This window comes from Burkholderia anthinoferrum (genome assembly GCF_002925705.1).
In the GTDB taxonomy this organism is placed as follows: domain Bacteria; phylum Pseudomonadota; class Gammaproteobacteria; order Burkholderiales; family Burkholderiaceae; genus Burkholderia; species Burkholderia semiarida.
This window is the reverse complement of sequence record NZ_LFZP01000061.1, coordinates 1-57,671: the sequence shown is the minus strand read 5'-3', so window position 1 is coordinate 57,671 and position 57,671 is coordinate 1. Positions and strand designations below refer to the sequence as shown.

General features: G+C 63.0%; 46 protein-coding genes and 2 pseudogenes. 17 read left to right on the top strand and 31 right to left on the bottom strand.

Translation table 11 applies throughout. The features are described 5' to 3' along the window. Window positions 1-5 precede the first annotated feature (5 nt). From C5F75_RS29610 to C5F75_RS29575, 8 genes and pseudogenes are all read right to left on the bottom strand, one after another. Window positions 6-356, bottom strand: a complete 351-nt coding sequence (locus C5F75_RS29610; RefSeq protein WP_059579063.1) for a type II toxin-antitoxin system ChpB family toxin — start codon at window positions 354-356, stop codon at window positions 6-8. Beyond that, the gene (locus C5F75_RS29605) at window positions 350-601 is read right to left on the bottom strand and encodes an AbrB/MazE/SpoVT family DNA-binding domain-containing protein (RefSeq protein WP_081066622.1); all 252 of its coding nucleotides are present in this window, start codon (window positions 599-601) and stop codon (window positions 350-352) included. Before C5F75_RS29605 ends, C5F75_RS29610 begins: the two co-directional genes overlap by 7 nt. A 169-nt stretch (window positions 602-770) precedes the next feature. Continuing rightward, entirely contained in the window at window positions 771-2,231 is a 1,461-nt protein-coding gene (locus C5F75_RS29600; RefSeq protein ID WP_059579061.1) for a heavy metal sensor histidine kinase, read from the bottom strand. Further along, a complete protein-coding gene (locus C5F75_RS29595; RefSeq protein WP_059579057.1) occupies window positions 2,228-2,905 on the bottom strand; it encodes a heavy metal response regulator transcription factor in 678 nt (225 codons plus the stop codon). Before C5F75_RS29595 ends, C5F75_RS29600 begins: the two co-directional genes overlap by 4 nt. Window positions 2,906-3,109: 204 nt before the next feature. Beyond that, window positions 3,110-3,643, bottom strand: a pseudogene (locus tag C5F75_RS29590) (methyl-accepting chemotaxis protein); the annotation flags it as partial. Between the two features lie 83 nt (window positions 3,644-3,726). Continuing rightward, window positions 3,727-4,200: a hypothetical protein gene (locus C5F75_RS29585; RefSeq protein WP_144029783.1), complete on the bottom strand. Its 474-nt coding sequence runs from the start codon at window positions 4,198-4,200 to the stop codon at window positions 3,727-3,729. Between the two features lie 91 nt (window positions 4,201-4,291). Next, window positions 4,292-5,578, bottom strand: a complete 1,287-nt coding sequence (locus C5F75_RS29580) for an MFS transporter (RefSeq protein ID WP_059579051.1) — start codon at window positions 5,576-5,578, stop codon at window positions 4,292-4,294. A gap of 49 nt (window positions 5,579-5,627) precedes the next feature. Further along, window positions 5,628-7,052 (bottom strand): M20 family metallopeptidase, encoded by a 1,425-nt coding sequence (locus tag C5F75_RS29575; protein ID WP_059579048.1) that lies wholly within the window; start codon window positions 7,050-7,052, stop codon window positions 5,628-5,630. Between the two features lie 134 nt (window positions 7,053-7,186). On the opposite strand from C5F75_RS29575, the gene C5F75_RS29570 reads away from it, so the two are divergent. After that, complete coding sequence (locus C5F75_RS29570) at window positions 7,187-8,083, top strand: LysR family transcriptional regulator (RefSeq protein WP_059579045.1); 897 nt, start codon at window positions 7,187-7,189, stop codon at window positions 8,081-8,083. Between the two features lie 274 nt (window positions 8,084-8,357). On the opposite strand, the gene mdeB is transcribed toward C5F75_RS29570, so the two are convergent. Next, window positions 8,358-11,045, bottom strand: coding sequence for an alpha-ketoglutarate dehydrogenase (gene mdeB, locus C5F75_RS29560; protein ID WP_059579043.1), 2,688 nt, complete (start codon window positions 11,043-11,045; stop codon window positions 8,358-8,360). A gap of 71 nt (window positions 11,046-11,116) precedes the next feature. Continuing rightward, window positions 11,117-12,133, bottom strand: coding sequence for a 1-aminocyclopropane-1-carboxylate deaminase (locus C5F75_RS29555; RefSeq protein ID WP_059579040.1), 1,017 nt, complete (start codon window positions 12,131-12,133; stop codon window positions 11,117-11,119). 173 nt (window positions 12,134-12,306) lie between these two features. On the opposite strand from C5F75_RS29555, the gene C5F75_RS29550 reads away from it, so the two are divergent. Further along, window positions 12,307-12,819 carry an Lrp/AsnC family transcriptional regulator gene (locus tag C5F75_RS29550; RefSeq protein WP_059579037.1) on the top strand — a complete coding sequence of 171 codons (513 nt, stop codon included), beginning with the start codon at window positions 12,307-12,309 and terminating at the stop codon, window positions 12,817-12,819. Between the two features lie 359 nt (window positions 12,820-13,178). On the opposite strand, the gene C5F75_RS29545 is transcribed toward C5F75_RS29550, so the two are convergent. From C5F75_RS29545 to C5F75_RS29530, 4 genes are read right to left on the bottom strand one after another with little or no spacing between them, the layout of a single operon-like run. Beyond that, window positions 13,179-14,273 carry a Rieske 2Fe-2S domain-containing protein gene (locus C5F75_RS29545; RefSeq protein ID WP_104013166.1) on the bottom strand — a complete coding sequence of 365 codons (1,095 nt, stop codon included), beginning with the start codon at window positions 14,271-14,273 and terminating at the stop codon, window positions 13,179-13,181. 25 nt (window positions 14,274-14,298) lie between these two features. Beyond that, on the bottom strand, window positions 14,299-15,999 hold the full coding sequence (locus C5F75_RS29540; protein WP_059579034.1) for an NAD(P)/FAD-dependent oxidoreductase: 1,701 nt from the start codon (window positions 15,997-15,999) through the stop codon (window positions 14,299-14,301). Between the two features lie 51 nt (window positions 16,000-16,050). Then, entirely contained in the window at window positions 16,051-17,085 is a 1,035-nt protein-coding gene (locus tag C5F75_RS29535) for a monodechloroaminopyrrolnitrin synthase PrnB family protein (protein ID WP_181035493.1), read from the bottom strand. Between the two features lie 50 nt (window positions 17,086-17,135). Beyond that, window positions 17,136-18,752: a tryptophan halogenase family protein gene (locus C5F75_RS29530; RefSeq protein WP_059579028.1), complete on the bottom strand. Its 1,617-nt coding sequence runs from the start codon at window positions 18,750-18,752 to the stop codon at window positions 17,136-17,138. A gap of 800 nt (window positions 18,753-19,552) precedes the next feature. Here C5F75_RS29530 and C5F75_RS29520 point away from each other — a divergent pair. Beyond that, window positions 19,553-20,155: a LysE family translocator gene (locus tag C5F75_RS29520; RefSeq protein WP_059579025.1), complete on the top strand. Its 603-nt coding sequence runs from the start codon at window positions 19,553-19,555 to the stop codon at window positions 20,153-20,155. A 273-nt stretch (window positions 20,156-20,428) separates the two neighbouring features. On the opposite strand, the gene C5F75_RS29515 is transcribed toward C5F75_RS29520, so the two are convergent. After that, the gene (locus C5F75_RS29515) at window positions 20,429-20,614 is read right to left on the bottom strand and encodes a hypothetical protein (RefSeq protein WP_226093956.1); all 186 of its coding nucleotides are present in this window, start codon (window positions 20,612-20,614) and stop codon (window positions 20,429-20,431) included. 283 nt (window positions 20,615-20,897) lie between these two features. Then, window positions 20,898-22,319 (bottom strand): aldehyde dehydrogenase family protein, encoded by a 1,422-nt coding sequence (locus tag C5F75_RS29510; protein ID WP_059579018.1) that lies wholly within the window; start codon window positions 22,317-22,319, stop codon window positions 20,898-20,900. A 189-nt stretch (window positions 22,320-22,508) separates the two neighbouring features. Between C5F75_RS29510 and C5F75_RS29505 the strand changes: the two genes are divergently transcribed. Further along, window positions 22,509-23,204 carry an SDR family NAD(P)-dependent oxidoreductase gene (locus C5F75_RS29505; RefSeq protein WP_059579015.1) on the top strand — a complete coding sequence of 232 codons (696 nt, stop codon included), beginning with the start codon at window positions 22,509-22,511 and terminating at the stop codon, window positions 23,202-23,204. An 88-nt stretch (window positions 23,205-23,292) separates the two neighbouring features. Here the strand turns inward: C5F75_RS29505 and C5F75_RS29500 are convergent, their stop codons facing one another. The 3 genes from C5F75_RS29500 to C5F75_RS29490 form a co-directional block, all read right to left on the bottom strand. Next, window positions 23,293-24,018: a GntR family transcriptional regulator gene (locus C5F75_RS29500; RefSeq protein ID WP_081066620.1), complete on the bottom strand. Its 726-nt coding sequence runs from the start codon at window positions 24,016-24,018 to the stop codon at window positions 23,293-23,295. A gap of 67 nt (window positions 24,019-24,085) precedes the next feature. Further along, on the bottom strand, window positions 24,086-25,096 hold the full coding sequence (locus tag C5F75_RS29495; protein WP_104013159.1) for a zinc-binding dehydrogenase: 1,011 nt from the start codon (window positions 25,094-25,096) through the stop codon (window positions 24,086-24,088). A gap of 2 nt (window positions 25,097-25,098) precedes the next feature. Then, a complete protein-coding gene (locus tag C5F75_RS29490; protein ID WP_059579010.1) occupies window positions 25,099-26,712 on the bottom strand; it encodes a GMC family oxidoreductase in 1,614 nt (537 codons plus the stop codon). A 278-nt stretch (window positions 26,713-26,990) separates the two neighbouring features. Between C5F75_RS29490 and C5F75_RS29485 the strand changes: the two genes are divergently transcribed. The 4 genes from C5F75_RS29485 to C5F75_RS29470 all read left to right on the top strand — a co-directional run bounded on the left by C5F75_RS29485 (window position 26,991) and on the right by C5F75_RS29470 (window position 31,655). Then, window positions 26,991-28,484: a sugar ABC transporter ATP-binding protein gene (locus C5F75_RS29485; RefSeq protein ID WP_059579116.1), complete on the top strand. Its 1,494-nt coding sequence runs from the start codon at window positions 26,991-26,993 to the stop codon at window positions 28,482-28,484. Continuing rightward, window positions 28,484-29,479 carry an ABC transporter permease gene (locus C5F75_RS29480; RefSeq protein ID WP_081066621.1) on the top strand — a complete coding sequence of 332 codons (996 nt, stop codon included), beginning with the start codon at window positions 28,484-28,486 and terminating at the stop codon, window positions 29,477-29,479. The genes C5F75_RS29485 and C5F75_RS29480 overlap by 1 nt, the downstream gene beginning before the upstream one ends. 83 nt (window positions 29,480-29,562) lie before the next feature. After that, window positions 29,563-30,816, top strand: a complete 1,254-nt coding sequence (locus C5F75_RS29475; protein WP_059579007.1) for a sugar ABC transporter substrate-binding protein — start codon at window positions 29,563-29,565, stop codon at window positions 30,814-30,816. Between the two features lie 83 nt (window positions 30,817-30,899). After that, on the top strand, window positions 30,900-31,655 hold the full coding sequence (locus tag C5F75_RS29470) for an SDR family NAD(P)-dependent oxidoreductase (protein ID WP_059579005.1): 756 nt from the start codon (window positions 30,900-30,902) through the stop codon (window positions 31,653-31,655). A gap of 92 nt (window positions 31,656-31,747) precedes the next feature. Here C5F75_RS29470 and gabD read toward each other — a convergent pair whose 3' ends face one another. The 3 genes from gabD to C5F75_RS29455 form a co-directional block, all read right to left on the bottom strand. After that, window positions 31,748-33,229, bottom strand: a complete 1,482-nt coding sequence (gene gabD, locus C5F75_RS29465) for an NADP-dependent succinate-semialdehyde dehydrogenase (protein ID WP_060010772.1) — start codon at window positions 33,227-33,229, stop codon at window positions 31,748-31,750. A gap of 165 nt (window positions 33,230-33,394) precedes the next feature. After that, a complete protein-coding gene (locus C5F75_RS29460; RefSeq protein WP_059578999.1) occupies window positions 33,395-34,381 on the bottom strand; it encodes a transketolase family protein in 987 nt (328 codons plus the stop codon). 2 nt (window positions 34,382-34,383) lie between these two features. Continuing rightward, entirely contained in the window at window positions 34,384-35,253 is an 870-nt protein-coding gene (locus C5F75_RS29455; protein WP_060010775.1) for a transketolase, read from the bottom strand. A gap of 180 nt (window positions 35,254-35,433) precedes the next feature. Here C5F75_RS29455 and C5F75_RS29450 point away from each other — a divergent pair, with 180 nt between their 5' ends. The 3 genes from C5F75_RS29450 (at window position 35,434) to C5F75_RS29440 (ending at window position 38,880) form a co-directional block, all read left to right on the top strand. Next, window positions 35,434-36,264, top strand: a complete 831-nt coding sequence (locus C5F75_RS29450) for a shikimate dehydrogenase family protein (protein WP_059579109.1) — start codon at window positions 35,434-35,436, stop codon at window positions 36,262-36,264. 172 nt (window positions 36,265-36,436) lie between these two features. Then, window positions 36,437-37,519: a glycerol dehydrogenase gene (locus tag C5F75_RS29445; RefSeq protein WP_059578994.1), complete on the top strand. Its 1,083-nt coding sequence runs from the start codon at window positions 36,437-36,439 to the stop codon at window positions 37,517-37,519. Window positions 37,520-37,581: 62 nt separating this feature from the next. Next, window positions 37,582-38,880 (top strand): MFS transporter, encoded by a 1,299-nt coding sequence (locus tag C5F75_RS29440; RefSeq protein ID WP_059578991.1) that lies wholly within the window; start codon window positions 37,582-37,584, stop codon window positions 38,878-38,880. Here C5F75_RS29440 and C5F75_RS29435 read toward each other — a convergent pair. The 4 genes from C5F75_RS29435 to xopAD form a co-directional block, all read right to left on the bottom strand. After that, a complete protein-coding gene (locus C5F75_RS29435; protein ID WP_226093955.1) occupies window positions 38,782-39,987 on the bottom strand; it encodes a phenylacetate--CoA ligase family protein in 1,206 nt (401 codons plus the stop codon). The genes C5F75_RS29440 and C5F75_RS29435 overlap by 99 nt on opposite strands. Before the next feature lie 190 nt (window positions 39,988-40,177). Beyond that, window positions 40,178-40,408 (bottom strand): thioesterase, FlK family, encoded by a 231-nt coding sequence (locus C5F75_RS36955; protein ID WP_089466058.1) that lies wholly within the window; start codon window positions 40,406-40,408, stop codon window positions 40,178-40,180. A gap of 12 nt (window positions 40,409-40,420) precedes the next feature. Further along, window positions 40,421-40,597, bottom strand: coding sequence for a hypothetical protein (locus tag C5F75_RS36950; protein ID WP_155634578.1), 177 nt, complete (start codon window positions 40,595-40,597; stop codon window positions 40,421-40,423). A gap of 548 nt (window positions 40,598-41,145) precedes the next feature. Next, window positions 41,146-48,027: a XopAD/skwp family type III secretion system effector gene (gene xopAD, locus C5F75_RS29420; RefSeq protein WP_104013158.1), complete on the bottom strand. Its 6,882-nt coding sequence runs from the start codon at window positions 48,025-48,027 to the stop codon at window positions 41,146-41,148. A gap of 280 nt (window positions 48,028-48,307) precedes the next feature. On the opposite strand from xopAD, the gene C5F75_RS29415 reads away from it, so the two are divergent. After that, window positions 48,308-48,550, top strand: a complete 243-nt coding sequence (locus C5F75_RS29415) for a hypothetical protein (protein ID WP_124659082.1) — start codon at window positions 48,308-48,310, stop codon at window positions 48,548-48,550. Between the two features lie 262 nt (window positions 48,551-48,812). Here C5F75_RS29415 and C5F75_RS29410 read toward each other — a convergent pair. Continuing rightward, window positions 48,813-49,031: pseudogene (locus tag C5F75_RS29410) on the bottom strand (transposase); the annotation flags it as partial. Between the two features lie 238 nt (window positions 49,032-49,269). Here C5F75_RS29410 and rbsK point away from each other — a divergent pair. From rbsK to C5F75_RS29395, 3 genes are read left to right on the top strand one after another with little or no spacing between them, the layout of a single operon-like run. Continuing rightward, window positions 49,270-50,196, top strand: a complete 927-nt coding sequence (gene rbsK / locus C5F75_RS29405; protein ID WP_059578976.1) for a ribokinase — start codon at window positions 49,270-49,272, stop codon at window positions 50,194-50,196. 40 nt (window positions 50,197-50,236) lie between these two features. Continuing rightward, window positions 50,237-51,610: an L-fucose:H+ symporter permease gene (gene fucP, locus C5F75_RS29400; protein WP_104013157.1), complete on the top strand. Its 1,374-nt coding sequence runs from the start codon at window positions 50,237-50,239 to the stop codon at window positions 51,608-51,610. A 2-nt stretch (window positions 51,611-51,612) separates the two neighbouring features. Beyond that, a complete protein-coding gene (locus C5F75_RS29395) occupies window positions 51,613-52,665 on the top strand; it encodes an aldose 1-epimerase family protein (RefSeq protein ID WP_089466055.1) in 1,053 nt (350 codons plus the stop codon). Window positions 52,666-52,735: 70 nt separating this feature from the next. Here C5F75_RS29395 and deoR read toward each other — a convergent pair whose 3' ends face one another. Continuing rightward, window positions 52,736-53,506, bottom strand: a complete 771-nt coding sequence (deoR, locus tag C5F75_RS29390; protein ID WP_012337409.1) for a DNA-binding transcriptional repressor DeoR — start codon at window positions 53,504-53,506, stop codon at window positions 52,736-52,738. Window positions 53,507-53,652: 146 nt separating this feature from the next. On the opposite strand from deoR, the gene deoC reads away from it, so the two are divergent. Together deoC and C5F75_RS29380 are read left to right on the top strand one after the other, a co-directional pair. Then, window positions 53,653-54,333, top strand: coding sequence for a deoxyribose-phosphate aldolase (deoC, locus tag C5F75_RS29385; protein ID WP_059578964.1), 681 nt, complete (start codon window positions 53,653-53,655; stop codon window positions 54,331-54,333). A gap of 160 nt (window positions 54,334-54,493) precedes the next feature. Further along, window positions 54,494-55,360: a DUF2071 domain-containing protein gene (locus C5F75_RS29380; protein ID WP_104013156.1), complete on the top strand. Its 867-nt coding sequence runs from the start codon at window positions 54,494-54,496 to the stop codon at window positions 55,358-55,360. A gap of 100 nt (window positions 55,361-55,460) precedes the next feature. On the opposite strand, the gene C5F75_RS29375 is transcribed toward C5F75_RS29380, so the two are convergent. From C5F75_RS29375 to C5F75_RS37710, 3 genes are all read right to left on the bottom strand, one after another. Then, window positions 55,461-56,315 (bottom strand): 3-hydroxybutyryl-CoA dehydrogenase, encoded by an 855-nt coding sequence (locus C5F75_RS29375; RefSeq protein ID WP_059641216.1) that lies wholly within the window; start codon window positions 56,313-56,315, stop codon window positions 55,461-55,463. Window positions 56,316-56,353: 38 nt separating this feature from the next. Then, window positions 56,354-57,547: a beta-ketothiolase BktB gene (gene bktB / locus C5F75_RS29370; RefSeq protein ID WP_104013155.1), complete on the bottom strand. Its 1,194-nt coding sequence runs from the start codon at window positions 57,545-57,547 to the stop codon at window positions 56,354-56,356. 49 nt (window positions 57,548-57,596) lie between these two features. After that, window positions 57,597-57,671, bottom strand: a 75-nt coding sequence (locus tag C5F75_RS37710; RefSeq protein ID WP_133168007.1) for a 4Fe-4S dicluster domain-containing protein, incomplete at its 5' end; no start/stop codon positions are given.

The window sequence follows — 57,671 nt, the reverse complement described above, 5'->3', positions numbered from 1 at the left end:
TCCCGTCATTCCAAAATGGTTTGCAGGCGAGCGAGCGCATCTTCGACAACTTCAATGGGGGCACGCTCGACCTTGCGTGCGCCGCGCGCCTCGAGGTCGAGCGTGCGGACCATGTTCACCAGCGCCACGCCCTGCGTCTCCGTCCCCGAACCCGAGAGCGGCACAGCGAATCCCGCGTATCGCGCGAATTCGCCGCCCTGCGTAATTGGCGCGACGAGCGCCACGCCAAGCGTGTTGAACGCGGCGGGTGACAGAACCAGCGCGGGACGGAAATCCCCTTGCTGTTCTTTGCCCACTGTCGGATTCAGGCTAACCCGCACGATATCGCCACGGTCGAACTTGACGCGCCTCACCATGCCTCACGTCCCACGGGCTTGACTTCACCCCACGCAACGAGGTCTGCCGGTTGCGGAGCCTTCGGATCGCATTGCGCAACGAGTTCATCCAGCGAATATTTGCGCCGCGCGGGTGAAAGCAACACGCCATCCGGCCGTACATCGGCGCGCAGAGAACTGCCAGCCGACGCGCCGATCTGCTCCAACAACACAGCAGGAAGCCGTACGGCCGCACTGTTGCCCCACTTCTGAATTTTGAGTTCCATATCATGCTCCGAATGTTTATCCATTGTAGACACGCGCCGCAGAAATGGCAAGCCGTTTGTATCTACATTGATTCTACATTCGGTTCGTTTGAAGACCCCGCAAACGGCTGCCCTGTTTCGAACGCCGGCACGAAGGACCACGCGGCGGCCGCGCAGCCCGAACCCGCCGTCACACAGCCGGCGGCCGGTTGAACGTGAGCACGAAGCGCGTGCCGCGCGCGTCGCTTTCGACCTGCGCGGTGCCGCCGTGCAGTTCCATCACCGAGCGCACGATCGCGAGGCCGAGCCCTGCCGTGCCGCCCGGCGCGCCGCCGCTGCGCGCGGGGTCGCCGCGCACGAAGCGGTCGAAGATCCGCGGCAACAGCGCGGGATCGATCGGCTCGCCCGGATTCGCGACGACGACGCGCACCGCGTCGGCGGTTTCATCGACACTCAGCGTGATGACGCCGCCGGCGGGCGTGTAACGCAGCGCGTTCGCGAGCAGGTTGCCGACCGCGCGGCGGAACAGCTCGACGTCGGCGGTCAACTGCCCGTGCCCGTCGACGCGCAGCGCCGAGCCCGCCTCGTCGGCGAGCCCCTCGAAATACTCGGCGATGCGCTCGAGTTCGTCGCGCACGTCGAATGCGCGCTGCCGCGTGACGAAGCTCGGATGCTCGGCGCGCGCGAGAAACAGCACGTTCTCGATCATCCGTGCGAGGCGATCGTATTCCTCGAGATTCGATTCGAGCAGCGTCTGGTACTCGTCGGCCGAACGCGGCCGCGCGAGCGCGACTTCGGTGGCGCCGCGCATGTTGTTCAGCGGCGTGCGCAAGTCGTGCGCGAGATCGGCGCTGAATTGCGACAGATGCGCGAACGCCTGCTGCAGGCGGCCGAGCATCGCATTCTGCGCATCGACGAGCGCGCGCAGCTCCGGCGGCGCGCGCGACGCGTCGAGCCGCGTGTCGAGCTTGTCGACCGTGATCCGGCCGGTGTCGTCGACGATCTCGCGCAGCGGCGCGAGCGCCTTGCGGATCAGCCAGTAGCCGAGCAGCAGCGCGAACAGCGCGCCGACGCCGCCGGCAAGCATGAGCCGGTTGCGGTAGCCGTCGAGCAGTTCGGCCCGGTCGCGCATGTTGCGCGCGATCGCGATGCGGATCGGCGTGCGGTCGCCGAGCGCGGCCTCGATCGCGACGCCGCGCATCGGCGTGCCGCCGGCGGCGGTCCATGTGACGAGCCGGTCGGCCGTGATCCGGTCGTTCGCGGGAACCGGCGCCGCGTGCGGCGCGAACAGTTGCGCGTCGGCCAGCGGAACCGATGCGGCCGCGGGTGCATCGTCGAGCGCGACGAGCCGGACGTTGTGGCGCGCGAGCACGTCGCCCTGCGCATCGACGACGACCATCGACAGCGCCTCGTTGCCCAGCACCTGGCTCGTCAGCCGCTCCGCGTGCGCGCGAACCGCATCGAGCGACTCGAGCTCGCCCGCGAGCCGGCGCGTGTGGCGCGCGGCCAGCACGATGTCGAGATCGTCCTGCGTGTTCACCTGCCGCTCGAGGCCCGCATACACATACGCGCCGACGAGCGCGAACGCGGCCAGCGTGGTCGCGGCGAAAGCGAGCGCGAGTGTCGCCGCGAGCGAGCGCGCGCGCGTCATGCGCCGTCCTTCGGCTCGAGCACGTAGCCGACGCCGCGCACGGTATGGATCAGCTTGACCGGAAACGCGTCGTCGATCTTCGCGCGCAGGCGCCGGATCGCGACCTCGACGACATTGGTGTCGCTGTCGAAATTCATGTCCCACACGTACGATGCGATCTGCGTGCGGCTCAGCACCTCGCCCTGCCGGCGCGCGAGCAGTTGCAGCAGCGAGAATTCGCGCGGCGTCAGGTCGATTCGCGTGGCGCCGCGCTTCACGCGGCGGCGCACCACGTCGATTTCCAGATCGCCGACCGCCAGGTGCTCGGTCTCGCGCGGCGGCCCGCGACGCGCGAGCGTGCGGATGCGGGCCAGCAGCTCGACGAACGCGAACGGCTTCACGAGGTAATCGTCGGCGCCGAGTTCGAGGCCGTGCACGCGGTCCTGCACGTCGTCGCGCGCGGTCAGGAACAGCACGGGCGTCGTATGCGTCTCGCGCAGCCGCTTGAGCACGCCCCAGCCGTCGAGCACGGGCAGCATCACGTCGAGCACGATCACGTCGTAACGCTCTTCCTGCGCGAGCATCAGCCCTTCGGCGCCGTCCTTCGCGAGATCGACGCTGAAGCCCGATTCCTCGAGCCCTTTCTTCAGGTACGCGCCCGTTTTCGGTTCGTCTTCGACTATCAGGATGCGCATGGCCGGCTCCGTCGCATTCGTGGTGACATACGGCGATGTTACCCGGAAACGGCGACACGGCCGCGCTCCGTGCAGGCCCGAGCGGCGTAGATGACAAAACGGTAATCGGCCCGTCAGCCTGGCGTGCGGTCGCGGCGCCAGGCGGCGGATTCCCGTCCCGTCGGTCCAGCGCGATCGCGGCGCGTATGCCTAAACACGCCGGCTCTACGGCGCTTCACCGCGTCCAAGGCGAAAAACCGAGATGACCTCCACCCGTTCCCGTGACTGCTGGCGCAGACTGACCGCCGCCGCCGCCGTTTGCTCGACCAACGCAGCGTTTTGCTGCGTGGCGCGCTCCATCTGGCCGACGGCTTCGCCGATCTGGGCCACGCCGAGCGATTGTTCGGCGCTCGCGGCACTGATTTCACGCATCGTCTCGGTGACGCGACGAATGGAGTTCACGACTTCGGTCATCGCCACCCATGCGCGCTCGACTTCGGTCGAACCTTGAGCAACGCGCCCCACGCTCGAGCCGATGAGCTTCTTGATCTCCCTGGCCGCATCGGCGGAACGTCCGGCCAGGCTGCGCACTTCGCTGGCGACCACCGCGAAGCCCCTGCCCTGCTCGCCGGCGCGCGCGGCCTCGACCGCCGCATTCAAGGCCAGAATGTTCGTCTGAAAGGCAATGCTGTCGATGACACCCGTGATGTCCGAGATTTGGCGGGAGCTGTCGTTGATGCCCTTCATGGTTTCCACGACGTGACCGCGACACCGATTTGCCGGGACTAGTCATTGACCAGCCGCTCGGTCTGCAACGGCCGGGCAAAGCGATTTTCATCGCCTCAATGGATCAACATGTTCTCGGCGATCGCGTGCTTCAACTCCTTCAGCACAAGCGCGAGCAGACGAGATACCTGCATTTCGACCTCGTCGCCGTCGAAAGTAACGAGGGCACGCACCCTGTTGCCTTCGATGCCGCCGAGCCAGTCGAGGTGTTGCGGGCGTGTCGACCACATCAGCAACGGCACGCCTCGCGGCAATCGACTCAATCGGCAATCCGCGCTCGTCTTCGCCGCATCCGGGACGTTACCCGGCATGAGCGACTCGCTCCATGCACGATGCGCATCGACGGGATCGTCAATCTGGAGAAGCGCGACTTCCGGCATCGCCGCGAAGCGGGCTACGGCCGCTGAAACCGCGGCCGAGCCCGGGCTCGGATCCATGACGACACACACGCGAGCCCGCTCCGAAGGCGGTAACAGCCAGTTCCACGTCGAAGCCCCCGACGATACCGCGCCCAGTTTCCTTGCACTCATGCCGATCACCTCGCATGTCGTCGAAACAAGTCTCGCGCCGCACCCGGCGAAGCCATCGCCCGGCCGTGCGGCGTTCTCTCGATGCGCTGCCTTATCGGAGATTCAACATCGATCGACAGCCGCGCAATGCAAACAGACTCAGCACGCCGAGCAGCATCAGATAAAACGCCGGCGATGCCAGATTGCCCGTCTGATGGATCAGCGACGCGACGATCAGCGGCGCGAAACCGCCAAACAGCGTGACGCCGATGTTGTAGCTGATCGCCATGCCAGTCGCTCGCGTTTCGGTCGGAAATACTTCCGCCATCAGCGCTGGCAGCGCGCCAAAATAGACCGCCTTCAGCGTCCCCATCCAGGCCATCATCGCAATGAGTCTTCCCAGATCGGGATGCGCGCCAAGCAATTTGAAAACCGGATAAATGGTCAGAATGAAGGCTATCCCGGCCCAGATCATCAGCCTGATGCGGCCGATCCTGTCCGAGAGATGACCGACGAACGGCGTAACGAACGTCAGGATGGCGCCGGTCAACGTCGTTGCAATGAAACCGAAACTGGCAGGCAGATGAAGTTCACGTACCGCGTAGGTCGGAATATAAAGAATGACGTAACTGGCGCCGGTGGAAAGAACGAGCGTACCGATCGCCAGCAACATTCTGGCTTTCTGATTGACGAACACTTCCCTCACCGGGAACGATGCGGGCCTTTCACGCCTCGCGCCGTCGGCCTCATGCACGTGCTTTCGCAAGTACAGGCCGACCGGGCCGATCAGCACACCAAAGAGAAACGGTATGCGCCAACCCCATGCGTCGATGGCGTCTCCATCGAGGATCAACGTGAGGAGAACGCCGAAACCGGCCGCGAGCATATAGCTCAATCCTTGACTCGCGAACTGGAAGCTGGCGAACAATCCCTTGCGCTCGGGACACTGTTCCACCAGAAACGCGGTTGTGCTGCCGAACTCGCCGCCCGCGGAAAATCCCTGAAGCAGCCGAGCGCAGATGACCAGAATCGGTGCGATCACGCCGATCGACGCGTAACTCGGCATCAGTGCGATCGTCGTCGTGCCGATCATCATCGTCACGATCGACACCATCATCGACGCCTTGCGGCCGCGACGATCCGCATACGAACCCAGCACCAGCGCTCCGATCGGCCTGGCCAAATACGAGATCGCGAACGTCCCGAACGTCAGAAGAAGGGATACCCCGCTGCTCGACGCTGGAAAGAAAGCCTTTGAAATCGAGATTGCGAAGAATCCGTAAATCAGTATGTCGAACCATTCCAAGGCATTGCCGACGGTTGCGGCGGACACCAGCCGCAACACGTTTGGAGCTTGTTCTCTCGTCGGCGCGGCATCCACCATTTCCATAGTACGCATCTCATTCTCCGTTCACTTACGATGACAAGTGCATTAAAAAATTGGCGTCTTATGCGTGGACGACAAGCGCTCCTTCCTTGCGCCGATCCCGGACGGCGGATGCCGACTCCCCGAGATCCCAAAATATGCCGGCCATGATCTGCAGCGCCTCACGCGCGACACTTCCAAGGAGGTGTTCGTTCGGTGCGTGCTGGGAGCAGGCTCCGTATGAGTGCGGAATCCAGATCGTCGGAAGGCCCAGAACCTCGGAAAAGACGTCGTTGGGCAGCGACCCGCCAAGATTGGGAAGCAAATCCGGCTGCTTTCCGGTCGTCCGCTCGATCGAATCGAGCGCCCATGCGACCCACGGATCTTCCGGCGGCAGACGCGTGGCGCCCATTCGCTCGCCGATTGCAACCTCGACCCTGTCGAACCCGCATTCGTCGAGGCGATGCCGTAGAACTTCTTCGATACGCTCGCAATCCGTACCGACGACGTACCTGAGTTGGCAATGCGCGTGCGCGACGGGCGGAATCGCGCCGATCGGGCTGGTCGGGTTACCGGTGGTAAAGGCCAGTACTTCGAGCGCGTTCCATGCATAGACGCGCTCCTGGGCCGTCAAATCGGGCTCGCCCCAATTGCCATCGACGTGAGGATCGTCGGGCCCGCCACCGACGGCAATATGCTTCAGCGCCGTGCGTACCGAAGCCGGAATATGCGTCGGCAACAGCGCGTCGACGAGGATCCGCCCGCGCCCGTCGACGAGCGACGAAATCGCGTTCGCGAGCACGGTTCCGGCATTGCCGAGCGCTCCTCCCCAATTTCCGGAATGATGGGCGCCCGACCGGAGCCGGACGGAAAGCGTGAAGTTCACGAATCCACGCGACCCGAGAAAAACGCAGGGGACGTTCGACCTGGCCCGAGGGCCATCCGAAGCGATCAGAACGTCGGCGGCGAGAAGGTCCTTGTTCTGCTCGCAGACCGCGCGCAGCCCGGGCGATCCGGTTTCTTCCCCCATCTCGAGCAGCAGCGTCGCATTGAAGCCCAGGCGTCGATTCCTGGCCTCGATGACTTGCTCCAGCGCGGCCAGGTTGATCGTGTGTTGCCCTTTGTTGTCCGCGGTGCCCCGCCCGAACCATTGGTCTCCTTCAACCGTAACGTTCCATGGCGACATCTGGTCCTTCCACTGTCCGTCATGGCCACGGACGACATCACCGTGCCCGTACATCAGGATCGTCGGAAGCGAGGGGTCCTCGATACGCGTCGCGATCAAAAACGGCGCGCTCCCCGCAACCGGGTTCTCGACGATACGAGACTCAAAGCCGATACGGTCGATCGATGGGACGATCTCGTCGACGAGGTATGCTCGAAGCTCGCCTTCCCGTCCGGAATCCTGACTTTCCGTCGTCATGGAGACGCGTCGCGCGAGATCTTTCAGAAAGCCCCCCGAATCGAAATATGTTGTGGCAGAGTCGATTGCTTGATGGCGCGTCATGGTGATCCTCGCGTGTATCGTGGAAGAGCGGCTTGTTCGACCTTGATGGATCAAGCGTACGGAGCCAAAACGCGCACTACAATTGACTTTTTTGCGTGCCCTGCTTTCGAATAACGCAAACTTGGCGGCCCGTCATGCACAACGCTGCACTCCGATACTTCCTTGCCGTTGCCAATACAGGTTCGCTGAGCGAGGCGTCCGAGAAGCTGCACGTTTCGATCTCGGCGATCAGCCGTCAGATCACGAAGCTGGAGGAGGAGGTTGGCTGCCCGTTGTTCGAGCGTCAGGCGCGCGGCATGGTCCCCAACAAGGCCGGGGAGCTGCTGGCTGCCCATGTTCGTAGAACCCTGCTCGAAGGTCAGCAGGTGATCGAGGAGATCAAGGCGCTGAACTCGTTCGATCGGAGCACGATCCGCGTCTCGACGTCGGAAGCGTTTGCCCGGGATGTCCTCCCTCGCGCCATCACGCAATTTCTGGAGAAGTCGCCCGGTACCCGTTTCGAGGTAGCGGTGACGGCGCCGAAGGAGGTGACGGCACACGTACGGAGCGGCGAAGCGGATATCGGCCTGACTTTCGGTGTTGTACGAGAGCCGGAGATCAACGTCGAGTACACGCAGAGCGCGCCCATTTGCGCCGTCATGCCGCGTTCTCACGTGCTGGCTGGTCGCGCGACGGTATCGATGGCCGAGTTGCGGAATTTCCCGATTGCGTTGCTTGACCGTGGCACGACGATCCGTCAGCTTTTCGATACGACGGCGAGCCTCGAGAATCTTCTTTTCGAGCCTGTCCTGACCTGCAACAACTCCGGCACGCTGTATGCATTCACTCAAATGTCGGGGGTCGTGTCGCTGACCAGCCGCCTGACGGTACGGGCGCGTCTGGCGACGGACGGCCTGGTGGCGATACCGATCGACCATCCGGGCATGTCGTTGCGTGCGATCCAGATCCAGACCTTGTCGGGCCGCGAGTTATCGACTGTACTGATCGACTTCATTGGCGAACTGGTGAAGCAACTGCATACGGCCGACTAGACACGTGGCGACCCGTACCCGTGTCCCCACCGAGCCCCGACATCCCGCGACTACGGTGGGCAAAGAAACCACGAACCTGAGCAGAACCTCCTTTGCCGTCCGCCCAAGGACGCGCCTTTCTTTTGGTTACTTTTCTTTGGAAGACAAAGAAAAGTGACCGCCGCCCCGCGCAGGGGCGACGCTGATAGACCGATAGCAAGACAGGTTCAACGACAAGGGCGTGGAGAACCACTTAAAACAACGACCCACGCACATATTCGACAGAAAGCACACGTTAGTACGCCACCACCCCGACGACACCAGACGCCCCCGACCGTTGGCGGGCCTCATTCCCCACCACCGGCCCCTCGAGGGCCTTCAACCCGGCCTGCACGATGGCCTGAGCATCCACCTCAAAATACCGCCGCAACTGCGCGCGCGAATCGCTTCGACCGAACCCGTCGGTCCCAAGCGTGACATATCGCCGTCCTTCTGGAATATATGCACGAACCATTTCCGGAAGCGCTTTCACATAGTCCGACGCGGCGACGATCGGCCCAACGGTCGCGCGCAGCTGGGTGGAAATCCACGATTCCCCGATGTCTCCGGAACCGAGCCGCCATTCCCGCTCGCATCGCGCGCCATCCCGCCCCAGCTCGACATAGCTGGTAATACTCCACACGTCCGCGGACACCTCATGCAACCGCTCGAATTCGTCCGCCGCCTTGAGAACCTCCCCCATGATCGCGCCGCTGCCGAACAACTGAACCCGCCTCTGAAAGCGGCCGCCCCGTCGAAACAGATACATGCCTTTCACGATACCTTCATGCGACGCATCGGCAATACTTGGTTGCGCGACGTTTTCATTGGTCACGGTGACGTAAAAGAACTCGTCGTGCGCGTCACTCAGCATGCGCCGCAACCCGTAGTCGACCAGGACCGCCAGTTCACCGGCAAAGGACGGATCGTACGCCCGACACGTCAGTATCGTCGACGCGAGAAGATGGCTCGAGCCATCCTGATGCTGCAATCCTTCTCCTCCCAGCGTCGTGCGGCCTGACGTGGCGCCGACGAGAAAGCCTCGGGCTCGCTGGTCGGCAGCCGCCCAGATCAAGTCGCCGATACGCTGAAAACCGAACATGCTGTAGTAGATATAGAACGGCATCATCGGAATACCGTGCACGGCGTAACTCGTCGCGGCGGCCGTCCACGACGAGATGGCTCCCGCCTCCGTGATGCCTTCCTCGAGAATTTGACCATCGGACGCTTCACGATACGAGAGCATCGATGAATTGTCTTCCGGATCGTACAACTGGCCGAACGGCGCGTAGATTCCGACCTGACGGAAAAGATTCGCCATGCCGAACGTTCTGGCCTCGTCCGCCACGATCGGAACCAATCGCGGGCCGAGGCTGGCGTCCTTGAGCAGCGCACCAAGTTGCCTGACGAAGGCGGTCGTCGAACTCATGACCTTGCCGTCCGCATTCAGCGAGAAGCCCGCGACGCTCGCCAGTTCGGGCACCGCCAGTCGCTCGGATGCCGCACGTCGCTGAGGGAGATAGCCGCCAAGCGTCTCGCGACGCTTGCGCAAGTACCGCAGTTCATCGCTATCGTGCGCCGGCCGATAGAACCGCGCTTCCGATGCCTCTTCGTCGGAAAGCGGGAGCGCGAATCGATCCCGAAAGGCAAGCAGGTCGTCCCGCTCCAGCTTTTTCTGCTGATGCGTCGTCATACGCCCTTGCGCGATCGTGCCCATGCCATAGCCCTTCATGGTCTTGGCCAGCACAACCGACGGCCGACCATTCCTGACCGTCGCCGCGGCAAAGGCGGCATGGATTTTCACGGGATCGTGTCCGCCGCGCCGAAGCATCGCGATGTCGTCGTCGGACAACGAATCCACCAGCGCTCGCAGTTCCGGCGTCCGGCTGAAGAACGTCTCGCGATTGAATGCGCCGTCATTGGCCGACAACGTCTGGAAATCACCATCGACGGTGTTCGCGAAAGCGCGTTCGAGCACACCGCCATGATCGCGGCCGAGCAACGCATCCCACTCGGAGCCCCAGATGCATTTGACGATGTTCCATCCGGCGCCGGCGAACAATGCCTCGAGTTCGTCGATGACCCGGCCGTTGCCGCGAACGGGGCCATCCAGTCGCTGGAGATTGCAGTTGATGACGAATATGCAGTTGTCGAGCCGCTCGCGAGCCGCGAGTGTCAACGCGGCGATCGACTCGGGCTCGTCCATTTCTCCATCGCCGAAAAAACCCCACACGCGACGATCGCCGTGCGCCTTCAAGCCACGATTTTCCATGTACCGCATGAACCGCGCCTGATAAATGGCGTTGAGCGGCCCCAGCCCCATCGATCCGGTTGGAAACTGCCAGAAGTCCGGCATCAAAAAGGGATGAGGATATGAGCTCAATCCCCGGATGCCGCCGGCCTCCGCCACGATCTCCTGGCGATAATGGGACAGCGATTCTTCCGACAGTCGCCCCTCGAGAAATGCCCGCGCGTAGACACCCGGCGCCGAGTGCGCCTGGAAAAACACCAGATCGCCGCCGTGCACCGCATCCGGGCCGCGGAAAAAATGCTGGAAACCGACCTCGAACAGGTCCGCGGCCGAAGCATAGCTCGCGATGTGTCCGCCCAGTTCGCCCTGCGCCCGGTTGGCGCGGACCACCATCGCGAGCGCGTTCCACCGTATCAACGCCGCGATCCGCCGCTCGATTTGCAGATCGCCCGGATAGGCAGGCTGCTCGTCGGGCGCCACGGTATTGACGTACGGCGTGATCAGAGGCGGCCTCCACGCGACGCGACGGGCGTGTGCATGCGCCAACAACGAGTCGAGAAGATGGCGTGCACGTTCCTTGCCTTGATCGCCGCCCCACGCATGCAACACGCCATCGAGCGCGTCGCACCATTCCCGGAGCTCTTCCGGGTCGGGATCGGTCGTCGTGGTCGGAAGTCGATTCTGCATGTCCATACTTTGCACCCCGAATTGACGATATACACGCCGCGTTCCGACTCCACTTGCAGTCGGAACGCGGCCAAGCCTCAACCGTTCTTGAACAGGAAGCTGTATGCGTTCAATGCGGGGACGCCGCCGAGGTGTGCATACAAGACACGGGACCCTTCCGGAAACTCGCCCCGGCGCACCCTGTCGATCATGCCATGCATCGACTTGCCTTCATAAACCGGGTCGGTCAACATCCCCTCGGTCTTCGCGCACAGTCGAATCGCTTCGAGCGTACCTTCCGACGGAAGGCCGTATTCAGGGCCCCCGTAGCGCGTATCCAGCACCACGTCCGCGTCCCCGATCGGCCGATCGAGTTCCACGAGATCGGCGGTGTGGCGTGCGATGCGAAGAATCTGCTCGCGCGTCTGCGCGGGTTTGGCCGACGCATCGATACCGATCACGCGATCCGCGCGCCCGTCTGCCGCGAAGCCGACGACCATGCCGGCCTGCGTGCTTCCCGTCACCGAACACACGACGATGTAGTCGAACTTGAATCCGAGTTCAGCTTCCTGGGCGCGCACTTCCTCCGCGAAACCGACGAACCCCAGGCCGCCAAGCCGATGCTCTGAACAACCGGCTGGGATCGGATACGGATTCCCTCCCGCGTCGCGAACGCTCTCCATCGCCTGCTCCCAGCTCGGGCGAATGCCGATGTCGAAGCCGTCGCTGACCAGCCGAACGTCGGCGCCCATCATGCGGGACATCTGAATGTTCCCGACGCGGTCATACACGGCGTCCGAGTAGTTGACCCAGTTTTCTTGAACCAGCACGCATTTCAGGCCAAGATGAGCCGCGACCGCCGCGACCTGACGCGTCTGGTTCGACTGGATGCCGCCGATCGATACCAGCGTGTCCGCGCCGCTCGCCAGAACGTCCGGCACGATGTACTCGAGCTTCCGGGTCTTGTTGCCGCCGAACGCCAGGCCGCTGTTGCAGTCTTCGCGTTTTGCATAGAGATGAACTTTTCCACCCAGCGCCTTGCCGAGGCGGGGCAACTCGTGGATGGGGGTGGGTCCGAAGGTCAGCTTGTGGCGAGGAAAGCGATCGAGGTTCACGGAGGTTCTCCGAAAGGTGGGCGGTGGATTCCGACGCCCGATGTCGTCAGAGCGACCGGGCACGAAGAAATTCTAGTGAAATACCCACGAAACGTGGTTGCAAACATCCACCGATCACCACGCTTTGAAATACAATTTTCCCCATCCTCACGAATGTATATTTTTTAGAATCAATGAAATCGACAACAAAATTTCCTGGAAAATCGCGCCCCGACGACGCGAGCCACGTCGAACTTGACCGTACGGACAAAGCGATCCTGCGAGCCCTTCAAAAAGACGCATCGATCTCGAACGTCGCTCTGGCGGCGAAGGTGAATTTGAGCGCGCCGGCGTGTTTGCGCCGCGTCGAACGGCTCAAGAGCCTGGGTTTGATCCGAGGAATCGTCGCGTTGCTCAACGCGCCTGCCCTCGATGCAGGCATGGTCGTCATCATCGGCGTCGTACTGGATCGATCGACTCCCGAATCCTTTGCCGCGTTTGAAAAAGCGGCCCAGAACGTATCCGGCTGCATGGAATGCCACGTGGTGACCGGCGAGTTCGACTACTTCATGATGCTGCGCACACGCGATAGCGAAAGCTTCAACCGACTCCATGCCGAACAACTGCTTTATCTGCCCGGCGTGCGCCAGATTCGGACTTTCATGGTGCTCAAACAGGTCTTTTCCTCGACGCAGATCGCCATATAGCGGCTGGGCAAGGCAGCCGTTTGCGGCTTACGCCGGAACTCGCCGACGACAATCACATGGAAAGCCGCGAAGCGGCTCGGCTTCCGCTCGCGTCGACTTCCCGCGGAGCACCGGGGCCGCGCCCGTCAGTGCGCGAGCGCGCGACCGATCCTGAATACCCCGACCACGTCGCGCAGCGTGTGGTGTTGTTCGTTATGTCGGCACGCAAGCAAACTCGCTGCACTGTACGCACTCCCCGCCTGACCAGACATTTCGCAAAGATGGCCGGCCATGTCGGTCGGCTTGCGCTGACACGCAGCCGCATCGGGTCACTATCCGTCCTCGCAAACGAGGGCCGGCCGGCGCTGCCGACTCACGCGTCACGGTTCGCTCGAGCCGACGCGGTCCACCCACCCCCGGTAGAACGCGCGGTACTTGAGCACGAGCTTGTCGTACTTGCTGTACGCGCCGCCGCCGTCCGGCTTCATCCCGTTCCAGATCCTGACGTCGTACCCCGCGGCCTGCCGGGTCTGGAGCCCGAACAGCACGTAGTCGGTCGCGCGGCGCAGGAGGCCGCCCACCTTCCTGATCGAGATCAGCATGTGCATGACGTTCTTGCCGTCGCTTATCGGCGTCACGCACTGGAGCAGCTTGTATTTGGCATCTCCGTCCAGCGCGACGGTCATCACGCACCCGCCGGGATAGCCGTCGAAGTGCAGGTTCATCTGCGACATGTTCAGGCCGAGCGCGCGCGACAGCATGCCGAGCGGCCCGAAGTACCGGTCCACCGTGAAGTCGATCCCGGCGCCGAACCACGCGCCCGCCCGCGCCAGCGGCTCGACCTCCGGCCATTCGCGCCAATCGTCGAACAGCTTGAGCTCGAAGGCCGAGACCGGGAGCGCGTGGACGGGCGTCGCGTGCTGCGCGTCGTAGAAGTTCTCGACGATCCGCAAGACCGCCGTCGTCGTCTCGAACGCGCAGTGCAGATGCATGAAATCGTCGTTGTCGACGTCGGCCGCGGCGATGTCGGGCAGCGGGTGCAGTGGCTGCGCGGAACCGTACCAGACCCACACGTAACCATACCGCTCGGCGGTGACCCACGTCGGCTGGCGCGCGCCGCGCGGAACGGGCTCCAGCCGGTGCACCGCCGGGCTATGGCCGGGAATGTGCACGCACTGGCCGCGCTCGTCGTATCGCCAATGGTGAAACGGGCACTGGATGCACCCGTCCCTGATTTGCCCGTCGGCCAGGTTCGCGCCAAGGTGCGCGCAGTGGCGGTCCATCACCACGGCCCGTCCCGACGCGCCGCGCCACGCGACGCACGGCCGGCCGAAGAGCGTCAGCGCCGTCGGTTTGTCCTTGAGGTCGGCCGAGCGCATCGCGACGTACCAGCTCGCGGCCACGCGCGTGGTCGCGTCGTACGCTGCCGCGGGGCGCTCCCTGGCCCCCGCCTCGTTCAATTGAATGTCTTCGATCATTTTCATTCCGGAGGTCGGCCGACTACTTCAGCGCCAGGCCGATGCGGGTCGTGATGTACGCCCTGAGCAGCGCGAACATCGGGTTGTAGTCGAAATACCTTTTCACCTCCGCCGGCGCGCTGGTCTGCGTCCAGTGCAGCAGCTTCATCGCCGGCAGCAGGCTGTACTTCGAGTTGTTGAGCTGCGGTTTGGCTCCGGTGATGCAGTACCCGAAACCGAACATCGGCTTCGCGAACTCCCGTTCGTCGATGAGGGCGTGAATGCGCGCCGCGGCCTCCTCGGCCGGCTTGCGCCCGGCGCTCACGGCTTCGACCTCGGCTTTGGCGTCGTTGAACAACTGGTAGTACCCCTCCATGTCCGCGCACAGGTACCCGAGGTACGGGGGGTTGTCGTCGAGGTGATCGAGGTCGCGCTCGTCGCGCGACGCACGGAACCGCGCGTGCGCCTGCACCAGCCGGAACTGCCCGAGGATCGTGCCGACCGCCCACAGCCTGTGGAACGCGTCCCACAGGCGGAAGTCCGAGAACGCCGTGTAGCAGCAACTGACGAAGTCGTCGTTGTGGTCCAGAAGCTTCTGCTGCAGACGCTCGATGTACTCGAAGCGCTCGGGGGAGAAATCGTCGTCGCGCAGCGCCTTGATCAGGCGCGCCGCGAGCGCGTGGATGGTTACCGCGGTGTTCTCGAGCCCGCGGGAAAAAAGCGGATCGATGAACCCGTTGGCGTGCAGCATCAGGCAGTAGCGGTCGCCGACGCAGGCGCTCGACGAGAACTGCAGGCGATCGGTCCTGACCCAGTCGCGCACCGGCACGGCGTCCCGGAACTGCGCCGCGATGCTCGGGAACCGCGCGAGGAATGCGTCGAATTCCTGCTGCGCGGAGATGTCCGTTTTCGGATGGATACGCGGGTCGAGCTGCAGGCCGACGCTCACCAGGTTGTTGGTCGAACGCGGATGATTGTTGAACGGAATCACCCAGAGCCAGCCGCCCTCGAACATGTGGTGCAAGGTGCCCTCGTGCCAACGCCAGCGCTGCCCCTTGACCTTGAAGATGTCGTCGAACGGCTTGACGCCGAGCATGTGCGTATAGAGGCTGCGCGAGTGCGTCTTGAAGCGGCACGGCTCTTCGCGGAGATTGAACTTGGTCGCGAGCGGCGCGCGGGGCCCGCCGCAGTCGATCATGTAGCGGCCGGTGAACCGTTCGCCCTGCGCGGTCGCGACCGCGACGCCATCCTTGTCGGCGTGGTATTCGGTCACGCTCGTCTTCTGGCGAACCGTGCAGCCGTACTTGATGGCGGCTTGCAACAGGTACGCGTCGACGTCCTGCCGGTAATAGTGGCTCTCCGGCCCCCACGGCAGCTCGGGAATCACGCACTGCGTGAACTCCTTCGGGTCGTGTTCCTCGCCGGGCCTGTGGAACACGAAGCCGAAGTTGCGCTTGATGCCGGTGCTCGACGCGACGTAACGCTGCGTCGCATAGAACGACGTGATGTGATCAAGCTCGGGAATGCCGTAGCGATCGGCGATGATGCGATTCATCAGCGACGTCTCGGGGATCGACGATTCGCCGATCGTGAAGCGCGGGTGCGACGATTCCTCGATGATCAGCACGCGAAACCGTTGCTTGGCCAGGATGGCTCCCATCTGGGTGCCCGACATGCCCGAACCGAGGATGATCACATCGAAGTGGTTGCTGTCGCGCCCGTTCGCGGGGCTCTGTTGAGTCATGAGGGCACACTCTCCTGTTGAGATGGAACACATGGCCGCGCGCGTCGCGCGTCAGGATTCGTCGAGCGCGGCGCGAACGCGCGACCGTGCCGCACGCGTGAGTGCGAGCAGATCGCCGAGCATGCTGGGCGCGTACCCGCCGCTGCCGATCGTGGGACCGCTTCGCCCGACTTCGTACGCGCGCTCCGCCAATTTGACGTGAGGCGCGCGAAAGCGCAGCAGAATCTCGAATACCCGGTCGAGGGCCGCCAATCCGGCCTCGACGGGCTCGCCCCGCGCGCATGCCGCCTGCACTTCGCCGAGCACGCGGTCGATGAGCGCCGGACGCCCGGCGAACCGCGCGTAGATCGCCCTGAACGCGGGAAGCACGTAAGGCAGGTACGTCTCCTTGAATTCCCGGTAAGCGGCGTGGTCCGACTGCGAACCCCACAGCACGTGCTCCAGCACGAAGAGGGGCATTTCGACCGCACCGGGGCCCAGGTAGTGCTGGCCGCCGACTCGAATCGGTTCGTAGAACGGACGAAGCTCGTCGTAGAACACCTGCAACGAGATGAACCGGTACGCGTAGACGATCGAGTCGACCATTTTCTGCAGATGGACCGCGAGCGCGTCGCACCCTTGCGCGAACGCGGGCGACCTCAGCGGCACGTCGGTCAGCTCGACGGTCAACGCGATGGCCGCCTCGAGAGCCGCCATCGAGATGCGCACGCTCTCGAGCAGGTGCGCCTCGTCGCGCAGCCCGGTGTAGCTGCGCTGCGCGTCGGCCGCCGCGGGGTTCCAGACCGTCACGTGCAGCAGCGTCTCGCGCGGCGGCAGGCCGGTCGCGCGCGCCAGCTCGAGCAGCACCGGCTCGAGCCCGGGCACCACGTCCACGGGCTCGTGTCCGTGCCGCTTGAGCGACCCGAGGAAGAACCCGATGTCCCGCATCGCGGCGGCGGCTTCGACGAAGCCCCAGCCCGAAGGGACGCCGCGCGCCGGCAGGAACGCGCGCAACAGCCCGACGATGCCGCGCACGTCCCGTTGACGGTTCAGGCCCGGCAGCCGCAGGACGAGCGCGCGCGCCTGCAGCGGATCGCAGGCCGCCACCGCGGCGTGCGTGGCCGCGATCGTGCGTACGCGGTCCGGGGCGCGGTCCACTACAGGATCTCCGGCGTCGCGAGCGTCGGCCCGGGCTCGCTGCGAGACAGCGCCGCATCGCCCTCGCGCAGCGAGCGCAGGTAATCATGGTTCGTCGGCAGCGTCGTGCGCAGACGCTCGGCCTCGCGCCGGATCCGCGCGAACATCGCCTCGGCCTTGTCGATCGACTCGGGCCGGTGCCGCAAGAGCGGCAGCGACCGGTCGGGCAGCAGCCCCAGGCCGGCAAAAATGCAGTAGTAGTTTCCGTTCAACCAGAAGTTCTTGAATTCGTAGTCGAAGGTGTCGTAGTACGTGGAATCGTCGAACGACGTGGTGGTCAACGGCAGCCCCGCCTTGTAGCGTTCGACCTTCTCCTTGATCGCGTCCGACAGCCGCAGGTCGTGCCGGTTCGCGCGCCAGAACGGCGTGTCGTCGCGCGACGTGGTGAAATAGTGCGCCTGCACGAAATCCCGGCAGTCGTCGAACATGTAGACGATTTCGGCGTTGAACGCGTCGATCAAGCGCGGATCGAACGACGTGTCGGGGAAGTGCTTCACGAGCTGGTACAGCGCCGCGTAGATGAAGTAGATGCCGGTCGATTCCAGCGGCTCCAGAAAGCACGACGACAGCCCGACAGAAACGCAGTTGTTGACCCACGCGCGCCGGTTGCGCCCGACCCGGAACTTGATCTGGTTGAGCGGCTGCTTGTCCGAAAGCCCCCAGAGGCCGAGGAAATCGGCGGTGGCCCGGTCGCGCGACGTGAACTTGCTCGAGAATACATAGCCGCTGCCGAACCGGCCCAGCATCGGGATCTTCCAGGTCCACCCCGAGTTCATCGCGATCGCCGACGTGTACGGTTCGATCCCGTCGCGCGCGTCGTCGGCGGGCACGGCGCTGGCGACCGCGCTGTCGCACAGCAGGTGATCGGACATGTCGATGAAGGGCTCCTTCAGCGCCTGGTTGATCAGGAGCCCTCGCATGCCCGAGCAGTCGATGAACAGGTCGGCTTCGAGCGTGCGGCCTTCCTTGGTGGACAGGCGGGAGATGTAGCCGCGGTCGTCCAGGTGAACCTGCTCGACCTCGTCCACCACGCGCTTCACCCCGCGTTCGGTGGCCCAGCGCTTCAGGAAGTCGGCCACGAGATGCGCGTCGAAGTGCCACGCGTGGGACATCTGGCGGGTGCCGTCGGCCAGGCACGGCGCGAGCTTGCCGTCGAGCGCCTCCGTCTGCGGGTAGCACGCGTACTCCATCGGTTGCTGGAAGCCCTGTTCGCGCTTGCGCAGCCAGTAGTGGGTCAGCGGCACGCCGTCGCAGTTCGGCACGTTGCCGAACAAATGGTAGAAGTGGTCGCTGCGCGAACCGTCGGGCGACTTCCTCCAGTTCACGAACCGGATGGCAGCCTTGAACGCGCCGTTCACCTGCGGCATCCATTCCCGCTCCGGTATCCCGAGGAAGTCGAAGAACACCTTCTGCAAACTCGGGATGGTCGCCTCGCCCACGCCGATCCGCGGAATCGCCGCGGACTCGATGAGCGTGATGTTCGCCTGCTGCTGGAGCGCGCGGACGAGGTACGACGCGGACATCCAGCCCGCCGTGCCGCCGCCCACGATGACAATATTCCTGATCGGATTGCTCATGACACGCTTCCCATGGGATTTGAAACCTGAATGGATAGTGCCGCCTCGTCGAGTTGAACCGGAAAATCGTTCGTCAATACGTCATGACGTGTTTCGTCCATCATGACGAATGGCGTCGAAAAGGCACGTGAATTGCAGCGAAGTCAGGCAACAACGCGAATCCCCATTTCACGCGGCGGCACACCGCGCAACGGATTCCACGTCGACAAATTGGCTTGCCGACGCGTCGATCGCCATTGGTGCATGGATTTATTCAGTTTGCCTAATTGCAGTCAGGATTGTCACACCGTGCACTTGACCTCCGGGACACACCATAGCAGCGTTCACGATGGTCTATCTCGAAAAATTTCATATCAATCCCGGGTTGTTCAGAGAAATTCTAAATCCCGAGGAATTTCGACGAAATATCCCGCATCAACCGATTTAATTTTATCGAACTAATAAATTCACTTTTTCATTCAATGTCCATCATCAAATGTCCTTGTTTTACAAAAAAACGATAAATGGCCAACCGAATTCAAGGGAAAGAAATAAAACCTTCGCCATTACCAAAACAAAGATGACGATCTTTTCTCATTTCGGCAGCTTCGATCTCGACCCCAAAAATAATTCAACGCGCCTGCGGAGAAATTCGTCATGATGTGTCCGGGCGAACATGAGCGATGCTCGCCAGACGCATCGGACAGGAAGCGCCGAGTAAGCAGATCGAACGGTTGCGCGTACCGGGCCACCGCCAGTTCAACGGTGCACCCCGCCTGGACCGGACGCAAACCGCGACACTGACGAATCGAGGAGGCCGCATGCCCATCCAGGAAGCGTTGCTGAAGATGTCGATGTACGTATCGCTGGTGCTGATCGTGCCGGGGCCGACCAATACGCTGCTGCTGTCGTCCGGGTTGAAGGTCGGCCTGCGCGGCACCTGGCCGCTCGTGATCGCCGAAGCGCTCGGCTACGCGATCGCGATTTCCGTATGGGGATTCTTCCTCGCCGCGTTCGCTGCCGGCCGGCCCTGGCTTTATGACGTGGTCAAGCTCGCGAGTTCCGTCTACATTCTTTTCCTCGCGCTCAAGATGTGGACGCACAGCCGCGTGCTGCAGGACGTATCGAGCACGCCGGTGAGCTTTCGCGACGTGTTCGTCGCGACGATGATGAATCCGAAGGCGCTGCTGTTCTCGAGCACGCTGTTTCCGCTGGAGGCGTTCCGGTCGGCGCACTATTTCGCATGGACGCTCGTCGTATTTCTGCTCGTGCTCGCGCCGATCGGCGTGGGCTGGTCGTCCCTCGGCGGCCTCGTCACTTCGCAACGCGCATGGGCCGCCCGCACGTCGACGCTGCTGCGCGGCGCCTCGCTCGTGCTGTTGATGTTCTCCGGCACGCTCGTGTACTCGGTCGTGAATCGCTGAGCGCGCTGCCGATCGTTGCGACGCGCGGGCATGCATCGCGCCACGATTGGTCTCTGCCCGGGCAGGCCGTAGCGGCCTTGATTCGCGCACCGGCGGATCGTTTTCGTACGTGGTTCGGATAGTCCTTAACGTCGATCTCGTCGAGCACGGCTTGCGCATCGCGCTCCCACGGATGGCCGTAACCAGCACCGCCTGCCGCGATGTGACACACCGCATCTCCCGAATCGGTGACGAAGCCATAGTCGGAGATGTTCAGCGGCAGACGCGCCTCGATCAACTCGACCGGCTGGTTCGACAGATTGCCGGGCGGATTCGCAATGCCTTCGTGCCGTCATTGCGACCGCCGCCGCCCCAACTGCCGAGAATACCGTCGATGATCAGCCAGTTCCCGCCCGCGCCGAGCGCCGGAATCGCGTCGGGCACGACCTGCGCAAACGCCGCTTGCAGCACGTCGAACATCCGGTACGCCATGATCCGCGCGCCGCGCACGCGGCCGGCTCAACGCCATCATCACACTAGAGGAACCAAGGTGGCGCGAATGGTTCCGCAATACAGCCTTCGACCGCAGGCCGAAGGCTCATGGGTAACGGAACGCTCACGCTCGACACGGCCAAGCAATCCGATCGGCTTGCTCCGAATGTTCGCGAACATCGATGTAGTGGGGATTTCCGGCAGCGACACTGCAACGAGTTGCCGCCCCCCCGCATTCACGGCTTCACCAACAGCGATCCCGCGCCAGTCCTCACGCCGCCACGTTAATGACCTTCGTTTCCAGGTAGTCCTCAAAACCAAACGCGCCCCATTCGCGTCCATTGCCGGATTGCTTATAGCCGCCGAACGGCGCTTCGAAAGACTGATCGGCGCCGTTGAGGCTTACCATACCGGCACGTAGCTCCCCGGCCACGGATTGCGCCAACTCCGCATCTCCCTGCAAATATGCAGCAAGCCCGTACGGCGTGTCATTTGCAATGGCGATCGCCTCATCGAGACTGCGATACGGGATCATCGTCAACACGGGGCCGAAAATCTCCTCGCGCGCGATACGCATCTCGTTATGCACATCGGCGAACACCGTCGGTTTCACATAGTAGCCGCGCTCGAGACCAGCCGGCGCATCCGGCCCGCCAGCGACGAGCGTCGCGCCTTCGTCGATGCCGGCCCGGATGAGCGCGCGGACTTTCTCGAACTGAACGCGCGACGCCACGGGGCCGATATGGTTGCCGCGATGATCAGGTCGACCGACGCGAATTTCGTTGGCCGCGTCACGGGCGATTTCGACCGCGGCAGCGTATTCGTTCTGGGGTACGAGCATGCGCGTCGGCGCATTGCATGACTGTCCGCTGTTCGCCATGCAATGACGCACACCTCTCTCCACTGCCGCGTGCAGGTCGGCACCCTCGAGAATGATGTTCGGCGATTTTCCGCCCAGCTCCTGCGTGACGCGTTTGATCATTTGCGCGCCCACCGCGCCAATCGTGCTGCCGGCGCGCGTTGAACCCGTAAACGAAATCATATCGATGTCCGGATGCGCCACGAGCGTCGCGCCCGCGGCCGCCCCGTCGCCGTTGATCAGGTTGAACACGCCCGGCGGCAAATCCAGCTCGTCGATCATTTCGGCCCATAACAGCGCGCTCAACGGCGTGACTTCGCTCGGCTTGAGCACCATCGTGCATCCGGTTGCGAGGGCGGGCACCACCTTGCACGCGATCTGGTTGATCGGCCAGTTCCACGGCGTAATCAATGCACATACGCCGATAGGCTCCCGAACCACGGTCCCGCCAGTGACCGAATGCCGGAAGCGGAACGTCCGCAGGGCGTTGATGCCGGCTTCGATGTGTCCCTGTCCGGTGCGCGCCTGCGCCGCGACTGCGAAATCGATCGGCGCGCCCATTTCAAGCGAGATGACGCGTGCCATCTCGTCATAGCGACGGTTGTAGATCGACAGCAGCTTGACGAGCCAGCGCTCCCGCTGTTCGACGGTGGTCCGCGAAAATTCGCCGAACGCCGCTTTCGCGGCCGCCACCGCACGATCGACGTCGGACGCGGAGGCGGCGGCAATCGTCTCGATGACCGCTTCGTCCGCCGGATTTTCCACTTCGATGTGAGCGCTTGAATCGGGCGCTTGCCATTCGCCCGCAATGTAGAACCGCTTCGCATGGGTCATTCGAGTCTCCAGTTGTTGAATTGAGAACGTGGTTCGCTCTTGCCGTCATCGTCATCGCACCATCTGCATGGCCTTCGGAAAGGCTCGTGACTCTCCGCCTCCGTTGCCACGATCGAGCCGTACGCTTGTGCGCGTCACGATCAAAGAATATGATGCATCATATATTCAATTTCCACAGGAGGAAAGTCCATGACGAAAGTTGCAGTAGTAACGGGCGGAGGCACCGGTATCGGGCGCGCTATCGCGGAAGAGTTCCGGCGCGCCGGTCTGTACCCCGTGTCAGTCGGCAAGGATGCGGACGAGGATCTCGATCCCGCCATCGAGTTCCGGCGGGTCGACGTGACATCGGCTGCTGCCGTGCGTGACGCATTCGGCGATCTGGCGCGGATTGACGTGCTCGTCAATGCTGCCGGAATCATCCTTCACGATCGCGCCGAATTCGATTCGGCGGGATTTCGGAAAGTGGTCGATGTCAACCTGAACGCCTGCCAGCTCACGACCGAAGTCGCGCTCGAGAAGCTGTCCGCGGTGCGCGGCTGCATCGTCAATATCGCGTCGATGTGGAGCTTTTTTGGCTCGGCCCGGAATCCTGCCTATACGGCAAGCAAGGCCGGCGTGGTGGGCCTGACGCGCGCGCACGCCGCAGCTTTCGCAGATCGCGGAGTGCGCGTCAACGCGGTAGCGCCGGGCTGGATCGAAACGCGGCTGTCGGCCGGAGCGCTCAACGACCCGGAACGCAGTGGTTCCATTCGCGCGCGTGTGCCGCTTGGGCGCTGGGGGCACCCTTCGGATGTCGCCAGAGGCGTGAGATTCCTTTGCTCGGCCGATGCAGATTACATCACGGGGGTGGTCCTGCCGATCGACGGCGGCTTCAGCATCGCGTGATGACGCAATGAGTATTCACGGCGGCGCGAGGCCGCCGTGCGCCATTACCACCAACGCATGCGGTAACGCAATCGGAGCGTGCGGCTGCTTACGTCGCCGCCACTTCGTCACGCTCACGCTCGGCCATCCATTCGAGCAGCACGCGCTGGCCCCATTCGATGTCTTCCTGGATCGCCTGGGATGCGCCTTCCGCATCGCCCTTGCGCAGCGCGGCAAGCACGCGATAGTGAGGATGCGATCGGTTCGATATCTCGCGGGGCGGCAGATGTGAATGGAACGTGTGCAACAGCGGCCCCATCCTGACCCACATGGTTTCCACGGTCGCGCTGAGCGTGGGCATTCCGGCGGCTGCCATCAATTCGAAATGGAAATCGCGGTTGCGCTCCGCTGCCTCCGACGGACTCACGGCAACTGCCTCGATGAACTCGTCGTGCGTCAGGCTCAGATGGCGGATTTCCTTCGGGGTAATGCGCTGCGCGGCCTGCTTGGCCGCCGCGCCCTCCAGAAGGCGTCGCATCAATTGGATCTCTCCAACGGTATCGGCATCCAGCGCCGGCACCATGATCGACGTGGCCGCAGTCATCTCGAGTGCCTGTTCACTGACCAGACGGAAAATCGCTTCGCGCACGGGCGTGATGCTCGTGCCCAGTTTTTCGGCGAGATCGTTGATGCGGAGTCGGTCGCCAGGCGCGTACTGACCATTCATGAGTCGGGAGCGAATCTCTTCATAGATGCGTGACGAGAGATTGCTCTTTTCCACACGGGCGAGGGGCTTCATTCTGATAACGGGACGAAAAAGAATGTTGTCATGCATGATACATCACGCTTCCTCGCTGCAACAGGCGGCGACCTCATCGGCACGCCGCGGCAACCGTGCGCGGTCAGTCGAATACGGCGACGGGCCGGCCTTGCCCGGTATGAGCCTTCAGCGATTCCAGCGCCTCGGGCAAGCGCGATACCGACGTCGGCTCGATCGGCAGCGGCGCCAGCGCACGATGCAGCACATCCGTGAGCAGACGCTCGCCCGCGTCGACCAGCGTGCGCCACTGCGCGGCCGACCCGTGTGCGTGCAGTGCATTGAGGGCCACCTCGTGCAGCGAGATTGCAGTCGTGAACGGCGCGACCGGCGACGTGTCCAGACGATCCTGGATACAGACGAGATGGCCGTTCGCGCCCACGGAAGCGGCCAGCCGGACGGCATGCTGACCGCTCACCGTGTCGAACACTGCATCGAACGGCCGACGCGATGAAAAGGCACTGCTTCCGATATCGGGCGACAGGCAGGTCGAAGCGCCAAGACGCGCCATCCGCTCGAAATGACGGGCGTTGCACATGACGGAGACGCGCCAGCGCGCACGTACGGCAAGTTGGACCAACAGCGTGCCGACCGCGCCACCGGCCCCGCTCACGAGCGCCTCGGCGCCAGGATGGTGCGGCACTTTTTGCATCGCTTGCCACGCGGTCAGCATGGGGCACGGCAATGTCGCGGCCTCGGCAAAGCCCAGGCCCGGTGGCAAGCGCAACACTGCGCGGGCCGGCACCACGGTGTACTGCGCGAAACTACCGTCGCGCGCGAGCGACTGATGGTAGGCCACGCGCACACCCAGCCATTCCCGTTGTATCCCCGCGCCGACGGAAACGACCTCTCCCGCGCCGTCGACACCGGGCACGTGACCCGGCCGCCAGTCGGGCGCACCCCAATCGATGAACTTCCAGTCGACCGGATTGAGCCCTGCGGCGCGGTTGCGTACGAGCACCTCCCCGGGCCCCGGCGCCGGCCTCGGAACCCGCTGCCACACGAGCGCGGAAGGGGCGCCGGCGATCTGCCAGGTCCACGCGCCCATCGTCTCCACCGTGCTGTTCATGTCCATCGTCACGTCGTGTTCCACCATCGCTACACCACCGCGTCGAGCGCTGCGCTGTTCAGCAGCGATTTGCCGAGCACGTAGTCCGCCCCCTTCTCGCCTATCATGATCGATGCGGCGTTCGTATTGCCCGACACGAGATTCGGCATGATGGATGCATCGATCACCCGCAATCCGTCGATGCCGCGCACGCGCAATTCCGGATCGACCACTGCGCGCTCGTCCACGCCCATCCTGCACGTGCCGACCGGGTGATAGACGGTCTTGGCGCGCTTGCGAATGTAGTCCATCAGCCCGGCGTCGGTCGCGACGCCAGCACCCGGCAGCGCTTCTTCCCCCGTATAGGCGCGCAGAGCGGGCTGCGCGAGAATTTCGCGCGCTTTTTTCAGGCCGGCAACGGCGACGCGCCGATCTTCGGCATGCTGGAAGTACTTCGGATCGATCCACAGCGCAGCGGCCGGGTCCGCGCTGCGCAGGCGAATCTCGCCACGGCTTTGAGGGCGTAGCACGCACGGATTGATCGTCGCGCCTGCCGACTTCACGTGGTCCTGGTCGAGGTCCAGAAACACGATAGGCACGAAGTGCATCTGGATGTTGGGCCGCTCTTGCGGCGCGTCGACGTTGACGAACGCGCAGGCTTCGGTCACGTTCGACGTGACAGGACCGCTCTTGAACAGCAAGTACTGCAGTCCGTTTTTCAGCGTATTGGCGAAGCTGTCCTGACCGTAGTAGCCGTAGTTTCCGGTGCAATACGAAACCGCGGGAAACTCGATATGGTCCTGCAGGTTCGCGCCGACGCCCGGCAGATCGTACACCGTCTCAATACCGTGCCGGGCGAGTTCGGCGGCCGCGCCGATTCCCGAAAGCAACAGCAAGCGGGGCGACTGCACGGCTCCGGCCGACACGATCACCTCCTTGCAGCCCTTCTCCTGGACGACCTCGCCATTGCTGACGTATTCCACCCCGACGGCCCGGCCTGCGTCGATCAGGATCCGGTCCACGCGGACATCGGTGCGGATCGTCAAGCGGCCGCTCGCCTCGGCCTTGCGCAGATAGGCCACGGCGGCGCTGCAACGACGCTTGTTGCGTGTCGTGATCTGATTGAAACCGACGCCGTTCTGCGTGGCACCGTTGAAGTCGTGGGTAAAAGGAATGCCAGCCTGCTGCGCGGCACGCACGAATGCTGTCGACAATTCACAGCGCTGCGTGAGATCGGATACACCAAGCGGCCCGCCTACGCCGTGATAGCGATCGTTGAGTCGCTCGTTGTCCTCGGCGCGCTTGAAGTACGGCAACACCTCGTCGTAAGACCATCCGGAATTGCCTAGACGATCCCATTCGTCGTAGTCCTCGCGTTGGCCGCGGATATAGATGAGCGCGTTCACGGAACTGCCGCCGCCCAGCACGCGCCCTTGCGGCACGATGCGCGGACGGGCATCGAGTCCCGTTTGCGGTTCGGTTTCGTAGTGATACAGCAGGTCCGTGGACAGCAGCCTCGTGAAACCCGCCGGAATGTGCACCAGCGGATTCCTGTCACGCGGCCCCGCCTCCAGCAACAAGACGTTCGCGCCGGCCTCGATCAGCCGACCGGTGACGGCACTGCCCGCCGAACCGCCCCCAATCACGATGTAGTCGTATTTCAATGATGTCTCCTGTGTCCGGTTCTGGTGTCAATTCAACGGGACAGCCTCGCGAGGGCCTCGGCGCCGCTTCCCGTCACGATAGATATATGATGCATCATCATAGAGCAATGGCCGGCGCTCCGGTAGAGCCAACTTGTTAGGGCAAATACCCATCTAACACGAAGCCATGCGGATATATGATGCATCATGCATGTCGCATCAGCCACATGGCACCGCAGGTTCGCTCAGGCACCCGCGATGAAGTTCGCAGAATGCAAAACACGATCACAGAGGAGACGATGAGCAACCATCTGGTCATGCGCAACATCAGCAAGCACTTCGGCGGCGTACACGCGCTGCGTAACGTCAGCCTCGATGCATACGGCGGCCAGGTGCACGCGCTGATGGGCGAAAACGGCGCGGGTAAATCGACGCTCATGAAAATACTGGCGGGCGCCCACACGCCCGACGAAGGCGAGATCCTTCTGGATGGTCGCCAGCTTGCGATCGACAGTCCCCACACTGCGCGGGCACACGGGATCTCGGTCATTCACCAGGAGTTTTCGCTCGCAAAGCATCTTTCCATCGCGGAGAACATCTTCCTGCACGACATCGGCGCGGGAACGTCGATCATTCGTTGGTCGAAACTTTATGCGCGCGCCCGCGAACAGCTTGCCGCGCTCGGCTTCGGCGAACTGGACGTATCGCGCCCCGTATCGACGTTGTCGGTCGCCGAACAGCAGATCGTCGAGATCTGCAAGGCGCTTTCCCGGACGTCGCGCGTTCTCGTATTCGACGAGCCGACCGCGGTGCTGACCGCGCGCGAAACCGAGCGTCTGTTCGCCCTGCTGGAACGGTTGAAGCGCGACGGCGTCTGCATCATTTACATCTCGCATCGACTCGAAGAGATCTTCGGACTGTGCGACAGCGCCACCGTGCTCAAGGACGGCACCTTCGTCAGCACGGTGCGCATTGCCGACATCGACGAGAGCCGTCTCGTTCAACTGATGGTGGGCCGCGAGCTCCAGGATCTGTTCCCCAGACGCGACGCGTGCATCGGCGACAAACGGCTCGAAGTCCGCGAGCTGTGCGCGGGCGAAAACGTGCGCGATGTGTCGTTCCATGTGCGCGCGGGCGAAGTGTTGGGATTCAGCGGTCTCGTCGGCGCCGGGCGCACGGAAACGATGCGCGCGATCTTCGGCGCAGACCGCAAGAGCAGCGGCCAAATCCTCGTCGATGGCCGGCCAATTCCAAAACTCAAACGTCCCCGTCACGGCATCGAAAGCGGCATCGGCATGCTGCCCGAGGATCGCAAGCAGCAAGGCGTGCTGCTCGACATGCCAATCCGCGTCAACGCGATGATGACGCCGCGCAACGGGCTCGCGCGCCTGCGCTGCATTCTCGATCATCGTGCCGAGCGCGTGCGCACACGCGAATTGATCAAGCAGCTCCGGGTGAAGGCGCGCGACACCGAGGTCGACGTGTCGACGCTCTCCGGCGGCAACCAGCAGAAAGTCGCGCTGATGAAGTGGCTCTCGAACGGATGCCGCGTATTGATTCTTGACGAGCCGACCCGGGGCGTCGATATCGGCGCCAAGATCGAGATCTATCAGGTAATCAACGAACTCGCGCGCACCGGCGCCGCCATCATCGTGGTTTCCTCCGACATGCCGGAGATCATCGGCTTGTGCGACCGTGTGGTCGTCATGCGCGCAGGCCGTATCGCGGGCGAACTCAGCGGCCCCGCCATCAATGAAAAGTCGCTGATATCGCTGGCCATGGGAGTGAAGTAATGGAAGGAATCATGCAAACGCAGCGCGCCGACGTACCGCTGCTTCGCAGCGTGGCGCGCTACAACGCGCTGATCATGCTCATCGTGCTATTCGCCGTATCGAGCATCATGTCACCGGCGTTTCTGAGCGAGGAAAACCTCTATAACCTGCTGCGGCAGTTGACACCGCTGTTGCTCGTCAGCCTGGGCATGCTGCTCGTGATCAATACCGGCGGCATCGACCTGTCGGTGGGGTCGATCGCGGCCGCGGGCGGCCTGCTGGCAGCCATGCTGGTGCCGGTGATGCCGTTCGGCGCCACGCCGGGGCTCCTCCTCGCAGTCGTGCTGTCCGTCACGCTTGGCGCGCTTTTCGGCGCATTCAACGGAATATTGGTGACCGCCTTCGGCCTCGCGCCATTCATCGTCACGCTCGCCATGATGACCATCGCGCGCGGCGTCACGTACATGATGTCGAACGGCCAGCCGACGATGCTGCCACTCGATCTGCCCGCAGCGGAGTTGCTCAACGAATTCGGCAGCGGCAGCGTACCGTGGCTCAACGTACCTTGGCCCGTCGTACTCGCCGCGGGCGTCGCGCTCCTGTTCTACTTCTTGATGAACTACACCACATTCGGACGCATGGTCGTCGCCACCGGCAGCAACGAAATGGCGGTGCGGCTTGCAGGTATTTCCGAGCGCCGCTACAAGTTCTGCGTCTACGTGATTTCCGGCGCACTGAGCGCCGTCGCCGGCATCATTTACACGGCCCGAACGGGTGTCGGCACACCGATCACTGGCGTCGGCCTGGAGCTCGACGGGATCGCCACGTGCGTGATCGGTGGTGCACTACTCTCCGGCGGAAGGGGCTCAGTTCTCAACACCGTGATTGGGGTGCTCGTGCTGGGGCTCATCGGCAACGTGATGAATCTGCTGAGCGTACCGGTGTATCCGCAGCAGATCATCAAGGGCGCCATCATCATTCTCGCCGTTCTGGTTCAGCGCATCGGCCAACGCTGAACAGCGCGTCCGTGCAAGAGGCCGCCGCGCGGCCTTCCGCTCCACGCCTTACTTCGTCAAACAATATCGTTCAGGAGACTCAAATGCGCGTTGCTCGCAAGGCACTCGCCGCAGCCGGCATGCTGGCGTTCGGCATCACCGCCCCGATCCATAGCGAGGCCAAGGCCAGGATCTACACGCTGCTACCCAACACCGCCCTGTCGGGCGTAGTCGATCCCTCGCTGCCGGATCGGACTGCGATTCGCAAGGCGTGGCCGAAACAGCCTGCCAATCCAAAGGAGATCAGAATCGGCTGGACAGAGATCACGCTCGGTAATCCATGGTTCGTGGAGCTTATCAAGGGCGCGCGGGCGAGCGCCGCAAAGTACGGCTATTCGATCGACGTGCAGGTCGCCGACGGTGATCTCCAACGCCAATGTGCGCAGATCGACAATTTCGTCACGCGCAAGCTGGATGTCATCGTGGTCGATCCGACCGATACACTGGGCGTATCCGCGTGCGTCAATCGCGCCGTCGATGCCGGCATTCCAGTCGTCACCGTCGGCACGACGCCGGACGCAAGCGCCCGCGTCCTTACCACGCTGCTCGGCAATCCGTATGCAAGCGGCTTCGAGGTCGGCCAATATGTGGCGAAAACAGCCGGCAAGGACACGCCGATCGACGCAGCCGTCATCATCGGCGTGCTCGGAAACTCGACGTCGGAAAGCCGAATCAACGGTCTGATCACGGGCATCGTCTATCAGCGCATGCGCGACCAGGCCCCCGGGGCGAGCCGCGATGACGCCATGCTGCGCGGCTTCGAACTGTTCCAGACGCTGAAGAAGACCGGGAAGTTGAGCGCACCGGACATCAAGTTCAATGTGCTCGCGCTTGGCGTTGGCAAGTGGACCGAGGAAGGCAGTCTCGCGGCAACCGAAGACATTTTGTCCGCGCACGGGAGCAAACTGAATTTCATCCTCTCGGAAAATGACTTCATGGGGCTCGGCGCATTACGTGCCGTACGCAACATGGGCAAGCAGGGGAAGATCCGCATTGCCGATGCAGCCGGCGGCTATCGCGGCGAACTCGATCAGATCAAGAAGGGCAACATCCTCGTGTCCGGCGAGAATTCCGGCGAGCAGACGGGCGTCGCGGCCATTGAATTCATCCACAACGCATTCACGCGGCGCGTCGATGCCAACAACCTGCCGCTAGGTTCCGGCTTCCCGCCCGCAATCATCACGCAAGGCAACGTTGATCAGAAGATCGACCCGAACCCGGCCAACCTGTTCTACAAGTACACGATCCCGCCCGTCCGGTCGATTCCGGAAATCCGCGGGCAAGGCAAGAGCGACTGAGTCGTTTCAACTGCCCCTTTCCAATGCAACGGCGCGCATACACTCATTGTTTCCGCCGCGCCGCGTTAAAGGAGTTTCACTTCATGAGCTTTGACAATGGCACATTTTGCGCCGATCTTTTCGCGGGAAAACACGTGGTCGTTTCCGGCGGCACAAGTGGCATCGGGCTGGCCATCGCGCGCACGTTTCACCGACTCGGCGCGCATACCACCGCCACGGGATCGTCGATGAAGAAGCTCGACGCGCTTCGCGACGACGCATCCCTGTCGGGGCTGCGTTTCGCCGCGCTGAACGTGCGCGACCAACGAGAAATAAATGCATTCTTCGGCAGCCTCGCGCGCGTCGATGTGCTGATCAATGCGGCCGGCGTGGCTCGTCCGCGCGACGAATACACGGACGACGTCTTCACCGATGTGCTCGATGTCAACCTGCGTAGCGTGATGCGCGTTTCGCAAGCCGCGCGCCCGCTGCTCGAACAGTACCGGGGCTCGATCGTCAACATTGCCTCGATGCTGAGCTACCTCGCCGACGCCGACGTACCGGCCTACTGCGCAAGCAAAACCGGAGTCGTCGGCCTGACTCGCTCGCTGGCACACGAATATGGGCGCAGCGGCGTGCGCGTCAACGCCATCGCGCCGGGTTATCACCGAACCGAGATGACCCGGATATTCTGGGAGTCGGAAGCGTTGTCGAACAAGATCGTGGCGCGGTCTGCGCTCGGACGCTGGGGCGAGGCAGACGACCTGGCGGGTGCCGCGGTGTTTCTTGCCTCCCCTGCGGCCGCATTCGTGACTGGCGTGACGCTGCCCGTCGATGGTGGTTATGTATCAGGCTTTTAAGCCGATTTGGGACCCGGTTCGAAGTCGATTTGATGAAATGGCCGCGGGTGCCGGCCATTTCATCTTTCAATCGGACCTCGATCGGACGGCGTTCAGACGATGCCGCCGAAGCACAAGTACTTTATTTCTAGATAGTCGTCGAGACCATGGCGGGATCCTTCCCTGCCGAGGCCGCTTTCCTTCACGCCGCCAAACGGCGCGACTTCCGTCGATACGATCCCGTCGTTGATGCCGACCATGCCGTATTCGAGCGCCTCCGCGACCCGCCAGACGCGCGCGATATCGCGCCCGTAGAAATACGAAGCCAGGCCAAACGGTGTATCGTTCGCCAGGGCGACAGCTTCGGATTCCGTGTTGAACCGGAAAACCGGCGCAACGGGTCCGAACGTCTCTTCGTCGAAGATTCGCATGTCTCGTGTCGCATCGGCCAGGATAGTCGGTTCGAAGAAGTTTCCGCCGAGTGCTGCGCGCTGGCCGCCCGTCACGATGCGTGCGCCCTTCGCGAGCGCGTCCTGCACATGCTCTTCGACTTTCGAAACGGCGCTGCCGTCAATCAGCGGGCCGATTGTGACGCGTTCATCAAGACCGTTTCCAACCACGAGCTCGGCGACTGCCTTCTCGAGTCGCGTGACGAAGTGATCGTAGATTCCATCCTGCACGAGCAGGCGGTTCGCACATACGCAGGTCTGCCCGGCGTTGCGATATTTTGACGCGATCGCGCCGCGCACGGCAGCGTCGACATCGGCATCGTCGAATACGATGAACGGTGCGTTGCCGCCCAGTTCCATTGACGTCTTCTTGGCCGTCGCCGCACATTGGGCAAGCAGTTGTTTGCCGATTTCGGTCGAGCCGGTGAATGAAAGCTTGCGCACGGCCGGATTCGACGTGATCTCGGCGCCAATCTGGCTCGCGTTGCCCGTCACGCACGAAATCACGCCGTCGGGAATGCCTGCACGAACGGCCAGCACACAGAGTGCCAATGCGCTGAACGGAGTTTGACTCGCCGGTTTGAGCACCATCGTACAACCGGCTGCCAACGCTGGCGCAAGCTTGCGCGTGAGCATCGCCGCCGGGAAATTCCATGGCGTGATGGCCGCGCATACTCCGATGGGCTGCTTCAGCACGACGATCCGCTTGTCGGCCGCAGTCGACGGAATCGTGTCGCCGTACGCGCGCTTGCCCTCCTCGGCGAACCACTCGACGAACGACGCGGCATAGTTGATTTCGCCGCGGCTCTCGTTCAGCGGCTTTCCTTGCTCGAGCGTCATGATTTTCGCCAGATCTTCGCGATGCGCGAGCATCAGATCGTGCCACCGTCGCAGCAGCGCCGCGCGCTCCTTCGCGGTTTTGGCCCGCCAAAGCGGCAGGGCCCGGGACGCCGCGTCGATCGCGCGTCGCGTTTCGGCGGCACCCGCCCGAGGTACGCTACCGAGCACTGAGCCAGTCGCAGGGTTGAATACGTCGATCGTAGCCCCGTCGTCTGCCGCAGTCCATTCACCGTCGATCAGGCATACATCTTTCAGAAGGTCCGTATCGCGCAGCTCGGCGCCACGCCAGCTTTCGCCATTCAACATCGCTATTCCCACTTTTGTCAAAACCGGCGCGAAATGGTGGCGCCCGGGTCTCGATATCCGGGACGGATGGACGAACGAGACCCGATGCACCCTTCGCGAACCATTAACATCGACACGCCTGCACCGCCCGCGATATGGATGTTCATTTAGCGGGCGGCCGATCGATCAGGTTGCCTTCGCAAGCGCGGCGCGTGCGACGCGCGCGATGCCAGGACCGTCGAGTTCGTAGTGCGCATACAGATGCGTCGGTGGCGCGATCAGGCTGTACTCGTCGTAGATGCCATGCCGCACGAGCCGCACGCCGAGGCCCTCGTCGGCCAGGACCTCCGCCACTGCCGCACCGAGGCCGCCAATCACGTTGTGCTCCTCCACCGTGACGAGCACGCTCGACTGCCTGGCCGCCGCGATAATGGCGTCGCGGTCGAGCGGCTTGATGGTCGGCATGTCGATCACACCGGCAGAAATGCCTTCCGCTCCGAGCTTGGTCGCTGCCTCGAGCGCACCTGCGACGGGCAAGCCGCAGCCGATGATCGTGACGTCGTGCCCGACCGAGTGAACGATCGCCTTGCCGATCGTGAACTCGACACCGTCTTCGTAGACTTTCGGATCGCGCCCGCGTCCGATGCGGAAGTAGATCGGGTCCGGCCACGTGGCTGACGCGCGAATCGCCGCGGCCAGTTGCGCACCGTCAGCCGGCGAGATGACGGTCAGGTTAGCGATCGCGCGCATCGTCGAGATGTCTTCCGTCGCATGATGCGAGGTACCGTAGAAGCCGAGCGAGATGCCGGTATGGTGACCGACCAGCCGCACCGGTAGCTTGCAGTACGCGACATCCATGCGGATCTGCTCGCAGCACAACAGGCCGAGAAACGATGCGAAAGTCGCGACGAAGGGCATCAGGCCGGTGGTCGCCATGCCGGCGGCCGCGGAAACCATGTTCTGCTCGGAGATGCCGAATTGCACGTAGCGCTCCGGAAACTCGCTGGCAAACTTGTTCAAGCCATTCGAATACTGGAGATCGGCGGAGCCGGCGACGACGGGATGGCCTTCGCGCACGAGGTCGATCAGCGCATCGGACAAATAGTCGAGCCCAGGATTGCGCGCGTTGAGCGCCCGGTATTGCCACGAATCGGGATTTTGCGGAGTAGACATGCTTAGATCACCTTGCTCTTGATTTCTTCGATCGCACGTTGCGCGTCGTCGGGTGCCAGATAGCCGAGATGCCAGCCCGGCTCGGTTTCCATGTACGACACGCCCTTGCCCTTGATCGTCTTCGCAATGATGCAGGCCGGCTTGCTGCGTGCCGTGTCCGCCTTGACCCGACGCAACAACGGCACGAGGGCCGCCAAGTCGTGGCCGTCGACTTCATGCGTCTCCCAGCCGAACGCGCGCCATTTATCTGCGAGTGATTCGATGCCGATGACGTCGTCGACCTTGCCGTCGAGTTGATAACCATTGCGATCGACAATCGCGACGAGATTCGAAAGGCGGTGGTGCGCCGCGAACAACGCGGCTTCCCATACCTGCCCTTCCTGCATTTCGCCATCACCCAGTAACGTGAAAACCTTGAAGGGACTGCCTGCCAGCTGCGCCGCCTTCGCCATGCCGGCCCCATTCGACAGCGCATGGCCGATCGACCCCGAGCTGAAATCGACACCGGGGACCTTGGTCATGTCCGGGTGGTCGCCAAGCGGGTTGCCGAGCCGCGTGTAGCCATCGAGGGTCTCGCGCTCGATGAACCCGTACTCGGCGAGAATGGGAAAGAGGCCGACGGCAGCGTGTCCCTTGCCCATCGTGAACCGGTCGCGGTCCTTCCAGCGCGGCTCGCCGGCTCGCACCGACATGACGTCGTAGTACAACGCCGCAAAGATTTCGGCTGCTGAAAACACCGATGTGTAATGACCCGTCTTCGCGATTTCGATCAGACGGATCGTCTCGAGGCGGACGAATTGGGCCTTTTCGCGCAACCGCGCGAGCGTCTCCGTGGAAAGCGCATGATCGCTCTCCTGCAATGCTGTCGACATAGAGTCTCCTGTTGGAACCTGAAAAGAACGAGGCAAGCACGCCATTTTTGCCCGCCGCATTGATGCATGATGCATCATATATTTTTCGAATGCAACGACGAAGCCATCAGCGGGCAAATAGCAGTTGCGGGGCACTCGAATAATGATGCATCATATATCATCAAGAACACGGAGACGCGTATGCTCACCACCCCACCCTCCTCGCCGATCGTCAATGGCGAAACACAGCTCATCGTCCTGATGGCATGGCCTGCCACTCATGTCCGCACGCCGACGCTGTTCAATACGCTCTGCGCCAGCCGGAACGTCAACGCCATCATGGTCCCGTGGGCCGTGCGTCCCGAACATCTCGTGCAGGCATGCGACGGTTTGCGGCACATCGCCAATCTGGCCGGCATCGTCCTCACGATTCCGCACAAGCAGGCTGCGGCCGAACTGTGCAACGAGCTCGAGGGGGACGCATCGCTGCTGAGCGTCGTCAATGTGCTGCGCCGCAACGCTGATGGCAGCTACACGGGACGCATGTACGACGGCTCCGGATTCGTCACCGGCATGCGGCGGGAGGGTATTGCGCTTGCGGGCAAGCGCGTGCTTCTACTGGGTGCCGGCGGGGCGGCAACCGCCCTTGCGCTGGCATTGGCGCGCGAAGGGATTGCGCGGTTGACCATTGCGAACCGGAATCGGGAAAAGGCGAACGATCTGGCCGCACTCGTCGGAAAGGCGGTGCCGGACTGCGCGGTAACCGCAGACAGCGGCGAACCCGACCGCCACGACATCGTGATCAACGCGACGTCACTCGGGCTCAAGCCTGACGACGCCCTGCCGTGCGACACCTCGCGGCTCACGGCGGGCATGGTCGTCGCGGAGGTCGTCATGCAACCTGCCGTCACGCGGTTTCTGATGGAAGCCGAAGCGCGGGGCGCTCGCATTCACCGCGGCGAGCACATGGTTACATCGCAACTTGACCAGTTTGTCCAATTCTTGCTTCCGGCCGCAGGCCGCACGGATTGATGCATCCATGCTGCCGGGCGTGTTGGCAAATACGCCATCCAAGCCGTGCTTCATGGGGCCGAGCCGCCCGGCCATTCTGGAATGCGTATTACATCGGTGGTCATCGGCGCGTCAGTTTGATTGCATCCGGTTTAGACCCCGCATCGATCCATCTTCTCTGTTACTCGAAATCATGACTGCACTCATTTTTGGATCTCCAGGGCGATACATTCAGGGAGATGGCGTCCTCGACGAGATCGGTCAATACATCCGCGATTGCTCGGAGCGTGCATTGGTTCTTTGCGACATTTTCGTGAAAAGGCAGTTCGGCGCGCGCATCGCGGCATCATGTGACGCACACGGAATCGACGTCCTCTGGCTGGCGTTCGACGGTGAACTCACGGATCGCAAAGTGCGCGAACTGGAGCGTGCCACGCAATCGTTCGACTATGGCGTCGTGGTCGCAATCGGTGGTGGCAAGACGCTGGACGCCGGAAAGGCCCTCGTCGACACTGCTGGTTGCGCTTTGATCACGGTGCCTACCGTGGCATCGAACGACTCGCCGACTTCCAAGAACTATGTGCTTTACGACGACAACCATCAACTCGCATCGGTCAGGCACCTGCCGCGCAGCGCCGCGTACGTGCTGGTCGATACCGCGGTGATCGCGAAGGCGCCGACACATTTTCTGCTGGCCGGAATTGGCGATGCGATCAGCAAATACTTCGAGGCAGAGCAGTGCTTGCGCAGTGGCGGAAAAAACATGTTCGGCGCCAGGTCGTCGTACTCCGCGTACATTCTCGCGCGTGAATGCTTCTCGCTGATCCGCTCCGACGCCGAAACGGTGCTGGACGAACTCGCGCACGGCCGCACCGGCCATGGGTTCGACCGACTCGTCGAAGCGGTCATTCTGATGAGTGGCCTGGGCTTCGAGAGCGCGGGGCTCTCGATCGCACATTCAATGACGCGCGGCCTCTCCCGAATCGAAACGGCGGCCGCAGCGCCACACGGGTTGCAGGTCGCATATGCGCTGCTCGTACAGCTACAGCTCGAAGGTCGAGCACCGGACTTCATGCGCGATCTGACCGGCTTGTATGAACGCATCGGCCTGCCTGTCCGGCTGAGCGACCTGGGCCCCGGGGCCGTTACGCGGGACCACTACGAGACCGTCGCCAGATTCACGTTACAGGCGCCTCATTCGGCGAATTTCGAGCGTCCGCTCCGCGTCGAGGACCTCGTCGCGGCGATGGATGCAATCGACCACGCAACCGCCTGAGCCTCGGCATTGCGCGAATCGGGCGCGCATCCAACCCCGCATCAAAAACAACTGGAGACGTCATGACTTACCTTTCCCATCTTTCTACGTCGCGACCCGCGGCGTTACGATCGTCCTCTCATCGGCGATCGCTGATCGCATCTAGTCTAGGCAATTTGCTTGAATGGTTCGACTGGACGATCTATACGGTGGCATCCGTCTATATCGCCGGCGCGCTGTTCGACAACACGGACAAGACATCGTCGCTGCTCGGTACACTGGCCGTGTTCGCCGCGGGCTTCTTCGCTCGCCCGTTGGGCGGCATGGTGTTCGGCGCGATAGCGAACCGGGTCGGGCGCCGTTCGGTACTCTTGAGCACGATGCTGCTCATGGCGTTTGCCAGCCTCCTGATCGCCATCATCCCGTCATACGACGCGATCGGCAGCTGGGCTTCGGCTGCCTTGTTACTCGCGCGACTCGTGCAGGGCGCGGCACACGGCGGCGAGACGACGGCGTCCTATGCGTATGTTGCCGAGATCGCCCCCGCGTCCCAGCGAGGCTTGTGGTCGAGTGCCGTATTCATTTCGGTCGGCGCCGGCTCGTTGATTGCCACGTTTTTTCTCGCGTCGTTGACGGCGTTCCTTTCACCGGATGCCATGCAGGCGTGGGGATGGCGAGTGCCGTTCGCGACGGGCGGCTTCCTCGCGATATTCGCGCTCTGGCTGCGCCGCAACATGGTGGAAAGCATCGACATCGATACATCGGCCAACACACGTCATGCGCCGTGGCCCCGGGCCAAGGTCATCCGCGAAGGCCTCAAGCTGTTCGTGTACGAAGCCGGATCGACGCTGACCTACTATACGTGGGTAACGTCCGCCGCCATCTATGCAATCACGGTCAAGCACATGGATCCGCACCGTGCGTTCACCATGAGCTGCATCGCGCAGGTGATCTATCTGATCGTGCTTCCGCTCATTGGGCGCCTTTCCGATTACACCGGGCGCAAGGTGACCACGCTCATTTCGTTGCTCGGCATCTCGATCACCATCTTTCCGCTATGGAGCCTGATTTCCAGCGAGCCATGGACTTTGCTGGCCACGCAATCAATCGGGCTCGTTCTCGTTGCGTTCATTACCGGCAGCAAGCCTGCCGCCATTTCGGAACAAGTACCGACGCGTTACCGCACTCGTCTGTTCGGCTTCTTCATTTCGCTCGCGGTGGCGCTCTTCGGTGGCACGGCATCCTATCTGAACGCGTGGCTGTATTCGATTCAAAAGGGACAGCTATTCAACGTCTATCTGATCGTGGTGGCAATCATCGCGAGTTGTGCCGTCGTGACCTGGAAGAACAACACCGGGGTAAAGCTCGACGATATCGAATGATGCCGCCGAGTGCCGGCCGATTGAGCCGAGGCGGAGCCATGCCGGGGCCCCGCCTCGGCCGCGTGCGGTCGCTCCGAGCTTACCCGTGAGCCCCTGCGCGGCTTCGACCGTCATCGTGATCCGGTCGTACGGTCCGTCCCCCTTCAGCACGATCCGGAAGATTCCCGACGCCCATTGCGGCAACGATTCGACGGCCACGCGAACCGCGCTCGGGAACACGTTGATGCCGCGCACGTTGAACATGTCGTCGGTGCGGCCGGTGACGCGGAATCGCCATGCCGTGCGACCGTCCGGCCCGCGATCGACGCCGGTCACGGTGACGACGTCTCGCGTGCGGTAGCGAACGAGCGGCTGGCACTCCTTCTGCAAGTGCGTGCAGACGAGTTCGCCGACGGTCCCCGTCTCGATCGGCAAGCGTTGCAGCGTGGCGGGATCGACGATTTCGGCAAAGACCACGTCGCTCGCGTGATACAGCAAGTCGTTGGTCCAGTCGGTTTGCCCGCCGAGAATGCTCAGCACTTCCGACAAACCGAAGTTGGCGTTACGGATCCGGAAGCCCCACTTCTCTTCCATCGCGCTGCGCAGATCCAGATTGTCGAGCCCGGCCTCGCCGCCGAACAGGTCCAGCGTCAGCTTCAGGTCGCGAGGACGAAGGTCGGTCGATTCGCGCAGGATCTGTTCGATGAGCCCCGGATACGAAGGCGTGCACGAAATCGCGTTGATGCCGAGATTGACGATCGAATCGATCAGCAGACGCGTATTGCCCACGCCGAATGGTACGACCGTCGCGCCGGTCGCCTCCAGAATCGTGTGATCGGTAAAGCCGCCGGTCCACATGCAGTAGTTCAGGCAGTGCACCACGCGATCCGTCGGCCGCAATCCAGCGGCCCACATCGACCGCGCGCCGACCCGTGCGACCCGGTACGCATCGGCCGCGCTGTTCGCAAGAATCAGCGGGCGTCCGGTCGTCCCGGAGGTGCGATGCAGCCGGGACACGCCCGCCTCGCCGCACGCCACGTAATCGCCGAATGGAGAGGCCGCCTCCTGGCTGATCCGGAGTTCGTCCTTCTCGGTAAAAGGCAGCTCCTGTAGCGCATCCAGCGTCACTTCTCGGTCGATCCAGCGCGACAGCTTCCCGCGATAGAACGTCGACATCGAACGGATGTAGTCCCACTGCGACGGCCATAGCGCGTCTTGATGCCGGCGCACCTGCCCGGGAGGCAGGGTTTCGAATGCTTCGTCGAAAAGCGCGTTGCCTGCGTTGACTGACGACTCCACTTTCATGTTCCCGTTTCCTTTAGCATGACGAACCCATATCGCCGACACGGCCGCGACGGCTTGCGCACTGAAACGCGAGTGCGGAACGCTCCACGATCGAGCGCGCGTGACTCGCGCTCGCCACCGAACTGGCCGCATCGGTCGCCACGACATCGAACCAGTACCGTTCGCCATCGAACGCCCGGAACGTCGCGGTGACGACAACCGGGACATCCAATGGCGTCCGCGCCAGATGCGTGACATGCGTCATGCGGCCGATCGATCATTCGTCGCGCCGCATTCGCTGGCACATCGCGTCGACGCAAGCGGCTTCCATGAGGCCCATCAACGCGGACATCGACAGCACGTCGGGACCGCATGCCGCTGCGTCGCTGGAGCGACGCTCGCCCGGCTCGGGTATCCCGATCACTTTCGGGATCGACGTACGTACCGCTGGCATCGGGCGCCTCCTCCGGTTCGTTACGCTCCAGTACTGCAAAGCCCGTGCCAATATCGAATCGACCGGGAAGCGTTGTCTGGTGGGCGGGTGCGGTCGACGCGACCATCCGCCGTATTCGATCTGAACGGAAAGAATCTTTACGATCGGAAGGAAAATCGACAGTGACCGACGAGCAGGCCAGACGCGATCCGGCCAGAAAACGCGGCCTTCAGAAGGCAGGGCTGCGCCAGTGCCGCGCGCGGGTTCGATGTGGTCTGCGCGAGCCGACGTTGCAGCGCGTGCTGCTGGTCGAAACGACAGCAAAGGCTTGCTCGCTCGCCTCAAGCTCGTGCGCGGCTTCGACCAATGCCATCTCGGTATCACGCGGCAACGCGCGGCGGCATCCGGCAGGACCATCTGATACGCTGCCGCGAGTATCTTGTTCGGTAGGTCGTCGAGCACATAATGCGCGTCCGTCGCGCCGTTTTCAGCGCACGGAATCAAGCCAACCGGCCTGAATTTGAACCAACCGGCCTTCTCGAAAGCCGGGTTGGTTCATACGACGTCAATTAGTAGCGCCGGAAAGATTGGATTGTCTCAATACCAGCCGGTATCTCGACGCTCGCAGTCTGCGAACGCATTAAATTCGACAAGCGATGGCGCTCCGTGTCGAAGACATCGATATCATTGCCGTCCGCCCGATCGCTGCCAGCCTCGATCGTGCTGCTAAGCGACCTCAATTTTTCGTAACGCTTGTGGTTCTTCTGCTTTGCGTAAAAGCTTTTCCCGGTATGGAGTTGAACCTCGAAATCTTTGCCGTCAGCGGTCCGCAGCCCGACGTTAATTCCGCGATATGTACCGTCATCTTCCACGAAAGCATTGCGAACCCGCATCACCTCAAAGCCGTTCTTAGGGAAGTCCTCGAGTAATCGCTTTGCGGACGCAGTAAACGACTCGGGTTTCAGTTTCACCGTATAGCGAAGCGCGTCGCGCACGTGCTGGGCCGCTTCGTCCAAAGTCAGGCCCCGCTCGCGTCTAATCACGTCGATTTTGCGCGCGATGGATGCCTCCTTCTTCAGCAATGACGCACGCCATTTTTCCCCCTCGGCCCATTCGCCGCCGACGCCTTTTATCAATTTCTCGACAGTCGGTGTGCACACCTTCTCCAGTTGCAAGGCCGAGCTCGCCAACGCCCCAGCTCTCTGATTCGCCGGCCCCCACGCAACCATTCCACTCAAACGCGGCGCCTTCGGCTTGATATCCTTTGGACGGGCCACCTCTCGAGTCCAGTCATCGATCTCGAGCCATCCTTCCGGCTTTGGCATCGCCTTCGTCTTCTCAAGGGTACCCGCGAGCAACTTCGCTCGGTCCTCGTGCCGGCCTTCCAGCTCAAGCGCATGTGATAACTTGTACTGGTCGTGGTTGGCTTCCTTGAGCTCAAAGCTTTCAGCGGTATGGAATTGAATCTCGACGAGTCGGCGTTCTTCATTACCTTGATCGTTTGGCACGTTCAGTTCGCAGGTGACCGACACTGCGTTGAATGCCTCCGACGGCTTTCTGAAATGGTTGACTACCTTCACGCGCTCCATTCCGCTCTTCGCCAGCTCAGCGATCGCCAGGTCATACGATTTGGCAAACGTAGCCGAATCCAGCACCACGGAATATCGCACGGCGTCGTTCACGCCGGCGCTCGCGTCTGCGAGCGATAGCTTGCGCACTCCGATGAAGCGCCTCAACTTCTCCTGCAGCGAACCTACGGATTTGAGCCGATGGTCCATATTCTTCAAACTGCCGCCCTCGATCTTGCCCACGACATTGGTCACTAAAGGCGTCGCGACTTTCTCGACATGCGCAGCGGTCGCTCGGATGCGCTTTGCTTCCGCCTCGATCTCCGCCTGTGACGCAGTTTGCGCGATGCGCTCACGCGGAGTGAGCGATCGCGCCAACAGACCGAAGCGCTGCTGCTGCTCGATCGAGGTTTCCATGACGGCTGCAGCCATGGAAGGCATCTTACGCAATTGTTCCAACGCGCTATCGGCATCGAAGCGGTCATCTCGCAACAGGCGCGCTGTCTCTTTTCCGTAGGGAACCGTCCTGACACGTTCGTCGTATTGCTTCTCGACACGTTCGAACAACGCCATGACCGACATGAAGGTCTCCGTCCCGGTGTTCGATTTGAGCGCATCAGTACCCACTTTGACTGCCAGCGTCAGCAGATTGCGCGCCGTAAGTTCGACTTCTCCTTTCACATAGCCAGGTTGCCCTTGCGGGAATTTCGATGCCGGCAGGCGACACACGGGATAGTGATCGAGGATTGCGGCGATTCGATCGACGGGCGCTTGTGCCTTGCCGTAGCTCTCCGCCAATTCCGGAAACCGCTTTTGAAGTTCAGCACCGGTCGAAACGGCTGGCGTTGCCTTCTCGCCGTCCAGCGTCCGCCGCCAATCGGCGATGGCCCCGTGCAATAGTTCAGCGACCTCCTTGGCGACAGGATGATGAGCCGCCTCGACGGCCTGCTGCGCCGCCTCGAACTGCTCGTCGAGCATCGCGCGATTCGGGCTGCTGTCCGAAATCAGATCCTGCAACGTATTGCGAAGATCGCGATCGACACCGTCATAGGTACCGAACATCCAGTCCTCCGCCATTTTGTGACGCAATGCCTCAGGTTGCGCCATAAAGCGGACGGCCGCCATGCTGGCCTTGCCTACGAGCGCATCTCCCTGTTGGGCGTCGATGATGTTTCGCGCACGCCCCGCGTGGTAGTGACGATCCGAATCAAAGGCCGTCTGTGCCGTCTTCGGCGGCTTAAACGAGCGATGTACGCCCTTGCGACTTGCGCGATCCGTTACAACTTTCGCGATGTGTTCGGTGAGTTTGGGATAACCGGCAAATACATATGCGTCATCTCCATCGGTGTCCATGTCCCGCTTGCGCAACTCTCTGATCGGCACCGCGCCTAGTTCGCCAGGCAACAGCAGATCCTTCACACGAAGGCTGCCCGTTGTCGTCATCGACGTGGGCGATTGCGCGCGGTTTCGAGATTCCGTCCAAGTAGACAGCGTCTTCATGTCTTCCGTGGAACATGCTAGATCAAGGTGCTGGTACGCCTCTGGCCAGGATCCTTTCGGCGGAATAATCAGCATCCCTTTGCTATGGAGAATGTCTGCATCCGACTGCTTGGCGTCATCGAAGCCCGCATAACTATATTGGATCGCAAAGCAGTCGTTACTCAGGAACTTCGCCGTGACATCGCCAGACCCTATCGTCTTCACACGGTCTTCCTCAATAGGCAACAAGTTTTCCTTGTCGTACGGCGGCTTCCCCAGCAGGACGGCACCGCCCTTTTTGTCGAACGTCTCGCCCTTTTGCCTGGGTAGGTGGAGGTTGTCGTCGGCAGACGGCACCGCCCGGATCTTGCGCCCTTCGTAGCCGCCGTTGACGAGCAATCGATACTGCTCGAGCTTTGTGACGTTGTCCGGATCCAGAGGACCAGGCCGGCGCGCGTCGAGCCCCGGTGCCTTGCCGACAACCGTCGTTGCCTTGACCAGTTCATTCAGCTTTTCCTCGATAAGATCGCTCGCCTCCTTGACCGCTGCTTCGTCGCGAGGGAAATGCTGTAGCGCCTGGGGAGCCATGTAACTGGGCTCTTGCTTGAACGACTCGATTAGCTTGCGCTGTGCTTGGTCGGCGTGACCATCTCGACAAGCGGTCCACGCATTGATGAGCTCAGCCACGACCGGAATCTGCATGGCGGCCTCGTAGCGCAAGAACCCACAGCCGTCGTTCGGACATAGCTTTATTTCCTTGCCGGAGGCGGGATCCACCGGCTTGAACGGATGTTCCGGTCCGGGCACGTCCGGGAACCAGCCAATCCTCACCGTCCCTTCCACGGCGTGGTCGGCGGGCACGATCTCGAGTAGAGAGCGCTGAATTCGCGACCAATCCTCTCGCTGCGGCCCCAGCTTTGAGACCAGCTTCATAAATGGGCTCGTCGGCGCGCTGTCCGAGTACCGAATCGCCGGAAGCCGGCCGTATCCACGCTTTGAACCCGCCAGGATGGCTTGCGGACGCATACTCGGCACCTTCAAATGGCTGCCGCCGAACATATCGAAGCGCCACTGCTCGCCGTTGTGGTTGATCGTGCGCGCCAGCATGAAGGGGCTCAAGGGACCAGGTAGCTTGACTTCTGTCACAGGCTGGCCCGTCAAGCGTGAATAGAAGGAATACTGGGGTCCTCCTTCGGACTCTTCGCTCCGCAACGTCTTGCCGGTCATATCAATGAGCGTGTAGTGCGGCGATCCTTCTCCTGGCCGAACCGGACGCAGCGTGCCTGGCTTCGTCTTCATGCTCGCCTGCAGCTTATCGAGGTCGAGCGGAATGGGTTTGCTCTTTGCCGTCAACAAAGCTTCATCTCTGCGCATACGAACATCCAGCGCATTGAGAATGTCGTCGCCGACTTCGATCTGCGCAATGAGATTCCAACTCATCTCCTGCAGATCGGTGGTGACCGTGTCGCGCGTGCGCTCGAGCAGGCTTTCGACCCAACCTTTTAGCTCCGCACGCTGCTGTGCCACCTCGGTACGTGGCGCGTCTACCCAGCGCGTTTTCCACAAGCTTTGCGTGATCGCAAACGACTTCAGGATGTGCACGAAAGTCAGGGCGGGGCGACGCGTATCGAACTGTTCTGCCGGCTCGCCAGTAGCAGACTGATCCTCTCGACTATTTCCGGGTGTGGAATCTGCCTGATCCAACAACAATTGAATCTTACGATCCGCAATCGGCTTTAGCCGATCCATCAGCTTTAGTGCGGCTTTGCGATGACGCACGAGTTCCGGGCTTCGCTGTACCGGCACGAGGCCCATGCACAGTGTTCCCAGCGACTCCAGGTTTTCGCCGCGCAGGGCGTCCGTGTCGATCAACGCATGGACGCGTCCAAGGGCAGTCGGGACGAGCGGCTTCATCGCCTTCTGCATGTTGGCCGAACCTAGCGCCTTGAAGATAACGCCGATATGTTTGGCGGAAGCTGTTCCGAGCAGCTCGATCTTGTGCGTGTCGAGATGGGCCGCAAGCATGTGCAGACATGTCTGCGAAAGAGCTTGTAGGTCGTCGGCACTATCGTCCGCCGAATGGAGGCGTGACATCGCATTCGCGAGTTGCGCGAGCGACACCATGTTGAACTCGCTCCATTGCCGCTTGCCCTCGGATAGCGTTTCGGCGATGGCCTGCAAAGCGGTGGTGCATGCCGGCTCACGAGGCCAGCGACTCAACGCGTTGGCGATCGTGGCAAGCGAACGCGCTTCAAATTTCTCCGGATAGGCAAATTCAGCACGGCGCTCGATGAGCGCCTCGGCAAGCGCCCGTCCACCTGCAACACACTGCTCATCGTCAGGCCATTTACTCAGTGCGACGAGCGTGTTCGACAGTCCCTGATCGTTGAACGTCGCGCAAAGACCATCGTCCTCATGGATCCGCTGACCAAGCGCACCGGCGACCTTTAGGGCGGCCGGCTCGGCGGTCCAATGTGACAAGGCGTTAAGCGTGTTGCTGACGTCCTCGCTGTTCATCGCGTTGAGCTTGGACCTGTCTTGATCAAGTTGCCTTGCCAACTCCCGAGCAGCTTCTGCACTACCTGGAAGATCCGGCATCTTGCTGAGCGCGTTCAGCGTCCCACTCATTTGATGAGCAGAAAAGCCTTTGCGTAACTCTGCATCGCCGACGAGGCGTGCGGCTAATGCGGCAGCAAGTTCTGTACAGGATTCGTACTGCGGGAATTTGCACAGCGCGACGAGCATGCCTGAAATTTCCTGTGCACCGGCAGTAGCGATTGCCTCCTCGTCACTGCGCAAGCGTTGGGCGATCTCGCGGGCCCCGTCGGGGAATTCCAGGACATGTGCAAGCCGCGCCATTGCAGATAGCGCATTGAGGGAATCCAACGGGTGCTTCACCAGGTCGCCTTCTGCACGCAAGCGACGAATCAGAGTAAGTGCCGCATCGCGGCACTGGTCGTCTTCCGGCCAATAACTGAGCGCATTCGCTGTCAAACTGACGTGGCCCCCAGTGAGGCGACGGGCTAACGGACCTTGATCGTTTTCACCCGGCACGAGAACGCCGGCCAGTGCGCGAGCCGCCTGCATACATCCGGGGTGCTTCGCCCACGTCCGCAATGCATTGAGCGTTTGAACCGCCTCCTGCTGGTTGAAAGAGCGTACGACGCTCGGATCGGTCGCGATGCGCGGAATGAGCGTGAGCGCGGCTTCCTTGCAATAGGGCAAATCCGGCCATTTCGACAGCGCGCCTAATACGTTGCTGATCTCCTGTTCATTGAAGCCGACCTGAAGGTCGCGTTCAGAAACGACACGCTCGGCAAGCGTGCTCGCGACCGCCTTGCAGACAGCCTGCTCCGGCCATTTCGATAGGGCGGTCAACGCATTCGCAAGGGACTGCTCTTGCAGCTTTTCCCGCAATGCCGGCTCGTTTTTGAGGCGACCAGTAAGCGCTTGCGCGACTTCGATACAGGGGCGCGCCGAAGGCCATTTGCTGACGATATTAAGTACGCTGGCGACTTCCTGTGCGCTCAGCTGACTGCGCAGCGCGGACTCGTTTTGCAGACGCTCGACAAGAAGCCGTAACCCCGTTTGCGATGGGTCTTTGAGTCCGTCTCGCGCCAGCGACGCGAGCGCGTTGCTAACACCCTGCGGCGACAGATCGGCAAGGATCGTACTGCTGTTGTTCAAGCGTGCGGCGACATTTTCGGTTGCCGCCGCGCACAAAGAATCTCCCGGCCACTTGGCAAGCGCGCCGAGCACGTTGCTTACGCCTTGCGCGTCCAGCGTCGTCGCCAACGTCGGCGTGCTCGCGAGACGCTGAGCAAGATTCGCTGCCGCTTGCGCACATTGGGAGACGTCAGCACTTTGCGAAAATGCATTGAGTGCCATACTGAGGCCCTGTCCTTCCAGTCTGGCGAGGCAGTCCCCGTCTTCCAGCAGAACATTTGCGACATGGGATAGCGCCGCATTACGCGGTTCGCTCGGGAGCTTCGAAAACGCGTTGAGCAGAAGTGCCGTCACCTTTAGATCCCTAAAGTCCGCGTCTCCCCCACGTCCCATCACCTCGCGAGCGATTTTCTCGATTGCACCCAGAGCTGCGGGAAGACGTTCGAACTTGCTCAGCCGGTTCGACAAGTGGGCCAGGTGATAGACGGACCCGCCATTCAACCACTCCGCCTTGACCAAGTAGTGCGCCACATCCTCTATGCGCTGCTCGACCTGCGGGTCTTGCAGAGGCTCGTGCCGGCCGTCCCCCGAGCGCAGCGTGCATTTGTCGAGCGCGTCCACATACCGGCCAAGCAAAAACAGCGACACATCTGTCTTGCCCTCCGGATCCAGAAAGGCGAGCGCCCTCGGATGCCCCTTTTTCCCTGCAAGCACGTTGGCGGTCGCAAGGTCCAGCACGTCCGCGCGTGAATATCTGGCGGTATGTTGCAAATAGAGCTGTTGCCGCTTGCGCTGTTCGAGCAGGACCTTCGCATCGAGGCCACCAACAGGACGGTAGGCGATTGCCTCCCGAGATGGCCCTTTCCTCGCAAAGTCGTAATCAACCGTGCGAACTCCCCGCTGCGACCCGGCGAGGCGCTGAGGCCGCGCTGGCACCGGTTGGGTAGCATGTTCACCAAGCGTACCTGTTCCGGTCCCTGAGAATACAGAGGGCCTGCGGGGCGTACGGGAAAGGTTTATGAAATTGCCCGACTGCCGAATGGAGCCGGAACCTATGGACGCCGTGTTCTCGGATCGGGTATTTGCTCGCGACTGGAAATTCCCCGGCATCCCTGCTGGCCGAAACACGGCTCGCGGTTGCGATGCAACCGAAGACGATGGCGACAAATTTTCCGGCGTGGTATCTGCTTCCCTCGAAATGCTGGGGGAGTTCGAAACCTTTGGTCTCATGGCATTGGCCTCCGTAGGCATCGCGGTCTAAAGACGCTACAGTAATGAGGTCGTGCGCATCGTCAGGTACTCGCGCGAAGAAATGTGCCACCAGGCGCAACGAAGCCGCCGCATCTTGTGCCATGCAGCACGTCTTCCGGAAAGCGAAAACCGGGTCGCGTGGCTCGCGCTGCGGGAGGCGGCTCGCAGTGCGTATGTTGTGGCGTCCAACTCGTCACTGTAATGCCGGGGCACTTCGCCGCTTGCCTATCCAGCGGATCTGTAATCCGCTCGGTTCCTGAGAGACGGTTTCATCAAGACGGCTCGACGCGCCGGAGGGTATTCCAGCAGATCAGGCAGCGACCGAGTTTGAGGAACGCGCCGTGAACGTCCGTACGTCGCTCGAAACGAATACGGAGGCGACGGAAGCGATGCAGCCAAGCATGCGTGCGTTCAACGACCCAGCGCTATTTGCCAGGGCCACAGCCATGTCCGGTACTGCGCATGGCGATCACCGGTTCGATACCCTGCTCGCACTGAGTGGATTTCCGGCCTAGGTCTTTTTGCACATTGCCTCCCTTCATCCAAGTGCGACCTTTTTCGTATGCCGACACCAGGATGGAGTTTTCACCCGCCTGCCCGTCGACCAAAAAGTGACCCCACTAACATCACAGGATTGCATTTTCACACTTCATGTTATTTTATTATCATATTTCGTGAACCGCCGACCACGCGCGCGGTCGCCCCCCTATACCAAGGAAGAGACAACAGATGGAGACAATCGCCGTCATCGGCAGCAACATGGTCGACCTCGTGACCTATGTCGCGCGCATGCCCGTTCGGGGCGAAACGCTCGAGGCGCCGAACTTCGAACTCGGCTGCGGCGGCAAGGGCGCGAACCAGGCCGTCGCGGCCGCGCGGCTCGGTGCGCGCGTCGTGATGGTCACGAAGGTCGGCGACGACGTGTTCGCCGACAACACGATCCGCAACTTCGAGCGCGAAGGCATCGACACCACGCACGTGCGCAAGGTCGCCGGCGTGTCGAGCGGCGTCGCGCCGATCTTCGTCGAGCCCGATTCGAGCAACAGCATCCTGATCGTCAAGGGCGCGAACCGCCACCTGCGGCCCGCCGACATCGACGCGGCCGCGCCGATGCTCGCCGAATGCGCGCTGATCGTGCTTCAGCTCGAAATCGAGCTCGACACCGTCTATTACGCAATCGAATTCGGCGCGCGGCACGGCATTCCGGTGTTGCTGAACCCCGCGCCCGCCGTGGCCGACCTCGATTTCGAACGCATCCGTTCCGTCGAATTCTTCGTGCCGAACGAAACCGAGCTCGCGATCGTGTCGGGCATGCCGGTCGATTCGCGCGAGCGCGCCACCCGTGCCGCCGAAGCGCTGGTCGCGCGCGGGCTCAAGCACGTGCTCGTCACGCTCGGCAGCAACGGCTCGCTGCTGGTGTCGCGCGACGGCGCGCGGCACGTGCCGGGCGTCCCGGTCGACGCGCGCGACACGACGGGCGCCGGCGACGCGTATATCGGCTGCTTCGCGCGCTGCTATGCCGCGTCGCGCGACGCGCTCGACGCGATGCGCCACGCGTCCGCGTACGCCGCGCATTCGGTCACGGGCCTCGGCACGCAGAAGTCGTACGCCGACGCCGCGACGTTCGAACGCTTCCTCCGCGACGCCGGCCTCTGACCGGCGCCTTCATCGACGAGACATTGGGAAGGAGACACCCATGAGCCGAGCCCGGATCGAACACGCCCCCGACGGCTATTACCTGAACCGCACGCCGCTTTTCGCGTTCACGCTGCTGTGCTGCCTGTTCGCGCTGTGGGGCACCGCCGCGAACCTGAACGACGTGCTGATCGCGCAGTTCAAGAAATCGTTCTTCCTGTCCGATTTCGAATCGGCGTTCGTGCAGTCCGCGTTCTATCTCGGCTACTTCTTCCTCGCGATTCCGGCCGCGACCGTCGTGAAGAAGTTCAGCTACAAGACGACGATCCTCGTCGGCCTGCTGCTCTACACGACCGGCTGCCTGCTGTTCTTCCCTGCCGCATCGATGGCGAAGTACGGGATGTTCCTCGTCGCGCTGTTCGTGATCGCCGCGGGCCTGTCGTTTCTCGAAACGGCATCGAATTCGTATTCGACGCTGATGGGCCCGCGCGACACCAGCACGCGGCGCCTGAACATCTCGCAGACGTTCTATCCGTTCGGCGCGATGGCCGGCGTCTACATGGGCAGCTTCCTGATCTTCAAGGAAGGCGACGCGTCGCATGCGCAACTCGCGGCGATGTCGGCCGCCGACGCGCACACGCACCAGCTCGCGATGATCCAGGCCACGCTCGAACCGTACAAGTGGCTGATCGTCGTGCTCGTCGCCGTGTTCATCGTGTTCGCGCTCACGCCGTACCCGGCGTGCAAGGGCCACGGCCCGGGCGCGCTCACGCACCGGATCGACGCGCGCGGCACGCTCGCGCGCCTGTTCGGCAACCGGCGCTTCGTCGCGGGCGTGGTCGCGCAATTCCTGTATGTGGGCGCGCAGGTCGGCGTGTGGAGCTTCACGATCCGGCTCGCGATGCAGATCGGCGGCCTCACCGAGCGCGGCGCATCGCGCTACCTGCTCGCGACATTCTTCGCGTTCTTCGTCGGCAAGCTGGTCGCGACGCTCGTGATGAAACGCGTCGGCCCGGCCAAGGTGCTGATCGTCTACGGCATCCTGTGCATCGCGCTGCTCGCGTACACGATCGGCGTGCACGACATCACCGCCGTGTATGCGGCCGTGTGTGTGAGCATGTTCCTCGGCCCGTGCTGGCCGACGATCTACGGACTGACGATCGACGGCCTCGGCAAGGACACCGAATACGGCGGCTCGATCCTCGTGATGAGCATCGTCGGCGGCGCGGTCGTGCCGCTGATCCAGGGGCTGATCTCCGATCACACCGGCGGCAACATGCAGCTCGCGTTCGTCGTGCCGCTCGCATGCTTCGTCGTGATCGTCTACTACGGCTTCTACTGCCTGCGCCACCTGCCGGCGGCCACGCCCGACGCGGCGGCCGACGGCCATGCGCCCGCGCGCTACGCCGCGACGCGCAACACGTCGGGAGCCTGACCATGCGGGGCGAGATCGAACTGCGGCGAGACGACTTCCGCGAAGCGCCGCGCACGCTGTACCGCACCGACGGCCTCACCGTCACCGCGTTCGCGTATCCGTCCGGCGTCGAGGCGCTGAAGCTCGACAACCGCCGCGGGCACCTCGTCGTGCTGCCGTATCTCGGCCAGATGATCTGGGCCGCCGAATTCGACGGCCGCGACCTGACGATGAAGCACATGTTCCGGCAGCCGAAGCGCGCGACGTCGATCATCGATACCTACGGCTGCTTCATGTTCCACAGCGGGCTGCTGCGCAACGGCTGCCCGGGGCCGGACGACACGCATGCGCTGCACGGCGAGATGCCGTGCGCGCCGATGGACCGCGCGAGCCTCGTCGTCGGCTCGGATGCGCGCGGCGCGACGGTCGAAGTGACCGGCGAATACGAATACGTGCAGGGCTTCGGCAGCCACTACGTCGCGCGTCCGTCGGTGCGGCTGGCCGAGCACGATGCGCGGATGACGATCGCGATGGACGTGACGAACCTCGGCGGCACGCCGATGGACCTGATGTACATGGCCCACCTGAACTACGCGTACGTGCCGGGAGGTCGCTTCGTGCAAGCGTTGCGTCCAGGCGGGCTGCGGCTGCGCGACAGCGTGCCGGCTCACGTGAAGCCGACCGCCGCGTGGCGCGACTACACGGCCACGCTCGCGCGCGATCCGGCGCGGCTCGCGACGCTCGATGCGCCCGCGCTGTACGACCCCGAAATCGTGTTCTTCATGAACGACGTTGAAACGGACGCCGACGGCGTCGCGCATTTCCGGCTCGTGCATCCGGACGGCGGCGCGTTCCACACCTCATACCGCCCCGAGCAATTTCCGCATGCGACGCGCTGGATCCTGCACAACGCGGACCAGCAGGTCGCTGCGTTCGCGCTGCCGTCGACCTGCGAGCCGGAGGGTTACGAAGCCGAACGCCGCAAAGGCCACGTCGCGGCGCTGGCGGCGGGCGCATCGCGCCGCTTCGAAGTGCTGACGGGCTACCTCGGCCCGGCGGAAGCCCGCGATGCGTGATGCGATGAGAGGCGCGATGAGAGGCGCGACGAGAAGCGCGCTGCATGGCGCGCCGCACGCCCGCGCCGCATCAGGTCACGAGCGCGATCCCGTGCTCGCGGATCGCCGTTTCGTAGCGACGGCTCAGTTGCCCGTCCGAGATCACGTAGTTGAAATCGGTCAGTTCGGCGAAATAGGCCGCGCGCACTTCGTCGAATTTCGTGTGATCGACCAGCAGGAAGCGGTTCTGCGCGCGCGCCATCACTTTCTTCTTCGCGTCGACTTCGTGGAAGTTGAAGCACGTGACGCCGCAGCGCTCGCTCACCCCGGCCGCCGAAATGAACGCCTTCGACACGCGCACCGAATCGAGGATGCCCGTTTCGGCGACCGATTCGAACACCATGTTCTGGCGGTGATACGCGCCGCCGCACAGGATCACGTTGCAATGCGGCTTCTGCTGCAGCTTCGCGAACACGTTCAGCGAATTGCACACCGCGGTGAATTCGAGGTCGTCCGGAATGAAGTCGACGATGAACGGCGTGGTCGACCCGCAGTCGACGAAGATCGTGTCGCCGGTCGTCACGAATTGCGCGGCCAGCTTGCCGATGCGGCGCTTTTCCTCCGTCTGCCGGTTGTTCTCGGCGCTGATCAGGTATTCGCCGATGTCGCTGCGCTGCGCGGCGAAATGGCGCGTCACGTAGCCGCCGATCAGGCTCAAGCCGTGCGGGTTGTCCGCGAGATCGCGACGGATCGTCATTTCGGACACGCCGAACAGTTCGGCGACTTCCCTCAGATGAATCGCGTTCTGCCCTTGCAGCACGTTCATCAAGGTCTTGATCCGTTCGCCCTTCTTTGTTTCCATGCCGGTATCCTGCGTGCCCGCCGCGTGAGTCGTTCGTCGTGCCGGGCGCGCGGGCCCGGCCGGAATGTCGTATTTGTAACAAACCGATGTGAAAACATCAACTTTCCGTGTGCCCTTTCCGCACACGATCCGTGGAGTCCTGACACATGCCGCTTTCCAACGCCCAGCTCGCCCAAACCATCGATCACACGCTGCTCGCGCCCGACGCGAGCGACGCGCAGATCCGCGAGCTCTGCCGCCAGGCGGCCGAGCATCGTTTTTACTCGGTCTGCGTGAATTCGGCGAACGTGCCGCTCGCCGCGCGCGAGCTGGCTGAAACCGGCGTGCTCGTCTGCGCCGTGGTCGGCTTTCCGCTCGGCGCGGGGTTGTCCGCCGCGAAGGCATTCGAAGCCACCGCCGCGATCGCGGCGGGCGCCGGCGAGATCGACATGGTGATCAACATCGGCGCGCTGAAAAGCGGCCGCGCCGACGACGTGAAGGCCGACATCGACGCCGTGCATCGCGCGTGCGGCACGGTGCCGCTGAAGGTGATCCTCGAAACGGGGCTGCTGACCGACGACGAGAAGGTGCGCGTGTGCGAGATGTGCCGCGATCTCGGCGTCGCGTTCGTGAAGACGTCGACCGGGTTCGGCCACGGCGGCGCGACGCTCGCCGATGTCGCGCTGATGCGCCGCACCGTCGGGCCGACGCTCGGCGTGAAGGCGTCGGGCGGCGTGCGCGATCGCGCGGCCGCGCTGGCGATGCTCGAAGCCGGCGCGACGCGGCTCGGGACGAGTTCAGGCGTGGCAATCGTGACCGACCAGGGCGGCGGCGGGTCGGGGTACTGACGCGCGAACGGCGGGCCTTTGCGCGCGTACGTCATGCGTCGGGCTCGGCCGTCGGAATCCATTGCACAAGCGGCAGCACGCGGCGCGCCGATGGCAAAATGCGCGCGCCGTTCGTCTAAAGCTTCGCCGCCTCTTCCGGGCATGCGACAACCCCGGCACAATGCCGCCCATGCGCAACGACAACGCCTTCGTCTACCCGTCCACCGGCCTCGCCGGGCGGCTCGCCAACCGGATGGTCGCGAGCCGTCCCTTGCTGCGCGCATGCCGCGCGCTGCTGTCGCGGCTGCCGTTCCTGCAGCTCGCGAGCGACGTCGAGCATGTCGTGTATTGCACGTGGGTCGTCGACGTCGCGGCCGTCCAGCATCTCGTGCCGCGCGGCGTCACACTCGCGAGCCGAGGCGGCCGCACGCTGTTCACGACGCTCACCTACCGGCATCGCCACTTCGGCCCGCGTCTCGCCGGGCCGCTGCGCCGCGTGTTTCCGTCGCCGCTGCAAAGCAACTGGCGGCTCTACGTCGACGCGCTGCCGGACGGCGTGCCGGCCGAGCGCACCGTGCTGTTCGTGAAGAACGTGTTCGACCACCCGCTCTATGCGCTCGGCAGCCGGCTGTTCAGCGACGCGCTGCCGTCGCATCTCGCGCGGCCCTTCACGCATGCGGCGCACGACGGACGCTACGACACGCGGCTGGCGGCAAGCGGTGGCAGCGCACCCGACTTCCGCTGCACGGCCGAAGCGTCGCACGACCGGACGCTGCCCGCCGCCTTCGCACCGATCTTCGACGACTGGCGCGCGGCCGTGGCCGCGCTGTCGCTGCAGCACGCGGCCGTCGCCCACGTCGAGGACTGCGACCGCCTCGCGTATGCGTCGATCGACCTGCCGATCGACGTCGACGCGGTGCGGCCGCTGAAGACGGTCGGCCCCGTCGGCGGCGGCGACTTTCTCGCCCGCATCGGCGCGACCGGCGAACCGCTGTGCTTCGTCGTGCCCGACGTCGCATTTCGCGTCCTGTCCGAGCGGCTGCTGTAGCGCGACCTGTCGGTACACGACGCGTCATCACGCCGCGCGCGCCATACAAAGCACGCGGCCGCCCGAAGGCGGCCGCATGAAACACCATGGGACAACCGGCTTACTTGCCGTAGTCGTACACGCCGCGCCCGGTCTTCCTCCCGAGCCGCCCTGCCGACACCATCTCGCGCAGCAGCGGGCACGCGCGATACTTCGGATCGCCGAAGTCCTTCGCGAACACGTCCATCACCGCGAGGCACACGTCGAGGCCCACGAGGTCGGCCAGCGCGAGCGGCCCGATCGGGTGGTTCGCGCCGAGCTTCATCCCCGCGTCGATCTCCTCGGCCGACGCGATGCCTTCGGCCAGCACGAAGAACGCTTCGTTGATCATCGGCACCAGGATCCGGTTCACGACGAAGCCCGGCGAATTGCGCACGCCAATCGGCGACTTGTCGAAACGCTCGGTCAGCGCGCGCACGGCCGACGCGGTCGCGTCGCTCGTCTGCAGCCCGCGAATGATCTCGACGAGCGGCATCAGCGGCACCGGGTTGAAGAAGTGCATGCCGAGGAAACGCGACGGATCGGCGAGCGGCGCCGCGAGCGCGGTGATCGAGATCGACGACGTGTTGGTCGCGATGATCGCGTCCGGGCGCGCGACGGCCTCGATCTGCTTCAGGATGCGGCCCTTCAGCTCGACGTTCTCGGTCGCGGCTTCGATCACGATGTCGACCGCGGCGAGCGTCGCGTAGTCGGTCGACGTCGTGATGCGCGCGAGCGCCGCGTCACGCGTGGCCGCGTCGAGCTTGTCCTTCGACACGAGCCGCTCGAGGCTGCCCTTCAGCGTCGCGAGGCCCTTGTCGAGCGCGGCGTCGCTGACGTCGATCATCACGACGTTCAGTCCTGCAACGGCGGCGGTTTGCGCAATGCCGTTACCCATGGTTCCGGCGCCCACGACGCCGACGGTTTCGATGGCCATGACGATTCCTGTGTATTCGGAGGCTGAGCGGTCGATTATCAGATGTTCTCGAAGATCGCCGCAATCCCCTGGCCGCCGCCGATACACATCGTCACGAGCGCGTAACGCCCGCCGATGCGCTTCAGCTCGTACAGCGCCTTCACCGTGATCAGCGCGCCGGTCGCGCCGATCGGGTGACCGAGCGAGATGCCCGAGCCGTTCGGGTTGACCTTGGCCGGATCGAGGCCGAGTTCCTGCGTGACCGCGCACGCCTGCGCGGCGAACGCCTCGTTCGCTTCGATCACATCGAGATCGGTGATCTTCAGGCCGGCGCGTTCGAGCGCCTTCTGCGTGGCCGGCACCGGGCCGATGCCCATGTACGCCGGATCGACACCCGCGTGCGCATACGCGACGAGGCGGGCGAGCGGCTTCACGCCCTGCGCGCGCGCGGCGTCCGCGCTCATCATCAGCACGGCGGCGGCCGCATCGTTGATGCCCGACGCGTTGCCGGCCGTCACGGTGCCGTTCTCCTTCGCGAACACCGGCTTGAGCTTCGTGAAATCGTCGGCACTCGCGTCGTGACGCACGTGCTCGTCGGTGTCGAACGCGACCTCGCCCTTCTTCGTACGGATCGAGATCGGCAGGATCTGGTCCTTGAAGCGCCCTTCGGCGATCGCGCGCGCCGCGCGACGATGCGATTCGAGCGCCAGCGCGTCCTGCGCTTCACGCGAAATATCGTATTTCCTCGCGACGTTCTCGGCCGTCACGCCCATGTGGATCGCCTGGAACGGATCGTGCAGCGCGCCGAGCATCATGTCGACGAGCTTCGCGTCGCCCATGCGCTGGCCGAAGCGCGCGGCCGGCACGGTGTACGGCGCGCGGCTCATGCTTTCCGAGCCGCCGCCGATCGCGACGTCGGCGTCGCCGAGCATGATCGTCTGCGCGGCCGACACGATCGCCTGCAGGCCGGAGCCGCACAGGCGGTTCACGGTCAGCGCCGGCGTGTGCTGCGCGACGCCGCCGTTGATCGCCGCGACGCGCGCGAGATACATGTCCTTCGGCTCGGTGTTCACGACGTGGCCGAATACGACATGGCCGACCGCATCGCCGGGCACGTTCGCGCGCGACAGCACTTCGGCAACCACCTCCGCGCCGAGGTCGGTCGGCGAGAAATCCTTCAGGCTCCCGCCGAAATCGCCGATCGCGGTACGGACACCGCTCACCACCACGACTTCCTTCGCTGCATTGCTCATCGTCTCACTCCGGTTCGTTCGCGCCCGCGGGCGCGGGGATGCGTTTGCGTTACATGTTCGGGTAATTCGGCCCGCCGCCGCCTTCGGGCGTGACCCACACGATGTTCTGCGTCGGGTCCTTGAT

Coding starts and splice junctions, on each gene's coding strand:
- C5F75_RS29610 (WP_059579063.1), bottom strand. CDS start 356: ATGGTGAGGCGCGTCAAGTTCGACCGTGGCGATATCGTGCGGGTTAGC.
- C5F75_RS29605 (WP_081066622.1), bottom strand. CDS start 601: ATGGAACTCAAAATTCAGAAGTGGGGCAACAGTGCGGCCGTACGGCTT.
- C5F75_RS29600 (WP_059579061.1), bottom strand. CDS start 2,231: ATGACGCGCGCGCGCTCGCTCGCGGCGACACTCGCGCTCGCTTTCGCC.
- C5F75_RS29595 (WP_059579057.1), bottom strand. CDS start 2,905: ATGCGCATCCTGATAGTCGAAGACGAACCGAAAACGGGCGCGTACCTG.
- C5F75_RS29585 (WP_144029783.1), bottom strand. CDS start 4,200: ATGAGTGCAAGGAAACTGGGCGCGGTATCGTCGGGGGCTTCGACGTGG.
- C5F75_RS29580 (WP_059579051.1), bottom strand. CDS start 5,578: ATGCGTACTATGGAAATGGTGGATGCCGCGCCGACGAGAGAACAAGCT.
- C5F75_RS29575 (WP_059579048.1), bottom strand. CDS start 7,052: ATGACGCGCCATCAAGCAATCGACTCTGCCACAACATATTTCGATTCG.
- C5F75_RS29570 (WP_059579045.1), top strand. CDS start 7,187: ATGCACAACGCTGCACTCCGATACTTCCTTGCCGTTGCCAATACAGGT.
- mdeB (WP_059579043.1), bottom strand. CDS start 11,045: ATGGACATGCAGAATCGACTTCCGACCACGACGACCGATCCCGACCCG.
- C5F75_RS29550 (WP_059579037.1), top strand. CDS start 12,307: ATGAAATCGACAACAAAATTTCCTGGAAAATCGCGCCCCGACGACGCG.
- C5F75_RS29540 (WP_059579034.1), bottom strand. CDS start 15,999: ATGACTCAACAGAGCCCCGCGAACGGGCGCGACAGCAACCACTTCGAT.
- C5F75_RS29530 (WP_059579028.1), bottom strand. CDS start 18,752: ATGAGCAATCCGATCAGGAATATTGTCATCGTGGGCGGCGGCACGGCG.
- C5F75_RS29520 (WP_059579025.1), top strand. CDS start 19,553: ATGCCCATCCAGGAAGCGTTGCTGAAGATGTCGATGTACGTATCGCTG.
- C5F75_RS29515 (WP_226093956.1), bottom strand. CDS start 20,614: ATGTTCGACGTGCTGCAAGCGGCGTTTGCGCAGGTCGTGCCCGACGCG.
- C5F75_RS29510 (WP_059579018.1), bottom strand. CDS start 22,319: ATGACCCATGCGAAGCGGTTCTACATTGCGGGCGAATGGCAAGCGCCC.
- C5F75_RS29505 (WP_059579015.1), top strand. CDS start 22,509: ATGACGAAAGTTGCAGTAGTAACGGGCGGAGGCACCGGTATCGGGCGC.
- C5F75_RS29500 (WP_081066620.1), bottom strand. CDS start 24,018: ATGCATGACAACATTCTTTTTCGTCCCGTTATCAGAATGAAGCCCCTC.
- C5F75_RS29495 (WP_104013159.1), bottom strand. CDS start 25,096: ATGGTGGAACACGACGTGACGATGGACATGAACAGCACGGTGGAGACG.
- C5F75_RS29485 (WP_059579116.1), top strand. CDS start 26,991: ATGAGCAACCATCTGGTCATGCGCAACATCAGCAAGCACTTCGGCGGC.
- C5F75_RS29480 (WP_081066621.1), top strand. CDS start 28,484: ATGGAAGGAATCATGCAAACGCAGCGCGCCGACGTACCGCTGCTTCGC.
- C5F75_RS29475 (WP_059579007.1), top strand. CDS start 29,563: ATGCGCGTTGCTCGCAAGGCACTCGCCGCAGCCGGCATGCTGGCGTTC.
- C5F75_RS29470 (WP_059579005.1), top strand. CDS start 30,900: ATGAGCTTTGACAATGGCACATTTTGCGCCGATCTTTTCGCGGGAAAA.
- gabD (WP_060010772.1), bottom strand. CDS start 33,229: ATGTTGAATGGCGAAAGCTGGCGTGGCGCCGAGCTGCGCGATACGGAC.
- C5F75_RS29460 (WP_059578999.1), bottom strand. CDS start 34,381: ATGTCTACTCCGCAAAATCCCGATTCGTGGCAATACCGGGCGCTCAAC.
- C5F75_RS29455 (WP_060010775.1), bottom strand. CDS start 35,253: ATGTCGACAGCATTGCAGGAGAGCGATCATGCGCTTTCCACGGAGACG.
- C5F75_RS29450 (WP_059579109.1), top strand. CDS start 35,434: ATGCTCACCACCCCACCCTCCTCGCCGATCGTCAATGGCGAAACACAG.
- C5F75_RS29445 (WP_059578994.1), top strand. CDS start 36,437: ATGACTGCACTCATTTTTGGATCTCCAGGGCGATACATTCAGGGAGAT.
- C5F75_RS29440 (WP_059578991.1), top strand. CDS start 37,582: ATGACTTACCTTTCCCATCTTTCTACGTCGCGACCCGCGGCGTTACGA.
- C5F75_RS36955 (WP_089466058.1), bottom strand. CDS start 40,408: ATGACGCATGTCACGCATCTGGCGCGGACGCCATTGGATGTCCCGGTT.
- C5F75_RS36950 (WP_155634578.1), bottom strand. CDS start 40,597: ATGCCAGCGGTACGTACGTCGATCCCGAAAGTGATCGGGATACCCGAG.
- C5F75_RS29415 (WP_124659082.1), top strand. CDS start 48,308: ATGAAATTGCCCGACTGCCGAATGGAGCCGGAACCTATGGACGCCGTG.
- rbsK (WP_059578976.1), top strand. CDS start 49,270: ATGGAGACAATCGCCGTCATCGGCAGCAACATGGTCGACCTCGTGACC.
- fucP (WP_104013157.1), top strand. CDS start 50,237: ATGAGCCGAGCCCGGATCGAACACGCCCCCGACGGCTATTACCTGAAC.
- C5F75_RS29395 (WP_089466055.1), top strand. CDS start 51,613: ATGCGGGGCGAGATCGAACTGCGGCGAGACGACTTCCGCGAAGCGCCG.
- deoR (WP_012337409.1), bottom strand. CDS start 53,506: ATGGAAACAAAGAAGGGCGAACGGATCAAGACCTTGATGAACGTGCTG.
- deoC (WP_059578964.1), top strand. CDS start 53,653: ATGCCGCTTTCCAACGCCCAGCTCGCCCAAACCATCGATCACACGCTG.
- C5F75_RS29380 (WP_104013156.1), top strand. CDS start 54,494: ATGCCGCCCATGCGCAACGACAACGCCTTCGTCTACCCGTCCACCGGC.
- C5F75_RS29375 (WP_059641216.1), bottom strand. CDS start 56,315: ATGGCCATCGAAACCGTCGGCGTCGTGGGCGCCGGAACCATGGGTAAC.
- bktB (WP_104013155.1), bottom strand. CDS start 57,547: ATGAGCAATGCAGCGAAGGAAGTCGTGGTGGTGAGCGGTGTCCGTACC.